The following is a 56,794-nucleotide window of genomic DNA, read 5'->3' as shown; positions in this document are numbered from 1 at the left end:
GGTATCGCGCATCGCGCCGAGCAGCGTCGGGGTGGCACCCGGCGAGACCAGGAACTGGGCCCCGGCCGCGGCGGCCTCCTTCGCGAGCACGGGAGTGGTCACGGTGCCGGCGCCGATCAGGACCTCCGGCACCTCCTCGGCGATGGCCCGGATCGCGTCGAGCGCCACCGGCGTACGCAGGGTCAGCTCGACCACGGGCACGCCGCCCTCGGCGAGGGCGCGGGCCACGGGCACCGCCTGGTCGACGGAGTCGACGACGACGACCGGGATCACCGGGGAGAGGTCGAGCAGGTCGGCGGAGGTGAGGTCAGACATGGACGGGGGTCTCCTGGGACGTAGCGGCGCTCTGCTCAACGTGAGCAAAGGGGAAGACGGAGGCGCCGGTGTCGGCGGAGCCGACGGTGGCACGGAAGGCGGAGAAGAGCTCGCGGCCGGTGCCGCGCCACTCGGCGTCGAGCGGTGCCCGACCGGTGGTGGGACGGTGCGCGAACTCGTCGGCGTCGACCCCGATGCTCAGGGTGCCGGCGACGGCGTCGACGGTGATCAGGTCGCCGTCCTGTACGCGGGCGAGCGGCCCACCGAGCGCGGCTTCGGGGGTGAGGTGGATGGCTGCGGGCACCTTGCCCGACGCGCCGGACATCCGGCCGTCGGTGACGATGGCGACGTGCTGACCGCGGTCCTGCATCACGCCGAGCGCCGGGGTGAGCTTGTGCAGCTCGGGCATGCCGTTGGCCGCGGGACCCTGGTAGCGGATCACCGCGACGAAGTCGCGGCCGTCGAGGCGCTTCTCGGAGAAGGCAGTGAGGAAGTCGGCCTGGTCGTCGAAGACGAGCGCGGGGGCGGAGACCACCTGGTGCTCGGGCGCGACCGCCGAGGTCTTGATGACCGCCGTGCCGAGCTCGCCACGCAGCACCCGCAGGCCACCGTCGGGGGAGAACGGGTCGTCGGCCGGGCGCAGCACGTCGAGGTCGCCGGAGACGGGGGCACCCTCGATGTACTCGATCTCACCGTCGCGGGTGAGCCGCGACTCCTGGGTGTAGGCCGACAGGCCAGGCCCCAGGATCGTCGTGACGTCCTCGTGGAGCAGGCCGGCCTCGAGCAGGGTGCGGATCAGGAAGCCGACGCCGCCGGCGGCGTGGAAGTGGTTCACGTCGGCGGAGCCGTTGGGGTACATCCGGCTGAGCAGCGGGACGACCGGTGAGAGGTCCGAGATGTCGTCCCAGGTCAGCTGGATCCCGGCGGCGCGGGCGATGGCGACCAGGTGCATCGTGTGGTTGGTCGAGCCGCCCGAGGCGAGCAGCGCGACGCAGGCGTTGATGATCGACTTCTCGTCGATCATCTCGCCCACGCCCGGGCCGCCCTCGAGAGCGAGCTCGGTGGCGCGCGCCGCCGCGGCACGGTTGAGCGCGGCCCGCAGCAGGGTGTCCGGCGAGGCGAACGAGGAGCCCGGCAGGTGCAGGCCGAGCACCTCCATGAGCAGCTGGTTGGAGTTGGCGGTGCCGTAGAAGGTGCAGGTGCCGCGGGAGTGGTAGCTGGCGGCCTCGGCCTCGAGGAGCTCCTCGCGCGTCGCCTCGCCTGCTGCGTACCGCTGGCGGACGCGGGCCTTCTCCTTGTTGGGGAGCCCCGACGACATCGGGCCGGCCGGCACGAAGACGGTCGGCAGGTGGCCGAACGAGAGAGCCCCGATCAGGAGGCCGGGCACGATCTTGTCGCACACGCCGAGCATCAGCGCGGCGTCGAACATGTCGTGCGAGAGGGCGATCCCGGCCGACATCGCGATCACGTCGCGGGAGAAGAGGGAGACCTGCATCCCGTCGCGGCCCTGGGTGATGCCGTCGCACATCGCGGGTACGCCGCCGGCGACCTGCGCCAGCCCGCCGGCCCGCATGACCGCGGCCTTGAGCAGCGGCGGGTAGGTCTCGTACGGCGCATGCGCGGAGAGCATGTCGTTGTAGGAGGTCACGATCGCGACGTTGGGCTTCGCGCCGGGGTTGATGACCTTGAGCTCGGCCTTCGTCGGGGCGGTGGACGCCGCGAAACCGTGGGCCAGGTTGCTGCACGCGAGCCGGCCGCGAGCGGGCCCGGCGACGCGGGCGGCCGCGATGCGGTCCAGGTAATCGGCCCGCGTGGCGGCGGAACGCTCGATGAGGCGAGCGGTGACGTCGGCGACGGTGGGGGAAACGGCAGTCACGGGTCCTCCAAAGGAAGTGTGCTTTGGCACACTTTGACACGATCTTTGGATCGATACAAGTAAATCTTTGGTACTTGGAAGACATAAGCAGGGTACGCTGCCCCCATGCCCGAGATGACAACCGCCGCCGACGTCCTCGCTCTGGTGCGCTCCGGACGCGCCCTGACCCGCAGCGATCTGCAGAAGACAACCGGTCTGTCGCGTACGGCTGTGGTCTCCCGGGTCTCGGCGCTCGTCGACGCCGGACTGATCCTCACCGGGGAGGAGCTCGCCTCCACCGGTGGCCGGCCGCCGGGCTCATTGACCTTCAACGCAGACGCCGGGGTGGTGCTGGCGGTGGCGATCGGGCGCTCACGCAGCCAGCTCGCCGTCTTCGACCTCGACGGCCGCGAGCTCGCCGGCGACACCCGTGACCACGAGGTCGGGATCGCCGCCGACGACCTCATGCCGGACGTCACCGACCGGCTCGAGCGGCTCCTGGAGGGCATCGAGCCGCCCGTGCTCGGTGTCGGGATGAGCCTTCCCGGCGTCGTCGACCCCGTCCGCCTGGTCTCGGTCGACTCACCGGTGATGCGGGGTTGGGACGGCGTCGCGCTCGACCCCTACTTCGACCGCCTCACCGACGGGCCGCTGGTGCTCGTCAACGACACCGACGCGCTGGCCACGGCCGAGCTCTTCGGCAGCGGGCTGAACCCGCGGGACGCGCTCGTCGTGAAGGCGTCGACCGGTCTCGGCCTCGCGGTCATCGCCGACGGCCGGGTGCTGCGCGGCCACGCCGGTGCCGTCGGCGAGATCGGCCACACCCGGGTCGAGTCCGCCGGCGAGCGCCCCTGCCGCTGCGGGGCCACCGGGTGCCTGGAGACGGTCGCGGCCGGCTGGGCACTGACCCAGGGCCTGGTCGACTCCGGCGTCTCCGCCGGACACATCCGCGACCTGGTCGCCGCCGCGCTCGCCGGCGACGCCATCGCCCGAGGCCTGCTGCGCGAGGCCGGTCGCCAGCTCGGCGAGGTGCTGGCGATCGCGATCAACCTGCTCAACCCGGAGGTCGTCGTCATCGGTGGTGACATGGCCGGCGCCTTCGACCTCTACACCGCAGGCGTACGCGAGACCGTCTACTCGCGCTCGACCGCCCTGGCGACCCGCGACCTCACCTTCGTCCCCTCCACCCACGCCGACTCCACCGGCATGGTCGGCTGTGCCGCGGTGGTCATCAACCACCTGCTCTCCCCCGAGCGCCTCGACGCCCATCTCGACGCCGTCGCCAGATGACCCTTACTTCGCTGCGACGGTGAAGGCGGCCTCGACCTCGGCGTAGACCGAGATGTCGTCGGGGTCGAAGGCCAGGTCGGGTGCCCCCGAGGCCGACTTCCGGGCTCCGGCCGAGGCCATCTGCATGTCCATCGCCGCCGACTCGTACGTCACCTCGCGGCTGACGCCGACGTCGTTGATGCTCCGGACCGCGACCGGACCGAGGTCGAGCGCATCGGCATAGTCCTGCGCACGCACCTTGGCCTGGCGCACCGCCTCCTGGCGTACGTCTCGCTCGACCTTCAGCCGGGTCTCCTTGGTCAGCTGCCACGAGACGTGGTCGACCCGGAGACCCTCGTTGCCCGCGGTGCGGCCGACCCAGGTCGCCAGCGCCTTGAAATCGACGAACTCCGCCCAGAGACCGACCGCGGCGCGGTGCACCAGCGGCAGCTGCTTGCCGTCCTTGTGCCAGGGCCGCTCGGCCGAGATGCGCGCCCGCTGGATGACGAGCCTCTTGATCGCACCCTCCTGCTCGAGCCGCTCGAGCTCCGTACGCACGCCATGCAGCGCACGCCGCAGCTGCTCCATCACCGGCTCCGGCGCGGGACCATCGAACCGGATCTCGGCGGACACCACCCCTCGCTCCGCCGCCACCTCCACAGTGTGCGACCCGCGCACCTTGATCAGGATTTCGCTCATGCGACGAAACGTACGCCTCAGGACCTATCCTCACCAGCGTGACTGCAACCAGCCGCCTGCGCCAGATGACCGGACGCGACCCGCACGAGGAGCATCGGGCCGCGACTCCCTTGGAGCTGCTCTTCGACCTCACCTTCGTCGTGGCCTTCGGCATGAGCGGCAACGAGCTGGCCCATCAGCTCGCGGAGGGCCACATCGTGGCAGGGATCGTGGCGTTCTGCTTCGCCTCGTTCGCGATCTGCTGGGCGTGGATCAACTACTCCTGGATGGCCTCGGCCTACGACACCGACGACTGGGCGTTCCGGCTGCTCACGATGTTGCAGATGGTCGGCGTGATCATCATGGCCCTCGGCCTGCCGGAGATGTTCGAGAGCGTCCACGAGGGCGAGCGGCTCCACAACGAGATCATGATCGCCGGGTACGTCGTGATGCGGGTCGCGCTCTGCGGCCAGTGGCTGCGGGCCTGGCGCCAGGACCCGGGTAGGCGCGCGGCGCATCGGGTCTACCTCGTCTCCGTCCTCGGCTCGCAGGTGCTCTGGTGCGTCATCGCCATCCTGCCGCTCGACGTGGCGACCGCGTTCGCCGCGATGATGGTGCCTCTGGTGATCGAGCTGGTCGGGCCGTTCATCGCCGAGCGTCACTTCGGCGGCACTCCCTGGCACGCCGACCACATCGCCGAGCGCTACGGCCTGCTGACGATCATCACCCTCGGCGAGGGCGTGATCGGCACCGTCGCGGTGATGTCCGCGATCGTCCACGAGCCCGAGCTGGGGTGGAGCCTCGACGCGATCCTGCTGCTCGCCGCCGGTATCGGCCTGACCTTCGGCCAGTGGTGGACCTACTTCACGATCCCCTGGGCCACGATGCTCGAGCGGCGGCGCGACCGCTCGTTCCTGTGGGGCTACGGCCACATCCTGCTCTTCGCCGCGATCGCGGCCACCGGAGCCGGCCTGCACGTCGCCGCCTACCTGCTCGAGCACGAGTCCAAGCTCGGCGAGGTCGGCACGGTCATCTCCGTCGCCCTCCCCGTCGGCGTGTACGCCTTGGTCCTCTACCTTCTCTACAACCTGTTCATGCACGTCATCGACCCGTTCCACATCGTCCTGGTCGCCCTCACCATGGCCGTGCTCGTCGCGAGCGTCGCCATGGCGATCGCGGGCGTGCCGGTGGCCTGGTGCCTCGTCGTCGTCGCCCTCGCGCCGGTCGTCACCATCGTCGGCTACGAAGCCGTCGGCCACCGCCACCTGGCCATTCACCTCGACGCCCTCTGACCCATCCCTCACATCAGCAGGTGCCCCACGCTCGAGAGCGTGGGGCACCTGTCGTTGGGGACATCAGGGCTTCGGGTCGGGGCCGGGCTCGCCGTCCTCGGACTCCTCGACCTCGTCGATCTCGTCGACCTGCTCGGCGGTCACGGTGTGCTCGTCGTCGCCGGCCGCCAGGATGCCGTAGAGCTTGCGCCGGGTGTCGGCGAGGACGTCGGCGGCGGCCTGGCGCTGGGCATCGGTGCCGGAGGTGGCGAGCTGCCACACGGCCGGGAGGACCTGGGCGAGCTCGCCGCCGAGGACTCCGAAGCCGGCCAGGTCGCCCAGGCCACCGGGGCCACCACGGCCGCCGCGACCTTGGCTGCGAGCGTTGTCGACGGCCTTGTCGAACGGCGTCCAGACGCCTGCAAGCTCGTCGGCGTGCTCGGTGGCGTAGGTCTTGCCGGCCTCGGTCAGCCGGATCGCCCGGCGGCCGTGCTCGTCGTCGGACTCCACGAGACCCTCGTCCTCGAGCTGCTGGATGGTCGGGTAGACGGAGCCGGGGCTCGGCCGCCACTCACCCGAGCTGCGCTCGGAGATCTGCTGGATCACCTGGTAGCCGTTGATCACCTGGCCCTGCTCGGCCGCCTCAGCCATCACATAGATGATCGCGGAGCGTACGTCACCACGACGGACCCGGGGACCGGGCCGCTGCGGGGGCTGGTTCTCGAAGCCGAGCAGCGCCGCGATCCACGGCGGCGGACCAGCCGGTCCACGACCGCGACCGTGATGGCCACCCTGCCAACCGGGACCGCCAGGTCCGCCCCAACCGGGACCGCCCTGCCAGCCATGGGAGCGGCGCGGGCCGCCCTTGCCGAACTCTCGACCCATCTGGTCGATCCACTCACCCCAAGGGTTGCTGTTGTTGTACGTCATCAGGTTTCTCACTTACTGTCGGAAGACTGGATCGCGTTCCTTCGCGATATATCGTGATCTTACGCCGGTGATCAGAGTGATTCAAGGCAAATGAAGGGAGCCCCCGGAAAATCCGGGGGCTCCCTGAGTCAGACCCTGAGGGTCGTGAGTGCGATCAGACGCCAGGCGTCTGCGGCGGCGTCGGGTTCGGAGCGGTCGGCGTAGCAGCCGAACGCGCGGCACTCTCGGCCTGGAGCCGCTCCAGCTGCCGGGCGGCAGCCTCGCGACCGCCGAGACCGAAGGCGAGCGCCGCGGCAGCGGCACCACCGACGACCACGGCACCGAAGCCGAGGTTGATGATCGAGTCGGCGAGACCCATGAACTTCAGCCCGATCGCGACGAAGAGCACGATCGTGGCGTACTTCAGGATCTGCGAGGCCGATCCAGGCACGATCTTCGCGAGCACCGAGGCGATCACGACACCGGCGGCGATGATCGCGCCACCGAAGATGACCTTGCCACCCAGCTCGAGCACCTCGGCGATGAACGCGGTGATCTGCGGGAACTCCAGCATCTGCGCCGCCATCACGGCGAAGAAGAGCACGATGCCGATCTGGATCACCTTGGTGACGATCGGGGTAGCGCTCTGCCCCTGCGGCAGCACGTCCATGGAGTGGAGGGCCTGGTCGAAGCCGAGGCCGTCGATTAGCTGACCGAGGATGTCGGCGGCGAAGCGGGCGATGACCACTCCGATGCCGAGCAGGATCGCGGCGGCGATGATCTTCGGGATCGCGGCCAGGATCATGGCGAGCATGAGCTCGGCGGGCCGCGAGATCGAGTTGATCCCGAGAATCTGCAGAGCGGCGATGGCCACCACGATCATGATGATCGCGTAGAGCACGAGACCGATGACCTTGACGATCTGGGCGGCGGTGCCCGGGCGCGCAGCCTGTGCGTCGTACGGGTCGGCGGTGGTGTCCACGCCGACCGTCTGGTCGACCTGGCCGGAGAGCTTGCTGCCGCTGCCGATCCACTTGTCGAACGGGACCGCGCCGAGCGCGGTCTCGACGAGCTGGCGGACGACCTTGGCGACGAGCGCGCCGACGATGAAGACGAAGACCGCACCGATGAGGTTGGGCAGGAAGCCCATCACACCGTCGAGCAGGCCCTGGATCGGCGTCAGCACAGAGCTGAGCTCGAACAGGTCCAGCAGCGCGATCAGACCGAAGAGCCACACCAACAGGGCAGCCACGGAACCGAGGCTCTTGCCGATGCTGTCGCCATCACTTCCGGCTTTCTGGAGCACCGGGATCTTCGAGGTCAGCTTCGCGAAGGCCCAAGCGACGATCTTCGCGATGATCCACGTGACCACCAGGATGACGATCGCGGCGAGCACCTTGCTGCCGAGACTCACCCAGTCGATGTCCTTTATGGCATCCATTGTCTCTCCCCTCAATAGGGTTTCTTGAGAAGGTGCCTGAGATCGACGAGCAGCCCGAGTGATGCGCGCAACAGGCACCTCTGCTTAATCCCGACGTTCGTCCAGATGCGACCCAGACGCAAGTTTGGCGCTCCAGCGGACGCAAATAAGCAAAGGATTTACAATGTGGCGCCCTATGTACCGAACAGGCCGAAACGAGCCCTAAGAGACCAACCAGGCCGCGTACGCATCGAAGGAGTAGGGCCGGCCAAGGAAGTCGGCGACCAGGTCGGCGGCGTCCTTCTCGCCGCCGCGGGCGAGCACCAGATCGCGGTAGCGGCCGGCCACCTCGGGGTCGAACAGGTTGTCCCGGTCGAAGGCGCTGAACAGGTCCTTCGCGATGACCAGCGACCACATGTAGGTGTAGTAGGCCGAGGAGTAGCCGCCCAGGTGGCCGAAGTTGGCGAAGAAGTGGGTGCCCTCGATATAGGGATAGGGAGAGTACGCCGCCTGGAGCTCCTCGAGCCGCTTGGTCAGGTCGTCGGGCTGCTCCTTGTGGAACCAGTAGGAGATCGCGGCGTAGAACATCTGCTGCCGGGCGTGATAGCCCTTGCCGAAGTCGTCCGCGGCCCGCATCCGCGCGACCAGGTCGGCCGGGATCGGCTCGCCGGCCGCGTTGGTGGCGAAGGTCTGGAGTACGTCGGCGTCCCAGGCCCACTCCTCGAGCATCTGGCTCGGCGCCTCGACGAAGTCCCACTCCGTCGCGACCCCGGAGAAGCGCGCCCACTCGCCCTGCCCGCCGAGCACGTGGTGGATCAGGTGGCCGAACTCGTGGAAGAGGGTCACCACGTGGTCGTGCTCCATCAGGCCGCGGGAGAAGTTGCAGACCAGCACGCCCTCGGGGAGCTGCCGGCCCTTCACGCCGGGGGCGAGGTCGAACTGCGCCGCGTGCTTGTACTTGCCCTCGCGGGGGTGGAGGTCGAGATAGATCCGGCCGAGGGGCTCGTCGCCGTCCTGCTGATAGACGTCGAAGACGCTCACGTCCTCGTGCCAGGTGACGACGTCGGAGACCGGCTCGTAGCGCAGCCCGAAGAGCCGGCCGGTGACGTCCAGCAGACCCTGGTGCACCTTCGCGAAGTCGAAGAACGTACGCACCACCTGGCTGTCGACGTCGTACTTCTCCTGCCGCACCAGCTCCTCGTAGTAGAGCGCGTCGGCGGCCGAGACCGCGCTGGCGCCGGGGACGTCGCGGTCGTAGCGGTCGAGGAGCACTTCGAGGTCGCGCTTCATCCGCCCCTCGGCGGCGCCGGCGATCTTGTCGATGAACTCGGGGATCGCGGGTCCCTCGCCGATCATCTTCACCGCGGCGTCGAAGGCCGGCCAGTCCTCGTAGCCGACCAGGTTGGCCAGCTCGTGCCGCAGCGCGAACATCTCCTTCAGGACCGCTTCGTTGTGCGGCCAGCCGCGCTCGAGCGAGGCCACGGTGACGGCGCGACGGATCGCGGGATCCTTCACGAACATCCGAGCGGGAAGCGCGTCGGGATAGTCGGTCGTGATCTCCACGAGCCCCTTGTCGTTGACCGGGTGCGCCTCCAGCCAGTCGGCCGGCATCCCGTCCAGCTGCTCGGGCGTGGCCAGGGTGATGCGTACGTCGTCCCGGGTCACCCGGGAGAACTCGAGGTTGAGCTCGGTGAGGCGTTCGTTGATCTCGGTGAGCCGGGCCCGGGTGGCGTCGTCGCGGTCGACGCCCGCACGGGTGAAGTCCTGCAGCGTCTTCTCCAGGAGCCGCTTGGCCAGCGGGTCGAGGGCGTCCGTCTGGGCGGCCGGGAGGTCCGCGAAGACGCGGTAGAGCGCCTGGTCCTGGGTGAGCTCGGTGCGCAACCGGTCGACCTCGACCTCGGTGTCCTCGCACGCCGTGCGCACCGCCTCGACGGGGTGGACATTCGCGAGCAGGCCGGCCAGGCCACCGAGCGAGCCGAGCTCCAGGGACAGCTCGTCCCAGGCCTTCAGCACCTCGGCCGCCTCGCTCGGCGGCGCGGTCCGCAGCTTCTCGGCCAGCTCCCGCACGTGGGTCAGGGTCGCGGACGTACGCTCCTTGACCCAGCTCTCCGCGGCTTCGGTCTCGGGCAGGGCAAGCGGCTCTGGCGTCATGCGGCAAGCCTGCCACGACCTGAAACGCTTCGCCGCCGAGATTCGGCGAAGCGTCCAGGTGCGATGCTCACTCCTCGGTCGGGAACATGTCCGGGAACCGGTGGACCTCCTGCGGCCAGTCGAGCGCGACCGTCAGCCGCCCCGCCCAGTAGCGCGCCGCGTCCTCGTCGGGGGCCTCGATGACACAGAAGCCACCGAGGTGCTCCTTGGTCTCGACGTACGGGCCGTCGGTGAAGACCGGCTCGCCGTTCTTGGCCTCGACGCTGAAGAGCGCGGTCGAGGCGTCGAGGGCTCCGTTGCCGTAGACGTAGACGCCTGCGGACTTCATCTCCTCGATCACCGCCATCGAGGTGTCGCGCTTCTTCTCGAGCTCCTCCATCGTGTGCTCGGGAACCCACTCGTCGTTGAACACGATCAGGTATTCGGGCATGCGTATCGTCTCCTCGCCTCACGGGCGGTCCGGTGACCGCCGCTCACTCCTGCTACGAACACACCTGCCTCGATCCGACAGCCCCGGACGAAATTTCGTCAAGAACGTCCGAGCTGGTCCCTGCGCCTGGTCAGCAGCGCGACCTCGGCGGCGTTCTCGGCGAGCTCGATGGCCTTGTCGTACGCCGCACGGGACTCGCCGCTGCGGCCGAGGCGGCGCAGCAGATCGGCTCGGGTGGCATGGAAGGCGTGGTAGCCGTCGAGGCCGAGCCGGTCGATCTCGGCCAGCGCGACCTCGGGGCCGTCCAGCTCGGCGACGGCGATCGCCCGGTTGAGGCGGACGATCGGCGAGGCGTCGACCCGGATCATCTGGTCGTAGAGCGCGACGATCTGGGACCAGTCGGTGTCGCGGGCGTCGCGCACCGAGGTGTGGACCGCGTTGATGGCGGCCAGGATCTGGTATCGCCCGGGCCGCGGGCCGCCGTTGGCGACGACCTCGAGCCGCTCACGCACCAGCGCATGGCCCTCGGCGATCAGCGCGAGATCCCACCAGCCGCGGTCCTGCTCATCGAGCCGGACCAGCTCGCCGGTCGCCGAGATCCGTGCCGTACGCCGCGCCTCGATCAGCAGCATCAGGGCCAGCAGGCCGGCTACCTCGCCGTCGTCGGGGAGCAGGGCGCGGACCAGCCGGGTCAGCCGGATGGCCTCGAGGGTCAGGTCGCCGCGGACGGGATTCTCGTGGTCGCCGGAGGAGAGGTAGCCCTCGTTGAAGACCAGGAAGAGGACGGCCAGGACGCCCGAGACGCGCTCGGGGAGGTCGGCAGCCTCGGGGACCCGGTAAGGGATGTGAGCGGCCTTGATCTTGGTCTTCGCGCGGGTGATCCGCTGGCCCATCGTGGTCTCCTGGACCAGGAAGGCGTTCGCGATCTCGGGCACGGTCAGGCCGCCGACCATACGCAGCGTCAGCGCGATCCGCGCCTCGGGCGCGAGCGCGGGGTGGCAGCAGGTGAACAGCAGCCGGAGCCGGTCATCCTCGATGGCGCCGAGAGGCTCGTGCGGGGTGTCATCGTGCATCGCGACGGCCTCCTTCTGCTTGTCGTCACGCTTGGACTCGCGGCGGATCCGGTCGATCGCGCGGCGGTTGGCGGTGGTGGTGAGCCAGGCGCCCGGGTTGGGGGGTACGCCATCGAGCGGCCAGCGCTCGACTGCGACCGTGAACGCCTCGGCCGCGGCCTCCTCGGCGATGTCGAGGTCGCCGAAGCGCTTGGCGAGGCTGGCGACCACCCGGGCCCATTCCCCCTGGTGGGCCCGGGTGATCGCCTCGTCGATATCCGTCAACAGCGGTTCACGCCTCGGGGCCGGTCTGCATCGGGCGCACCTCGACCTTGCCGAGGCAGGCCGCGGAAGCCTCGGCGGCGAGCTTGAGAGCGACATCGAGGTCGGGGACGTCGATGATCCAGAAGCCCGCCATGTACTCCTTGGCCTCTGCATAGGGGCCGTCGGTGATGACCGGCTTCTCGCCCTGACCGTCGACGACGGTCGCCGTCTTGGCGGCATCGAGGCCGTCGGCGAAGACGAAGTAGCCCTCCTGCTGGAGCTTGTCGTTGAACTTCCCGGTCGCCTCGAACGAGGCCATCATCTCCTCCTGCGAGGCGTAGCCGTAGTTCTCCTTCTCGTAGTCCGAGTCGGGACCCCAGACAGACATCAGGTACTTGGCCATGGTGCTCACTCCTTCGTGTCGGACGGCCTCGGTGACCGCCTCTCACCCTTGCTACGAACGTCTACACCCCGATCCGACACCTCTCATCGGAATTTCTCCAGGTAAATTCATTCCTTTAGCATTGGTAACCATGTCGACGACCGCACAGCGATGAGCATCACCGCCAAGCTCAAGGGCGCCGTGGCCGACACGCGCCCCCTCCACGAGCCGCACTTCCGGCGCCTGTGGATCGCCGGGATCATCACCATGATCGGCGCCCAGCTGACCGTCGTCGCGGTGCCGGCCCAGATCTACGCGGACACCGGCTCGTCGGCGTACGTCGGGCTGACGGGTGTCTTCGGACTGGTCCCGCTGATCGTCTTCGGCCTCTACGGCGGCGCGCTCGCGGACCATTTCGACCGGCGCACGATCCTGATGGTCTCGACCACCGGGCTGATCGGCACCAGCGCGCTCTTCTGGCTCCAGGCAGCAGCCGGCAACACCAACGTCTGGCTGCTGCTGTGCCTCTTCTCGGTCCAGCAGGCCTTCTTCGCGGTCAACCAGCCCACCCGGAACTCGCTGCTGCCCAAGATCCTCCCCGCGCACCTGCTCCCGGCCGCCAACTCGCTCAGCATGACGGTCTTCCAGGCCGGCGCGATCGCGGGACCGCTGGTCGCCGGCGTGATGCTGCCGTTCACCGGGTTCACCTGGCTGTACGCCATCGACACCGTCACCCTCTTCGCGACCCTCTACGCGGTCGTGCTGCTGCCGAGGATCCCGGTCGAGGGCGCCGGCTCGAAGGTTCCCGGGCTGCGTTCGGTGTGGGACGGGTTCGCCTACCTGCGGCATCAGCCGGTGCTGATGATGAGCTTCGTCGTCGACCTGATCGCGATGGTCTTCGCGATGCCGCGGGCGCTGTTCCCGCAGATCGCCCACGAGTCCTTCGGCGGTCCCTCGGAGGGCGGGATCGCGTTCGCGCTGCTCTTCGCGGCCATCCCGGCCGGCGCGGTGATCGGCGGGATCTTCTCCGGCTGGGTCTCACGGATCGAGGCGCAGGGCCGCGTCGTCATCTACTGCATCGGCGTGTGGGCCCTCGGGATCACCCTGTTCGGGCTCACCGTCGGGTTCGCGGATCTCGCCGTGGACGAGCGCACCACGATGCTGATGCTGGGGCTCGCCGTGTTCTTCATGATGGTCGCCGGCGCCGCCGACGTGGCCTCCGCGGCCATCCGGATGTCGATCCTGCAGTCGGCGGCCGACGACAACGTACGCGGCCGGCTTCAGGGGGTCTTCACGGTCGTCGTCGCGGGTGGCCCGCGGGTGGCCGACGTCCTGCACGGAGGTGCGGCGGCCGTGGCCGGCACCGCGATCGCGACCACCGGAGGTGGCCTGCTCAACCTGCTCGGGATCGCGCTGTGTGCGCTACTCGTCCCGAGCTTCCTCGCGTACCGGGTCAACCGGGCCGCGACCACCGAGCACGAACTCACGAAGTAGCCCGGCGAGCAGCTCGGGCTGGTCGATCGGCACCAGCGTGGAGGAGTCCTTGACGATCTCCAGACGCGCGTCGGGATAGTGAGCGGCCAGGCGCGGACCGTGCTCGGCGGGCATCATCGTGTCCTGATCGGCCCAGACTACGAGCACCGGCTTGGTGAACTTCTGCTGGCCGTCGGCCAGCTCGAGCAGCTTGTCACGACCAGGAGCGCCGCCGGCGAACTTGATGAAGTCGCGGCGGATCGCCCGGTCGGTCAGCGCCGGCGCGAACCAGCCGTGAACGAGGTCGTCGTAGAGGTGGTAGCTCTTGTCGACCGACATCCCGCCGTAGCCCCCGCGCGCCTGCCGGAAGCTCTCCATACGGAGCAGCTGCAGCGCGGCGGTGAACAGCGGCGGCACCTTCGAGAGAACCGCCAGCGGCCTGGCGGCCTTGGGCGGATAGTTGTCGAAGGCCTCGCACGCCACCAGCGCCATCCGCGCGATGCGGTCGGTGCGGTCGGCGTTGATGAGGAACTGGCCACCGCCCCAGTCGTTGAGGACCAGGGTGACGTCGTGGAGGTCGAGCGCGTCGAGGAAGTCGCCGAGGATGTTCGCCACACCCTGCTGGCTGAGGTCCGCGTCGGGCCGCATCGGCCGCCGGTGACCACCCAGCGGCAGCGTCGGCCGGATCACCCGGAAGCCACCCAGGTAGGGCAGCGCACGGCGCCACAGACGGCCGTCCATCGGCACTCCGTGGAGGAGTACGAGGACGGGGCCATCACCGCCGGTATCCTCGAAATCGATCGGACCGGCCGACAGCTCGACGCTGGGCATTCAGGGGGCTCCTCGAAGCAATGACGTAGGGGTCCCCACACCCTGCCCCCCGGGGAACACGCGTGCAACGGGAATCGCTCAATTGCCTACGCATCTGGGTATATCGCAGGTCTTAGGTCCCTGAGCCACTAGGGCCGTGTTATACACCCCAGGGCTTCTGTGGGGCCGCCGGGACCCCGAGCGGTCAGAGCCCGACGGGCAGGTCTTCCGCGGCGGCGAACGCCTCGATGCCCCTGGCCGGGCCGCGCTCGTCGATCGTCTCGATGAGGGCGGCGAGGTCGTCACGGCGGTCCTGCGAGACCAGCCAGGCCATCAGGCGCTGGCCACGCGGGACGGTGGTCTCCTCGAAGGGGACGCCGGCGTCGTACCAGAACTCGAGAACGGCGCCGCGCAGCAGCGACCAGTAGCGGTCGGGGTCCTCGGTCGTGGGGTTGACGGCCGCGCGGAAGTGCTCCCACATGTCGATCGGGAGGATCTCGGTGCGCAGTGTGCGCATCAGCTGCGCCGAGCCCGAGCCGGCCACGAGCTCGACGGTCTGGCGCTTGGTGGTGATCCGCTCGAGCAGGTTGGCGATCTGGGCGCGCTTCTGGGTCGCGGAGGACAGGTCGGAGCGGACCCGCCAGTCGTAGACGACCTCGCTGAGGATGTCGAAGCTCCTGGCGGCCAGGAATGCCTGGGTCAGGGCCACCTGGTCCTGATAGCGGGTGCGCTCCGGGAAGGTGATCTCGTTGTCGGTCCAGAAGGAGCGCCGGAAGACCTTGTTCCACACGAACACGTCCGCCAGCATCAGCGGGGCGTCCTCGATCCGGCACCTGAGGCGTGTCCGGGTGTGGTTGCGGCGCATCAGCGGGGTGACGTACCTCCGCTCCTCGCCGTTCACGAGGGTGACGCGCTCGGCCGAGCCGACGACGAAGTCGGAGCCCGTACGCCGCAGCGTCTTCACCATCGTGCTCCAGGCGTCGCGGGGCAGGATGTCGTCGGGGTCGACGAAGGTGAGCAGGTCACCGGTGGTGGCCTCGATCCCGGTGTGACGCGCGATCGAGACACCGGAGTTGGGCTGGGAGATCAGCGTGACCCGAGAGTCCTTCGCGGCGATGCCCTTGACGATCTCGGCCGACCCGTCGGTGGAGCCGTCGTCGACGACGATCACCTCGATGGCACAGACCTCACGCAACGGCTGGTGAAGGATGCTGTCGAGGCTGTCGGCGACGTAGTCGGCCACGTTGTAGACAGGCACGACGACGCTGAGCAACCTCGGCTTCCTCCTTCTGATTCCCCCCACGCGCATCAACTCTAATTGGGTGCGCATCAGCGCGCCCTAGCGATGGTGAGCGTGTCGACCTCGGAGCCGTCGGTGGCGATGACTTCGAGGTCCAGCCTCGCCGTCCCGTGGGCGTCGCGCGGGTGGGCATCGAAGAACGCGACCGAGTGGGTCGCGTCGCCGACGGCGCGGTAGGTCGTGGGCTCGGGGATCTTCAGGCCGTTCTTGTCCGTGTAGTAGGAGAGCACCGGGAGGACGTCGGGATAGGTCGAGCCGCCACCGCCGCCGGCGGTGATGTAGATGGTCCCCTCGTTGGTGCTGACCGTGGAGCCGCGCGGCGCCTCCCGGACCGGCTTGCCGTCACGCATCAGGTGGGTGCGCTCGTAGCAGTGGTTGTGGCCGTTGATCACGACGTCGACCTGGTAGCGGTCGAAGAGCGCCTCCCAGCGGTCGCGGATGCCGCCGTCCGAGGCGTGCGCGATGTTGGTGCAGTACGCGCACTGGTGGAAGCCGACCAGGATGAAGTCGATGTCGTTGCGGGCCCGGAACGTGGCCAGCCGCTCCTCGAGCCAGCTGTCCAGCGTCTCGCCGAGGTAGCCCGCGTTCCGCGTGTACTCGTACGTCGCGTCGTTGCCGTCGAGGGCGATGAAGGCGACGTTGTCGCGGACGAAGGAGTAGGTCTCCTGTCCGCCGCCGGCGCCGTTGCCGGGGTGACGGAAGCGAGCGCGGTGGCCGTCGTAGCCGAGCTCGCCGTTGCCGTTCTCCATCTCGTGGTTGCCGACGACGGTCATCCACGGGATGGCGTTGGCGCTGGGCTGGATCTGGGTCAGGAACTCGTCCCAGACGCCGAAGTCCTGCTGCAGCTCCCCGCTCTTGCCCTGGCCGCCGGTGTCCGCATAGGCGATGTCACCGACGACGAACGCGAACTCGGCGCGCTGCTGACGGATCAGGCTCACGTTGCGCGCTGCGTCCTCGGCGACGCCCATGTCGCCGAAGGCGGCGAAGCGGAAGGACCCCGTGGTCTTCGGGGCGGTGGTGAACGAGCCCCTGGTCGCGGTGCCCCCGTCGTGGCTGAGCCGGTAGTAGTAGCGCGTGCCCGGTCGCAGGTCGCTGAGGTCGACGTGGTGGTAGACGCTGTCGACCCGGATCGAGGAGAGCGACTCGGGTCGGAGGGTGAGTCCGTAGTCGGGCGTCACGCCCAGATCGAGGCGCGGCGCCTGCACCGACCCGGCGGTCGACCAGGAGACGTTCATCTGCTTGACCGGGTCGGCACCGTACGACAGATGTACGCCGGTGGCCGGAGCGGCCGACCTGGCCGCCTGCGTCCACAGCATCGGGCCGGCGACGACACCGGCTCCACCGATCAGGCCGGCCTTGAGGACGGTGCGCCTGGAAGGGGCCGTCATCGTCGGGCCAATGTGGGGGCTATCGGTCACGGGAGGATCAACGCATAGGTAGGCGAGACGTTAGGCCACGTGCGGTGTCGCCGGGGTGAACGAGTGGTGATCGTTCGTCATGCGGCGCCGTACGATGCGGCCATTTGCGCACCGAAGGCTGCGTTGTCGCGCACCAGCGCGATGTTGGTCGCCAGCGAGTCGCCGCCGGTGAGCTCGACGATCCTGGCGAGCAGGAACGGGGTGATCTCCTTGCCTCGGATGCCGCGGGCCTCGGCGTCGGCGAGGGCGTGGTCGATGTGTTGCCCGATCACCTCGGCGGGGATCTCGTCGGCGGCCGGGACCGGGTTGGCGACCACCAGACCGCTGGGGAGGCCGAGCTCCCAGGTCGACTTCATGACCGCGGCAGCCTCGCCGGGTCCGTCGATGCGCAGCGGCGCCGCGAACCCGGAGCTGCGGGAGTAGAAGGCCGGGAACTCGTCGCTCCCGTTGACCAGGACCGGCACGCCGTACGTCTCCAGGGTCTCCAGGGTCAGCCCGATGTCGAGGATCGACTTCACCCCGGCGCTCACCACCGCGACCTGGGTGCGGGCGAGCTCGGTCAGGTCGGCGGAGATGTCGAAGGAGGTCGCCGCGCCCCGGTGCACGCCTCCGAGCCCACCGGTCACGAACGTCCTGATCCCGACCATGGCCGCCAGGCGCATGGTGGCCGCGACCGTGGTCGCGCCGTGGAGACGGCGGGCGACGACGTAGGGAAGGTCGCGGACGCTGACTTTGGTGACGTCCGGGTCGGAGGCGAGGAGCTCGAGGTCGTCGGGCGACAGGCCGGCACGAGGGATGCCGTCGAGCAGCGCGATCGTGGCCGGGACGGCGCCGTTGTCGCGCACGATCTGCTCGACCTCGGTGGCCATCTTGACGTTGTCGGGATAGGGCATCCCGTGGCTGATGATCGTCGACTCCAGCGCGACGACCGGGCGGCCCTCGGCGAGCGCGACCCCGACCTCTTCGGTGAGCCGGACCTTCACGCCAGCTCCCGGACGAGGCTCTCGCTGAGGTCCATCCGGACGGTGTCGTGGGTGCCGCAGGTCAGCGCTGCCGCGGCGTGCCCGAACCGGGCCGCCGCGACCAGGTCGACGTCTCGGAGGAGCTCGTGGGTGAACGCGGCGAGCATCGCGTCGCCCGCGCCGGTGACGTCGACGACGTCGGCCGGCACGGCGGGAAGCTCCTGGTAGATGTCGCCGTAGCTGATCACCGAACCGCGGGCGCCGAGGCGCACCCAGACGACGCCGACACCGCGGTCGTGCAGCGAGTGGACGGCCTTCTCGATCTCCGCGTCGGTGCCGGCGGGCAGGTCGGTCAGAGCGGCCAGCTCGGCCTGGTTGGGCGTGACCAGATAGAGCTCGCGGTCGGCCCGGATCAGCTCGCGCGCCCGCCTCGCCTTCGGCACCGACACCGGGTCGAACACGACGGGCACGTCGAACTCACGGGCCAGGTCGATCGCCACGTCAGCAGTGCGGACCGGGATGTTGCCCTCGACGAGCACACCGCGAGCGTTCTTGATCAGGTCCCGGGCCGCCTCCACGACCAGCGGGGAGAACTCGTCGGTCGCGGCCATGTCGGCCACCGCGACCACCAGCTCACCGGAGGAGTCGAGCACGGCGTTGTAGGTGCCGGTGCGTACGTCTGCCCGGCGGCGGACGTAGGTGCAGTCGACGCCGACGTCCTCGGTGTAGCTGATCACCTCGTCGCCGATCGGGTCGTCGCCGACGACCGAGACCAACGCGACCGAGTCACCCAGCCGGGCGAGGTTCTCCGCGACGTTGCGACCCACCCCACCTGGCGAGAGGCCGGCCGATCCGGACATGCTCGAACCCATCACCACCTGCTCGTGCGCCCGAGCGTGGAGATCCATGTTGGAGCCGCCGATCACGACGATGTCTGGCGGAGATTGCGGGTTCATCACTTGAATCGTAAGTGGGGTGCACAGATCGCGCCCCCTCATAAAGTATGAACTTGGCGCGGCCCAGGCGTGTCCCTGCTCTCACCCGCTGCACTCAGCCGAGGAGCTCGCGGCCGATCTCGTCGACCGAGCGGCAGCCGACGAGGCCGAGGGAGAGGTCGAGCTCGGCGATCATGTGCTCGATGACGGCCTGGACACCGGCGGCGCCGGCAAGGGCGAGGCCGTAGACGTAGGGGCGGCCGAGAAGGACCGCGTCGGCACCCAGGGCGAGCGCCTTGAGGATGTCGGCGCCGGAGCGGATGCCGGAGTCGAAGAGGACCGGGATCCGGCCGTCGACCTCGTCGACGATGCTCGGCAGGGCGTCGATGGAGGCGATGGCACCGTCGACCTGGCGGCCGCCGTGGTTGGAGACGATGATCCCGTCGACGCCGTGCTCGAGGGCGCGGCGGGCGTCCTCGGGCGCCTGGAGCCCCTTCAGCACGATCGGCAGATCGGTCATCTCCCGGAGTCGGTCGAGGTCGTCCCAGATCAGGTCGGAGCGGGAGAAGACGTCGAGGAAGGTCTCGACCGCGGCTCGGGCATGACCGGAGCGGAGGTTGTCGACGAGCTTGCCGGGATGGTGCTGGGCCATCGAGGCGACCGCGGTGAGGGCCGAGGGGATCTCCCGGAGCCCAGGTCGCACGCTCGTTCCGCTCCCGTCCGCGAGCCGGGCCGCGACGAGGGCGCGGAAGGCCGGGTCGGAGGTGTACTGAGCGATGCCCAGCCCCCGGGCGAAGGGCAGATAGCCCAGGTCGAGATCACGCGTACGCCACCCGAGCATGTGGGTGTCGAGGGTGACGACCAGCGCGTCGGAGCCGATGGCCTCGGCGCGGCGTACGAAGGACTCGACGATCGTCTCGTCCTTCGACCAGTAGAGCTGGTAGAGCCGTGGCGTGTCGCCCAGGTCCTGGGCGACCTCCTCCATCGGGACGGACGCCTGGGTGGAGATCACCATCGGGATGCCCGTCGCGCGGGCCGCCGCGGCGACCTCGTGCTCGGCGCGGGAATGGGCGAGCTCGAGCACGCCGACCGGGCCGAGCATCAGCGGCGCCGGCATGTCCACACCGAACAGCGTGGTGCGCAGGTCGCGGCTCTCGACGTTGGTGAGCATGCGCGGCACCAGCCGGAAGTGGTCGAAGGCGGCGGTGTTGGCGGCGACGGTGCGCTGCTGGCCGGCTCCGCCGTCGACGTACGCCCAGGCCTCCTTGCTCATCGCCCGCTGGGCAGCCTCGGCGAGCACCGAGGGCTCGGTCGGCACGACGGGGCGGTGGCCGAACAGGCCCTTGCGGAAGATGCCCGACTGGAGGTCTCTACCGATACTCACGCGCGTAGGCTACTGGGTTCCGCTGCGGGCAGCGCGGCGCCGGAGATCGCGATGATCAGCCGATGGCATCGCTCCGTCATCTGAGTGGGCGTCACCCCTGGATGGTCGAGCCACCAGGTGATCAGCGCATCGACCGCACTCATCCAGACCGCGGTCAGCGCCGAGGCGTCGAGAGGATCGTCGTCACCGACGAGCCGCATCAGCTCGCCGACGCCCTCGACGGCGAGACGGGTGATCCGGTCGGTGTAGACGGCGCGGGCGGCAGCCACCTCGCCGTCGTCGGGCGCCGTCGGGTCGAAGAGGAGCCGCCACAGCCACGGCTGCGGCTCGAGCGTCCGGAAGAGCCCGTCGAGGGTGCGCAGACCACGCTCGACGCCGACCGAGTCGTCGGCGGCGACCCGCTCCATCTCGGCGGCGAGCGTCTCGGCGCCGTAGTTGAAGCTGGCCAGGAAGAGGCCCTCCTTGGAGCCGAAGTACTGGTAGACCAGCGGTTTCGAGATGCCGGCGTCGGCGGCGATCGCCGCGACCGACGCCTTGGCGAACCCGACGGTGCCGAAGGCCTGGCAGGCGGCTCGCAGGATCTGCAGCTCGCGGTCGGCGCGCGGGACGCCCTTGGTTCCAGCGTTGGCCCGTGACATGACCAAGAGTCTAGCGGTGGCATATGACCTTGAGGTAACTTACTCCAAGGTCATATCCCTGGGAGGTCCCCCATGAACGACATGCTCGACCCGTTGAAGAACCCCTTGACGTACGCGATCCCGTTCTTCGTGATCTCGATCCTCATCGAGCTGGCGGCGCTGAAATGGCTCGACCACGACGACAACCTGGCCGGCTACGTCTTCAAGGACGCGCGCACCTCGATCCTGATGGGCCTCGGCTCGATCGTGTCGATGACCGTGTTCAAGGTCCTGACCTTCGCGGTCTACGCGGCGATCTTCGCCTACGCGTCGCTGTGGCAGATCCCGGAGACGTGGTGGGGCCTGGCGATCTCGGTCGTGGTCGTCGATCTCGCCTACTACTGGAACCACCGGTTCGTGCACCGGACCCGAGTCGGCTGGGCGGCCCACCAGGCGCACCACTCCAGCGAGTACATGACGTTCGCGACCGCGCTGCGACAGAAGTGGAACCCGTGGTTCGAGTTCTTCTTCTTCCTGCCGCTGCCGTTCCTCGGCATCTCACCGGCGGCGATCTACATCGCCTTCTCGATCAACCTGATCTACCAGTTCTTCGTGCACACCGAGACGATCGGCAGGCTCTGGCGCCCGATCGAGCTCGTCTTCAACACCCCGAGCCATCACCGTGTCCACCACGGCTCCGACCCGGAGTACCTGGACAAGAACTACGCCGGCATCCTGATCGTCTGGGACCGCCTCTTCGGCACCTTCCAGCCCGAGCGGCAGCGCCCGACGTACGGCCTGACGTACAAGGTCGACACCTACAACCTGCTCCGGCTGGAGTACGGCGCCTTCCGTGAGCTCTGGAACGACGTACGCACCGCCGACGGCTGGCGGCTCAAGCTGAGCTACGCCTTCCGGCCGCCGGGGTGGGCGCCGGAGGCTGAGCCCACGAGCCCGGCTACGCGGCCTTCCGCCGTCCGAGAATCATCACGATGATCAGGCCGAGCAGGCCGACGACGACGAGTACGACGCCCGGGGCGGCGACCTCGACGAGCTTCTGGCCCTCGGGAGACGCGGGCTCGCTGAAGCTCACCTGCTGAGGCTCGGGGGCGATCACCTCGGGGAACTCCTTGGCGATCTCGGCCTGGAGCTTGTCGGTGTACTCCTCGACGCGCGGGGCGCTGCCGGCGGCGAGGATGGTGTCGCCCTTCTTCTGCGCGAAGAAGTAGTAGTCCTCGTTGGCGGTCAGCGACTTCTTCTGGCACACGCCGGGGTTGAGCGCGACCTCGAGGCTGCTGCCGCTGGTGACGCCCTTGAGCGCCTTGACGACGGTCACCGGGTAGACCACCGGGCCGCCCTTCTTGGTGGCCTTGCCGGGGCCGGTCACCCGTGCGTGGAAGACCAGCGGCTCCTTGACCGCGTCGCTGAGCTCGAAGGCCGGGCACTTCGCGGGAGCCGTGACCGGGGCTGCCGAGGCGGGTGCGGGGCTCGTCATGACCACCGCTGTCACCGCGAGAGCGAGGGCAGCGAGGAACTGGGGGACGCGGCGCATGGCGAAGATCAAACCAGTCACAGGCCGAAGACTCCAGCCAGGACCCGCGCGACACCGTCATCTTCGTGTCCGGGGGCCAGGTGCGACGCGCACGCGACCACGCTCTGATGGGCGTCTGCCATGGCGTACGAGGTGCCGGCCCAGGTCAGCATCGGCAGGTCGTTGGGCATGTCACCGAAGGCGATCACGTCTGCGGCGGAGATGCCGAGCTCGGTGCAGACCAGCTCCAGCGTGGAGGCCTTGGTGACCCCGGGAGCACTGATCTCGAGCAGCGGGAACGACGAGTGGGTGACGTTGACGCGATCGCCGACGACGGCGGCCGCTGCATCGAGCAGCTCGTCGGCGTCGTCGTGGTCGTCACGGCGGGCGAGCAGCTTGATCAGCGGCTCGTCGGCGAGCTCCTCGATCGACGCGACGCGCCTGGCGGGGCGGAGGGCGTCGGCGGTGTGGGTCGCGAACGCGGGCTCGCACGACCACCCCTCGAGCGACTCGGTCGCGAAGACCAGTCCGGGCACGCTCTCCTTCAGCGCGGCCGCCACCTCGGCGGTCAGGGCCGGCTCGATCAGCCGGGTCAGCCGGGGCTGGTCGGCGGCAACGTCCCAGACCAGGGCTCCGTTGGAGACGATCGCCAGCCCGACGCTGCCGATGTGCTCGAAGAGCTCCCGGGTCCAGCGCAGCGGCCGTCCGGTCACGAAGATGACCGGCACGCCGATCTCCTCGAGCTTCACGAGCACGCCACGAGTGAAGTCCGAGACCGAACCGTCCGCTCTGACCAGGGTGCCGTCGAGGTCGGTGGCGACGAGCTTCGGCGTCCTCATTCTTCCATTCTGCCACCGGGGACCGGCCTGGCCATCACCAGATGCCCGTCCTCGTCGGCGCCACGCAGCTCGGTGAACCCGCACTTGGCGAGCACTCGGAGGCTGGCCGCGTTGGTGGGCTCGACAGCGGCCCGGACGCGTACGCCCTCCTCGTCGGCGCACGCCAGCAGACCCTTGAGCGCCTCGGTCGCGAAACCCCACCCGCGTGCCTCTTCGATCAGGCCGTAGCCGACCTCGGTCTCCGGGGTGCCGTCAGGAGCGGCTTCGGGCGGCCCGAAGAAGCCGATCGAGCCGAGCACGGTGCCGTTGCGCATGATGTAGCGGGAGCTCCATCGGTCGCCCTCGACCCACATCGTCGCCGCGTCGCGGTCGTCCTCGCGCGGGAACTGCGGGTGCCAGCTCTGCGGACGCCCGATCCCGCCGTCGGGATCGCGGATCGCCTCGACATCGGCGCGGGTCCACAACGGCAGCGTCAGCCGCTCGGTCATGATGGTGGTGGGAAGAGTCACGAGCGCAAAGACTCCCAGAACAGCACTCTCAGAACCAGCGGGAGAGTTCCAGCGCCGCGCCGTCGTCGGCGACGTGGGCGGTGACGGCGTCGGCCACCTCCTGGACCTCGTCGGGGGCGTTGCCCATGGCTACGCCGCGACCGGCCCACTCGAGCATCTCGACGTCGTTGCGGCCGTCGCCGATGGCGAGTACGTCGGCCGGCTCGAGGTCGAGCTCGTCGCAGACGTAGGAGAGGCCCGATGCCTTGGAGACGCCGACCGGGGTGAGGTCGAGCCAGGCGGTGTAGCCGACCACGTAGTCGATGCCGTGCAGACCGAGCTCACGGCCGAGGGCGAGGAAGTCCTCCGGGGTCGCGTCCGGGTCGCGGATGATCACCCGGGAGACCGGCTCGGCGACCATCTCGTCGATCGGAGCGATCAGATGAGCACCGTCGAGCTCACCCTCGGGGAACGGTCGGTTGAACCGGTAGCCCAGACCGCGGTTCTCGACCGCGACCAGCACGTTCGGCCGCCGTTCCATGATCTTCTCCACCGCCGCGCGGGCGTCGAAGGTCTCTTCGTGCACCACGTCGACCGGCGGGTAGCGGAGCACCACCGCGCCGTTGGAGGCGACGATCCACAACCGCTCCGCGCCCTCGTCCGGGAGCCCGAGCAGGTCGGCGATCCCGGTCATCGAATGGGCCGAACGACCGGAGGAGAGCACCACGTGGGCGCCGGAGTCGTAGGCCCGGCGGACCGCGTCGCGCACCTTGTCCGAGAGAGCCTCGGAGGTCGTGCCCGTGCCCTCGATCCAGCGCAGCAGGGTGCCGTCGATGTCGAGCGCGACGAGCTTCGGCTGCCAGGCGGCCTCACCGGGCCGGGCGGTGCTGCTCTCGGTCGTGCTCACTTCTGGATCGGCTCCAGAACCTCGCGACCGAGCCACTTCTGCAGAGCTTTCGGCACCCGCACCGAGCCGTCGGCCTGCTGATGGGTCTCCAGCACGGCGACGATGGCGCGGGTGATCGCGGTCAGCGTGCCGTTGAGAGTCGCGACCGGGGTGGTGCCGTTCTCCGTGCGCGCCCGGATGTCGAGGCGACGTGCCTGGAAGGTGGTGCAGTTGGACGCCGAGGTTAGCTCGCGGTACTTCCCCTGGGTGGGGATCCACGCCTCGCAGTCGAACTTCCGCAGCGCGCTCGGACCGAGGTCGCCCGCGGCCACGTCGATGACCTGGTAGGCGAGCTCGAGCTTGTCCAGGAAGGCCTTCTCCCACTCGAGGAGACGCTGGTGCTCGGCGTACGACTCCTCGACAGTGGTGTAGACGAACATCTCCACCTTCTCGAACTGGTGGACCCGGATGATGCCCTTGGTGTCCTTGCCCGCCGAGCCGGCCTCCTTGCGGAAGCACGACGAGAAGGCGGCGTAGCGCCGCGGGAGGGTGTCGGGGTCGAGGATCTCGTCGGAGTGGTACGCCGCCATCGGCACCTCCGAGGTGCCGACCAGGTAGAGGTCGTCGTCCTCGATCTTGTAGACGCCGTCGTCGACCTGGTCGAGGAAGCCGGTGCCCTCCATCGCCTCCGGGCGCACCAGCGCAGGTGCGATGACCTGGGTGAAACCGGCCTCACGGGCCTGCTCCATCGCCAGGTTGATCAGCGCGAACTCGAGCTCGGCGCCGACCCCGGTCAGGAAGTAGAAGCGGCTGCCCGAGACCTTGGCGCCGCGCTCGAGGTCGATCGCGCCGAGCATCTTGCCGAGCTCGACGTGGTCGCGCGGCTCGAAGCCCTCGGCCGCGAAGTCGCGCGGCTTGCCGACCTTCTCGATCAGGACGAAGTCGTCCTCACCGCCGGCGGGGGCGTCGTCGGCGAGGTTGGGGATGGCCTTGAGAGCCTTCTTCCACTCCTCCTCGGCCTCCGCCTGGGCCGCGTCGGCCGCCTTGACGGCGGCTGCGAGGTCCTTCACCTCGGCGAGCAGCTGCTGCTTCTCCTCACCCTTGGCCTGAGCGACCTTCTTGCCCATCTGCTTCTGCTCGGCCCGCTTGGCCTCGAAGTCCGCGATCGCCGCGCGCCGGGCGCTGTCCGCGGACAGCGCCCGGTCCACCACGTCAGAGGACGCGCCACGGCGCTCCTGCGAGGCACGTACGCGGTCGGGGTCTTCGCGGAGGATGCGCGGGTCGATCATGCGGCAAGGCTAGTCGACCGGACCACCAGATCTCACTTCAGTAATCGGCCGGTCACCAGTAGACCGGGCTGGTCTTGCCGCACGGGCGCAGCCACGAGCGGTAGACCGTCCTGTTGGCGAAGTCGTAGGCGTAGGAGTCGTTGGTGAAGAAGGTGCCGCCGGTGTAGGTGATGTAGGCGGCCGAGGTCGGGTAGGACGTTCGGAATCCGTTGGTGTTCGAGGCCGTCGAACGCGAGCCCTTGCTGGGAATCCATCCATTGATCACCGGGTCGGCCAGCGAGCCGCTGGTGGTGATGGTGGCCTGCCTCCAGCCGGTGCTGCGCTTGTTGGTGACCGTGTAGCGGATCGACTGGCCGCCGCGGACGATGACGCAGGCGTACCAGTTCGCGGTGGCGGTCGAGGAGACGATCGTGCCGGCGCCGGACATGCCCGCCTTGATCTTCGACCACGTACGCGACCCGACGATGCCGTCCGCCGACAGCCCCTTCGCACGCTGGTAGTCCTTCACCCGCGCGGTCGTCGCGGACCCGAACGAACCGTCCGGCCTGAGCCCACCGAGTGCCTTCTGGAGCAGCGTCACGCAGCTGCCGGTGTTGCCGGGACGTACGGTCTTCGGGCTGCTGATCGTGCAGCTGACCGCGGCCTCCGCAGGCGCCGTGCCCGCGTCCACGGCGACCAGTCCGCCCGTTGCCACGGCTATTGCCGCGAGCAGGCCGCCCATGCGCAACCGCACCGATGTCTTCATCGTATGGATCCCTCTCGATTCATGTGCTCGGAACTCGAAAGGGGCAGTGTCCCCAACCGGTGCTGCCGCCCGAACCCGTACCTCTCCCGTACCTCTGGGGCTACGGAATGCGTACGCGCCGCTCGACCGACGAGCTGCTGTCGCTGCCCGTGCCACCGTCACCGTAGTCGCGGCCGTAGCCGCCGTAGAGGCGGTCGTTGCCCGAGTGGCCGTAGAGCGAGTCGTTACCCGAGCCGCCCTCGATCCGGTCCGAACCGCCGAGGCCGACCAGCTTGTTGGCGCCCGAGTTGCCCCGAAGGACGTCGGCGTAGCTGGTGCCGGTCAGTCGCTCGAAGGTCAGCAGACGATCCGCTCCCGCGCCGGTCGACTGCACCGAGGTCGTGTTGAGCGCGACCTTCACGCCGTTGCGTACGTTCGAGTACTCGACGGTGTCGGTTCCCGAACCACCCTCCGCGCGGTCGTTGCCAAGTCCGGGCAGGATCGTGTCGTTGCCGCCGCCACCGAGAAGGGTGTTGGCGCCACCGTCACCGATGAGGCGGTCGGCGTACGGACCGCCCTTCAGGTTCTGCATCCCCGCGAGCGTGTCGGTGCCGCCACCACCGGTCGCCTTGGACATCGTCACCGTCACCGGGTTGTAGGCAGTGACGTACGACGCGGTGTCGATGCCCGTGCCGCCGTTAAGCGCGTCGTTGCCGTCGTTGCCGGCCAGAACGTCATCGCCGCTGTCGCCTCGGAGCGTGTCAGCGTTGTTGCCGCCCTCCAGAGTGTCGTTGCCGCTGCCGCCTTCGATCGTGTCGTTGTCGGCGTCGCCCTTCATGCGGTCGTTGCCGCCGTCACCGAGCAGACGGTCGCTCCCGGACTCGCCGACCACGGTGTCGGCGCCGTCTCCGGCACGCACCGTGTCGTTCCCAGGCCCGCCCTTCACCGTGTCGTTGCCAGCCCCTGCGTCGATGCTGTCGGCGGACCCCACGGTCGGGCTGTAGTAGTCCTCGTCGCCATAGATCGTGTCGGCTTCAGCCTTGCCGTGGATCGAGTCGAGGCCCGGACCACCGATCAGCTCGTCCTTGCCGGCGCCGCCTTCGATGAGGTCGTTCCCGGCGCCGCCCCTGAGGTAGTTGGACTCAGCAGCCCCGTAGATCTTGTCGTCCCCGGCGTCACCGTTGGCGGAGAGCGAGGTAGATCCTCCGTAGATCACGTCGTTGCCGTTGCCACCGTTGGCGTCGCCACCGATCGCCCCGACGCGGATCGTGTCGCTGCCGTCACCGCCGTACGCAGCCGAGCTCATGCTGCCGTCGAGAGTGATCGCATCGTCCCCGAGCCCGCCGAACACTCGTGCGGCACCTTCACCGTTGCTCAAGGTGTCGTTGCCATCGTCGCCGCTGATCAGATCCAACGCTCCGTAGGCGCCGCCGGTGATCGTGTCGTTCCCGCCATCGCCCCACAGCTCGTCGTAGTCGGTGTATGGGCCATTGTGATTACCGAGGAACGTGTCCTCGCCGTCGCCACCATGGACGACGTCCTCACCGGCACCGTCCTGGAGCGTGTCGTTCCCGGCTCCTGCGTCGATCCGGTCGTTGCCGGCCACGGCATCGATGGTGTCGTCACCATCGGTGCCGGTGATCACATCTGCATGGTTCGTTCCGGTCACGGCTTCGAAACCGTCAGCCTCGGCTGCCCAGCTGGTTGCGCCTGACGTCATGTCGTAGGTGATCCCCGACGCCGAGCTGAACAGGTAGAAGATGTCCTTCGCCGAGTCTTCCGATCCACCGTCGAGTACGTCGCCAGCAGCATCGGAGGACGTGACCTGGATCCGGTCCGCACCAGCGCCTCCGTGAACCGTGTCAGCGCCTGCACCCGGAACGATCGCGTCTGCGGCGGCGCCCCCATGGATGGTGTCGTTCCCGCCGTCGCCGTAGAGATGATCCGTTGTGTCGCCGCCATGGATCACGTCATCGCCATCACCCCCGCGGATCGCGTTCGGCCGGGAGTTGCTGAAGATCGTGTCGTTGCCCCCATCGCCATAGACGGTGCCGATGTACGAGGTGGGCCTGAAGCAGATGACGTCGTTACCACCCAGAGAGTGCAGCGTGACGTTCTGGTCGGGCGCGAGCAGGATCACGTCGTCGCCCTCAGTGGGCGCCTGACCCTCCATACTGAGGTCGACGGTGACGGGCTTGCCGCCACAGTCACCTTCTGCCGCGGCCGCGGAGCCGGCGAGGAGACCACCGACACCGAGGGCGACGGCGGGGAGGGACAGGAGCCCGAGGAGGGCGTACGAGGAGGCGCGAGAGCGCATGAGAGACCTCACAACGACGAGGGACCGAGGGGTGCCGGCGCCGACCCGAATCATGCGCGGAAAGCGCACGATAGCGCTTTCCTCCGGCCACTGCCTCGGCTTTTGTCCAGCCCGTTCATTCACTGTGTGGAAGACGTATCGCGCATACTGACTCACCGTGCTTGACCTTTCGCGCCGTGCCCTGCTGCTCTGGGCGGCCTCGCTGTTCGCTCTGTGCGCCCTGATCGGGATCGCGGGGGTCAACGGGTGGCCGCCGGTCTCGACGATCGACGAGCTCGGCCGGGACGCGACGGCGGTGACCGCGGAGCACGGCTGGATGCTCGACTTCTGGCACATCGTCGAGGTGGCCACCGAGTGGTACCTCGCCGTCGGCGTCGCGCTCCTGGTCGCCGCGGGGCTGTTCCGGACGTACCTGCGCGCCGCGGTCTACGTGTTCGGCGTCGTGGTGATCACGCTGGTCGTACGCCGCGCGGTGGTGCTGCTCGTCGACCGGGACCGGCCCGCGTGGCAGCTGGCGTCGTGGTTCCACGAGTCACCGGCGTACCCCTCCGGTCATGCGACCGGGATCGCGGTGCTCGCGGGTGTGATCGCGGTGGTCGTGACGATGTTCGTACGCCGCCGCGGCATCCGTCGCCTGGCCTACACCGGCCTCATCGTGCTGGTGGTGCTCGTCGCCGCCGACCGGGTCTTCCTCGGGCGCCACTACCCCTCCGACGTGCTCGGCGGGATCCTCTTCGCCGCAGGTGCCGTCTTCCTCGGCATGGCGCTCTACACGCCGCTGCCCGCCTCGCACGCGCTCGGACGTCGGCCGCTGGTCGACTCGGTGCGCGGCAACCGGAGGATCGCGGTCGTCCTCAACCCGATCAAGGTCGAGTCGGTCGAGCACTTCAAGACGATGGTCACCACGATGGCCAGGGAGTCCGGCTGGAAGACGCCGACCTGGCACCTGACCACGGTCGACGACCCGGGCAAGGGGATGGCGCTGGCGGCCCAGGCGGAGGGCGCCGACCTGGTCCTCGTCTGTGGTGGCGACGGCACCGTACGCGAGGTCTGCTCCGCCCTGGCCGGCACCGGCATCGCCGTCGGGATCGTCCCCGGCGGCACCGGCAACCTGCTGGCCCGCAACCTGTCGATCCCGCTCTACATCCGCGCCGCGATCGACGTCGCGCTCACCGGGCAGGACCAGGCGATCGACCTGGTCGAGGTCTCGGGCGACAACCTCGAGGACACCAACTTCCTGGTCATGGCCGGGATGGGCTTCGACGCCGCGATCATGAGCGGCGTCAACGAGGACATCAAGAAGCGGATCGGCTGGATGGCGTACGTCCTCTCCGCCTTCAAGAGCCTGATGTTCCCGGCGATGCGGCTGGAGATCTCCGTCGACGACGGCGAGTTCACCAGGCACCGCGCGCGCACGGTCGTGGTCGGCAACGTCGGCTACCTCCAGGCGAACATGCCGCTGCTGCCGGCTGCCGCGCTCGACGACGGGCTCATCGACGTGGTGCTGCTCTATCCGCAGCGATTCTGGTCCTGGCTCCCGCTCGCGGTCCGGGTGCTGAGCAAGCGGCCGCGTACCGACAATCTGGTCAACCGGATGACCGGCGCCAGCGTCGTGATCCGGACCAACCACGACCAGCCGCGCCAGCTCGACGGCGACACGATCTCCGAGGGTCGCGAGCTCCGCATGCAGTGTCTTCCCGGGCGCCTGCTCGTCCGCGTGCCACGCTGACGGCCAGTCCCGATTCGGTCCCGAATCTCACCGACACGCGGCGGGCCCGAAGTCCCGGTAATCAGGGCCTAAAGTCCCTCTTTCTGCATGTTTTCAGCGCGTTTGGCGTCGATTCTCATGGCAAAACCGAGCCGACTCGCCGACACAGATGTCTTGTTGACAAGTAAATGTTCATAAGGTGTCTGACACGACTCGGCGTGAGCCGAGTCGTCGTCTTCGACCGGGCTCAAGCCTGACTCCGGCCGGCGACGTGGCAAGACCCACACACTGGTCGGAAATCCCCCGCGACCAGTGGTCGACTCCCGGGCCGTCCCACCCGCAGCCCGGGTTTGAAACCGGCACGCTCGGAACGGTTCCCCCGCCACGCCCGAGCGTGCCGGCGTCGTTTTTGGGCCCGGATCAGCTCGGATCAGCTCCTGGGCTTGGCCTGCTGGACGGCCTCGGTCTCCTCGGGCGACATCAGCTGGGACGACTTCCAGGCGCTGATGCTCTTCGCGTACGACCTCGCCTCGGTGCGACCGTGGATCGAGGTGAGCACGACCCCGTCGCCGTTGTCGTCGAGCAGCGCCAGGCACCAGCTCAGGTGGCCGCCGGCGTCTCCGAAGGCGTCGAAGCGCACGACCGCGAGGTGGCGCAGGTTCATCGCCGACTCGGCGCGCAGGGCCGCGACCTCGGCGCGCAGACCGGCGACGTCGGTCGGCAGCGACTCGACGGCGGCAGGGTCGGGGCGACGTACGTCCTTCGTCTTCTGCCAGGACGCTCCGGCGAGGACCAGGGCGGCGATTGCTGTCAGCAGACTGAGAATTGCAAGAGCGAGCACATCGGGCGAATCTAGACTGTCGCTGTGTCCGAGCCACATCGCATCGCCTATCAGGGCGAACCAGGGTCCAACTCACACATGGTGTGCCAGCGGCACTACCCCGAGCTGGAGTCGGTGCCGTGCGCCTCGTTCGAGGACGTGTTCGCGACCGTCGAGGCGGGTGAGGCGTCGCTGGCGATGATCCCGATCGACAACTCCCTGGCCGGGCGGGTGGCCGACATCCACCACTTCCTTCCCGAGTCCAACCTGCACATCATCGCCGAGCACTACCTGCGGATCCGGTTCCACCTGCTCGGCCTTCCGGGCGCCCACCTGGACGACATCCGTACGGTCCACTCCCACGTCCACGCCCTGGGCCAGTGCCGCAACATCATCCGGGAGCACGGCTTCACGCCGGTCGTCTCCGGTGACACCGCCGGTGCCGCGCGTGAGGTGATCGAGGCCGGTGACCCGACGATGGCGGCGATCTCCCCGCCGCTGGCCGCCTCGATCTACGGACTGGACGTGCTCGCCACCGACATCGAGGACGCCGACCACAACACCACCCGCTTCGTGGTGCTCTCGCCCGACTTCATCCAGGCTCCCGCCGACGCGGGTCCGGTGGTGACCTCGTTCATCTTCAACGTACGCAACCTCCCGGCGGCCCTGTACAAGGCGCTCGGCGGCTTCGCGACCAACGGCGTCAACATGACCAAGCTGGAGTCCTACATGGTGGATGGCAAGTTCACCGCCACCCAGTTCCTCGCCGAGGTCGACGGCCACCCGGACCAGCCGGGGCTGAAGCGGGCCCTGGAGGAGCTGGCCTTCTTCACAACCGACGTGAAGCTGCTCGGGGTCTACCCCGCCGACCCGGCGCGGTTCTGAGCGATGCCGGACGAGCCGACCGCCGACCTCGGGTTCGCCCGCGTCGACCTCGACCGGGAGCGCCGCACCGGTGACCCCGAGGTCGTGTACGCCGACGGCAAGACTCCCGAACAGGTCGTCGCGATCCTTCGCCGACTGCACGAGGCTCATCCCTCGCGCGCCGTCCTGGCCACCCGGGTCTCCGCCGAGGCGGCCGCCCGGGTCGCGGCCGAGCTGCCGACGGCGGTCCACGACGCCGAGGCCCGTGCCGTCACGCTCGGGCCACTGCCGGCCCCGCAGGGCCGGGTGTGCGTCGTCGCGGCCGGGACCTCGGACGGGCCCGTCGCGGCCGAGGCCGCCCTCACCTGCCGGGTCCACGGCGCCGGTGTCGAGCGGATCACCGACGTCGGCGTCGCCGGGATCCACCGCCTGATGGCCGTACGCGACCGGCTCGACGACGCCGACTGCCTGATCGTCGTCGCGGGCATGGAAGGTGCCCTGCCCTCCGTGGTCGGCGGGCTGGTGGGGGTGCCGATGATCGGGGTGCCGACGTCCGTGGGCTACGGCGCCTCCTTCGGCGGGCTGGCCGCGCTGCTGGCGATGCTCAACTCGTGTGCTCCCGGCGTGACCGTGGTCAACATCGACAACGGCTACGGCGCCGGGGTCGCGGCGGCCCGGATCGCGCGGCGGGCTCGGTGAGCATCGTCTGGGTCGACGCGTCCTCCGGAGCCTCGGGGGACATGCTGCTCGGCGCGCTCGTCGGCGCCGGCGTGCCCCTCTCGGTGATCGCCTCCTCCGTGGATGCGGTCGCACCCGAGCCGGTGGATCTCGCTGCGTCGCAGGTGACCCGTGGCGCGCTGGCCGCGACCCGGTGTCATGTCTCGATCGCCGACTCGGTCCACCATCGGACCTGGACCGACGTCCGGGCGCTGCTGACCGGCGCCGCTCTGGACGACGCGGTGCGTGACCTGGCGCTGCTGGTCTTCGAGCGGCTGGCCGAGGCCGAGGGCGCCGTGCACGGGATCTCTCCCGAGTCGGTCCACTTCCACGAGGTCGGAGCGCTGGACGCGATCGCCGACGTGGTCGGGGTCTGCGCGGGCTTCGTGCACCTCGGGTCCGACGAGGTCGTCGTCTCCCCGATCGCGGTCGGATCGGGATCGATCCGGGCAGCCCACGGCACCCTCCCGGTGCCGCCGCCGGCCGTGGCGCGGCTGCTCACCGGCGTACCTTCTTACGCGGGGTCGTCCGGACACCCGGCGATGGAGATGTGCACGCCGACCGGCGCCGCGCTCCTCACCACCCTCGCGACGAGGTGGGGGGCTCAGCCGCCGATGACGACCACGGCGATCGGTGTCGGCGCGGGCGGCAGGGATCCGGAGGGCTGGTCGAACACACTCCGCATACTGGTCGGCGAGGCTGTCGGCGCGGGGGCAGAATCCCGCCATGGCGGGGAAGTGCGGGCGGATCCTGCGGCAGAGGCAGGCATTTCCCCACCAAGGCGGGAAAGTGCCCCGGCCCCGGAGACCGAGCTCGTCATCGAAGCGAACATCGACGATCTCGAGCCGCGGCTGATCCCCCGTGCCCTCGACGCGCTCCTCTCCGCCGGCGCCCACGACGCCTGGGTCATGCCGATCCTGATGAAGAAGGGCCGACCGGCCTACACCCTCCACGCTCTCACCCGTCCCGACGCCGCCGAGGCGGTCCGGCGGGTGTTCTTCCGGGAGACCTCGACGATCGGCGTACGCGAGCACGAGGTCGTCAAGCACGCCCTGCCCCGCGAGATGCTCACCGTGAGCGTCGACGGACACCCGATCGCGGTCAAGGCCGCCCGCCTCGACGACGAGGTCGTCAACCTGCAGCCGGAGTGGGACGACGTCGCCCGCGTCGCCGCAGCACTCGATCGCCCGGCGATCGACGTACTCGCCGAGGCCAAGGCCGCCGCCCTCGCCCGACCGCTGGTCGAGCCGGGGTGCGACGATGAGGGCCGGACGTAAAGAACTGGAACGGAAACCCTGATGGACATCACCGTCGTCGCGCTGGCCTTCGCCGCGATCTTCGTCGTCGAGCTGCCGGACAAGACGTTCCTGGCGACCCTGGTGCTGTCGACGAAGTACCGGCCGATCTTCGTGTGGCTCGGCGTGGGCGCGGCGTTCGCGGTCCAGACGCTCATCGCGGTGGCGATCGGCGGGGTGGCGACGCTCCTCCCGACCGACCTGGTCCACGTCGTCGCGGCGCTGCTCTTCCTGGGCGGCGCGGTATTCCTCTTCATCGAGGGGCGCCGCCACCACGGCATCGCGTCCGAGGACGACGGCAGCGAGTTCGCCGAGAAGGCCAAGGACGTACGCGGGTTCCGCCAGGTCCTGGCCAGCTTCATGGTCCTCTTCGCGGCCGAGTGGGGAGACCTCTCCCAGCTGCTGAGCGTCTCGCTGGTGGCCCGTTACCACGACCCGGTCTCGGTCTTCATCGGCTCCTGGGCCGCGTTGCTGGCAGTCTCGGGGCTCGCGGTGCTGCTGGGACGTACGCTGCTCCGGTTCATCAAGCTGCACGTCCTGCACTACGTCGGAGCCGCCGTCTGCCTCGTCCTGGGCATCCTGACGTTGGTCGAGGTGTTCGCCTGACGAGACGTCGCCTAGGCTGCCCGGCATGGTTGAACTTGGCGCCGACAGCGAGGTCGGACGACTGCGTACGGTAATGCTCCACCGGCCCGGCCGGGAGCTGACCCGGCTGACGCCGCGCAACAACGACAAGCTGCTCTTCGACGGCATTCCGTGGGTGAAGCGGGCACAGGACGAGCACGACGCCTTCGCGGCCGCGCTGCGGGATCGCGACGTCGAGGTGCTCTACCTGACCGACCTGCTCACCCAGACCCTCGAGGTGCCAGAGGCGCGGAAGCTCGCGCTCGAGAACGTGCTCGGCTCGCTGACCCTCGGCGACACCCTGCGCGACTACCTGAGCGGTGCCCTCGCCGACGCCGGACCGGCCGAGCTGACCGACCATCTGACCGCCGGCATCCGCAACGACGAGGTACGCGGCGGCCACGGTCTGGTCACCAGCCTGCTCGCCCACGACGACTTCCTGATCGACCCGCTCCCCAACCTGCTCTTCACCCGCGACTCGTCCGTGTGGATCCGCGACCGGGCCACGGTCACCTCGCTGGCGATGCCTGCTCGCAAGCGCGAGACCGCGCTCACCGAGCTGATCTACCAGTTCCACCCGCGCTTCCAGGCCAGCCCGCGGCTGCACGGCGCCCACCTGGAGCACGTCGAGGGTGGGGACGTACTCCTCCTGGCTCCTGGTGTCGTCGCGGTCGGGGTCGGCGAGCGCACCACCCCCGCGGGCGCCGAGCGGCTCGCCCGCCAGGTCTTCGCCGAGGAGCTCGCCCACACCGTGCTCGCGGTGCCGATCGCGCAGGAGCGCGCGACGATGCACCTGGACACCATCGCCACGCTGGTGAACACCGACAAGATGGTGATCTACCCGAACGCGGTCGACTCGCTGGTGGCGTACGCCGTGACCCCCGCGGGCGACGGCCAGCTGAACATCGCGGCCCCGCGCCCGTTCCTCGAGGTCGCGGCCGAGGCGATGGGGATCGACAAGCTCCACCACGTCGACACCGGGCTCGACCCGGTCGCCGCCGAGCGCGAGCAGTGGGACGACGGCAACAACACCCTGGCACTGGCGCCGGGCGTGGTCGTGGCGTACGAGCGCAACACGCAGACCAACGGGGCCCTGGAGGCCGCCGGCATCGAGGTCATCGCGATCGCGGGTTCCGAGCTGGGCTCCGGCCGCGGCGGCCCGCGATGCATGAGCTGCCCGATCGCCCGCGACCCGCTGCCCGCATAGCCAACTTCACTCGCGGGTAACCCCTGTAGACGAACATCGTTGATCTCTGTAACTGCCGTCACATAGCGGCAGCCACCCCACAGCCGACCCCGAAGGAAACCCTCGTGACCGAGTCGTTCTTCTCCATGTTCACGCCCAAGGAGATCGCGCACATCAGCGCCACCGGCACCCGCGTGCACCTGCCGGAGGGCTGGTCGCCGATCTGGGAGGACACCCCGCCGGACAAGGCCTACATCATCCTCAACGGCACCGTCTCGGTCCGCCGGGACAAGGAGGAGATCGCCCAGTGCGGTCCCGGTGACATCATCGGCGAGGCGGCGATCATGAGGGGCTCGCTGCGCACGGCCTCCATCGTCGCCCTCACCCCGCTCGACCTGATCCACCTCAGCGCCGACAAGCTGCAGCAGCTGTCCGTCGAGATGCCGACGTTCGCGAGGGCGCTGGAGAAGGTCGCCAAGGACAGGTTCGGCTCCTGACGCTCGACGAACATGCTGACGAGGGCCTCGGCCAGGGACGTAGCCGTGAGGCCGACATCGAGCTGGCCGAGGCGCTCGCCGTGGTCGAGTCCTTCGTCCTCGGCCAGACGCCCACGCTGACCCGCGCCGAGGTGGCGGATGCCGCCGGCGTACCCATGTCGGTCACCGAGGACCTCTGGCACCACCTCGGCTTCCCGCATGCGGGCGAGGACGAGATCGCCTTCACCGACGCCGATGTCGAGGCATTGCGGATGACGCAGGAGCTCGTACGCCTCGGGGTGCTCAGCGAGGATCGGCAGGCGGCGCTGGTGCGGACCTGGGGACGGTCCTACGCACGCCTGGCCGAGTGGCAGACGTCGCTGCTGGCCGAGGTCGCGCGGGAGCGGGGCGGCGACGAGGTCGAGGACCTGGTCGCCCTGACCGGACAGGTGCTGCCGCTCGTCGAGTCGCTGCAGGACTACGTCTGGCGCCGCCACCTGGTCAGCGCGGCCCGCCGGATGCTCACCGTCGCGGACGCCTCCGCCGTGCCGCTGGCGGTCGGCTTCGTCGACATCGTCGGCTACACCTCCCGTTCCAAGCGGCTCAGCGACAAGGAGCTGGTCGACTGGGTCGAGGAGTTCGAGGACACCTGCTCCGACGTCGTCGTCGAGCACGGCGGACGGGTGATCAAGTATCTCGGCGACGGGGTGTTCTTCACCTTCGAGGACGTCGCTGCGGCCGCCCGGACCGCCCTTGAGCTGGCCGCCCTCGGAGAGGATCGCGACAGCGCGTTTCCGCACGTCAGAGCCGGGATATCCTACGGCGACGTGGTGCTCCGGCTCGGCGACGTCTTCGGTCCGACGGTCAACATCGCCGCCCGCCTCACGACCGTCGCCCGGCCCTCGTCGGTGGTCATCGACGAGAACGCCGCCGCCGCGCTCGAGGACGTCGACGGCTTCCAGGTCGAGAAGATGCGGCGTACGAGCGTGAAGGGCTACTCCCGCCTACAGGCGTTCCGGCTGCGTTCGCGGTCCGACTGAACCTGATCGAACCGGGCCAGGATAGTCGGGCGCCGGAGGTTGCTCCCGGGCGAGGCTTGATGGCGAAAGGAGGACCACATGATCGGAACGCTCAACACCCTGGTCGACTTGGTCGAGGCAGATCTCACCGGCGAGGTGGACGTGGCTCGGGTCGCTCGCGACCACGGCACCACCGAGTACCACCTGCGCCGGATGTTCTCGGCGCTGGCCGGGATGCCCCTGTCCGACTACGTACGCCGCCGCCGGATGACTCTGGCAGCGGCCGACCTGGTGGCCGGTGCCCCTGACCTCCTGGAGGTCGCGGTCCGCTACGGCTACGGCTCGACCGAGGCGTTCGGGCGCGCATTCCGTGCCGTGCACGGAACGGCTCCGGCCGACGTACGCCGATCCGGTGGTCCGCTACGCACACAACCCACGCTCAGGTTCCGTCTGAGCGTCGAAGGGAGCACCCCGATGGACGTCACCATCAACGACATGCCCGAGCTCCGGCTCGTCGGCCACGCCACCAAGGTCCCGCTGATCTACGAAGGCGTGAACCCGCACATCCAGGCACACATCGCCTCGCTCGCACCCGAGGAGCATGTCCGCCTCAAGGAGCTCAACGACACCGACCCGCGCGGCATCCTCGCCGTCACCGAGTCCGCGTCGCCTGATGCACCGGAGGGATCGATGATCACCTACCTGCACGGGGTCGCGGTCACGCCGTCGGCAGAGGTTCCGGACGGGCTCGACAGCATCACCGTGCCAGCCGGCTCCTGGGCGGTCTTCGCCTCCAGCGGCCCGCACCCGGAGACGCTGCAGCGGCTCTGGGCGGCGACCGCCACCGACTGGTTCCCGTCGAACCCGTGGCGGCTCCGCCCCGGCCCGTCGATCCTGCGCTACCTCGAGCTCACCGAGACGTACGCCTCGTGCGAGCTCTGGTTGCCGGTGGAGCAGGCGTGAGCGGCGAATGCTCACCGAGGCAACTCGGTGAACCGTCGCTTCCCTCGCGGAACTCCACGAAGTAGGTGAGTGCTGACCGAGGTAACTCGGTCAGCATCCACCTCAGCGGATGGTGACCTGTCGGTTGGCGAGCCCGGCGCGAGCGGAGCGCACCTCGGGGGTGATCTCGGAGTCGTCGGCGAGAGCCTCGTCGAGCAGCTTCTTGAACGCCACCGCCGGCTCCTCGAGCGCCTCGGCACCGGTGCCGACCGGCAGGTCCCAGACGGGCGCGAGCAGACCGTGGGCACGGAACATGCCGACGAAACGAGCGTCGGGGATGATCACGTCCTCGCCGGTCACGTGCAGGCGCGCGAGCGCGGTCAGCAGGGCGTCCTCGGGCTCGGGCATCACCCAGCGCAGGTGCTCCTTGGAGCCGACCGAGGTCCAGTACGCAGCCTCGACCGACGCCAGTCGCAGCGTCGGCAGCACCGACTCGTTGGCGTGCTCGAGCGCGTGCTCGAAGTCGCCCTTGTCCTCGACGTCGGCGAGCCACCAGTCGAAGCCCTCGTGGACGGTCACGTCGAGCGAGGAGTTGGTGATCAGGTCCTGCAGCCGCGGCCCGTCGCCGGGTGCGGTGGTCAGGCCGAAGATGCCGGACTCACCCGACGCCCGCGCCTCGAGCGCCTGGAGCAGCGCCGCAGCCACATCGCGCGACACGTCGCCGTAGTTGTGCTGCACCTGCAGCCCGGCCCAGACCTCACCCGAGTCGCGCGACATCGCCGGAGCGGCGCCGGGCAGCAGGGTGCCCAGCGTGACCGGCGTCGACTCGAAGCCCTTCACCGTCAGCGACACCGTTGCCGAGGGCACCAGCTCACGCAGCGCGACCAGGTCGCACTCGCCGGGCAGGCCCTCGAACGGGCGCCCCACGAACGCGCCGCCGGCGGCACCGTGGCACGCCTTGTAGCGCTTGCCGGACCCGCACGGGCACGCCGCGCGCGGGTTGGGACCGTCCGTCGGGGCCGCAGCCGCCTGACGGTTCTTGACTCGGGACTTCTTGGCCACGGCCAAACCCTAACCTGCCGGGCCCGCGCGCCAGGTAACACGCCTCAGCGGCCGAGCAGCTCCAGCATGAACCCCGGCCGGTCGGTGATGACCGCATTGACCCCGAGGTCGAGGCAGAGCTTGAGCTGCTCCTCGGTGTTGACGGTGTAGACGTGGAGGTTGCGGCCCTTCGACGCCAGCCGACGCCCGAGCTTGGGGTGGGCGGTGAGCATCTCGACGCTGGCTCCGAGCCACCAGTCCGGGCCGATCGCGTGCCGCAGGAGCGACCAGTTGGCGGCGCGGTCGACGAGCTGGACCAGAGGTACGCCCGGAGCCAGCCGCTCCACCCGCTGCAGCGCCGTGAACGAGAAGCTCATCACCCGCACCGGGCTGCCCGGACCCGCCCAGCCGAAGTCGTTGAGCACGTCGACCAGACGCCCCTCGGTCAGCCCGCCGTAGCGCGTCGGGTGCTTGGTCTCGATCGCCATCTCGACGTGCCGGCCGTAGTCCCGCACGACCCGCAGCAGCCGGTGCAGCGTGAGCACGCCCCGCATGTCCCGGTCGGGCTGCTCGTCCTCCCCCTCCCAGAACCCGTTCTTCCAGGCCGCGAAGTCGATCGCCTGCAGCTCGGCGAGGGTCATCTCCGAGACCAGCCCCCGCGCGCCGATGCGGCGCAGGTGACGGTCGTGGACGCAGACGAGATGCCCGTCCATGGTCAGACGTACGTCGCACTCCAAGGCGTCCGCGCCCGCATCCAGGGCTGCGACGTACGCAGCGAGGGTGTGCTCCGCGATCTCATGACTGGCGCCGCGATGCGCGACGACCTGGGGCCTCATGAGGAGATTGTTGTCCATCGGACAACCGCGTGGGGGCACGACACGACGTCGAACGCGTTACCTCGCTGTGTACGCCGCGGTCCTGGTCCGGGCATCACCGCCCGCCGGTCACCCGCAGCGTCGTCGCGGTGACGTACCCGGCCTTCTCGCTCATCAGCCAGGCGACGGCCTCGGCGACCTCATCGGGTGAGCCCGCTCGGCCGATCGGGATCTGGGGTGCCATCCGCGCGATCCGGCCGGGGTCGCCGGTGTTGGCGTGCATGTCGGTCTCGGTGAGCCCGGGGGCGACCGCGACGACCCGGATGCCGAGCGGGGCGACCTCGAGCCCGAGGCCCTTGGTGAGCGCGTCGATGCCGGCCTTCGCGGCGGCGTAGTGGACGTACTCTCCCGGTGATCCCAGCGTGGCGGCACCCGAGGAGATGTTGACGATCACCCCACCCTCGGCGAGCGCGGACACGGCCGCGCGGGCGACCAGCGTGGGGCCGACCAGGTTGACCGCGTACGTCCTCCGGATCTCGTCGGCCGGAGTGTCGGCGAGCGGGGCGTAGCGGTAGGTCGCGCCGGCGTTGTTGACCACGCCGGTGACCGGGCCGGCAGCCTCGAAGAGGGCGGCGATCCCGCCGTCGGTGGTGATGTCCGCGGCCACGATCTCGCAGGAGACCCCGAGCGCCCGGATCTCGTCGCGCGTCGCGACGGCAGCAGCTTCGTCGGACAGGTACCCGAGCACGAGCGAGTGGCCGTCAGCGGCCAGCCGACGAGCGACAGCGGCACCGATCCCGCGGGTGCCTCCAGTGATGAGCGTACGTTTCACACCCGAAGGGTGTCACGCAGCTTCCACGCCACCATCGCCAGTGCCAGGACGCCGGCGAGCGCCCATCCGGCGGGGTAGTGCACCGCGGGTTCGTTCCAGCGCTCGTGGAAGTAGACCAGGTGCGAGGAGAGCAGCCCGGCGTCGACCGAGCGTCCCTCCTGGATGAGTACGCCGATGGCCACCAGCACCGTCAGCAGCGTCTGCATGGCCCAGCCCAGGATCCAGGCCGGCACCCAGGCGACGACATCGACGGCGCGGCGTACAGACGTCACGAGCACGGTCACCAGGGCAGCCGCCAGCAGCGCATCGATGACCGACGACGGCAGCTCGCCCGGGAGCATCCCGTCGAGCCAGAGGGGTACGCAGACGGCCGGCGCGGCCAGCATCGGCGCCCGCAGCACGCACGGCCCGAGGCTCGCGGCGATCCCGGCGGCGAGACCGGCGACCGTCGTGATCGCGGCGATGGCGATCAGATGGGTCAACATCGACGGGTTGGTCGCCGCCGGCCCGGCGGCGAACATCAGCCCGACGAAGGCCGCGGCGACGACACCGGTGCCGGCGAGCACGGCGCTGAGCATCCGGCGGTCCGGGCGCAGCCCCGCCGCGAGCCCGCCTAGCGCGGCGGCGAGCAGCGTGAACGAGACCAGCTCGGCGACCATCGGGGCGAGCAGGAGCGGCTGCGGCTGGACGAGCTGGGGAAGGAAACCGACGCCCCAACCCGCGGCCGCGACCAGCGGAACCATCCACAGACGAGTCCGTTCAGTCATGTCGTCCACGGTGACAGGCGGAAGGTGAGCCCAGGCGGCGTACCGGGGAACACCAGCCCAACGTCAGGTGGCCCGACCGTTGCCGTTCATCACCAAGGTGGGGGGATTTCTAATTGCCAGGCGCAGAAATGGAATACCTGGGTAGGCTCATGGGACGGACACGTACCCCACGCGTGGAAGAGGTGAGACCGGCATGACCAAAGAACCCCGAAAATTCTGGGCCAGAAGCATCAGTACAGCGGCGCTGACCAGCATCGGGCCTCGGGCCGTTGCCGCCGTCGCGCTGACCGCTGCCTTCGCGGTTCTGGCCCCGAACGAGGCACGCCTCGACACCGGTCATCAGCAGCCTGAGCTTCCCGATCCGGGCGCCCTTCAGGACCCTCTCGGCATCTCCAACGGCCTGGGTGGCGTGAAGAACCTGACCCCGACCGACGCAGTGAGGTTGGCCTCCAACGCCGAGGAGCTGTCCATCCCGGCGGTCGCCCTGGCTGCGTACCAGCGCTCGGCCACCGTGCTCAACGACGCCGACGCCCCCTGCCGCATCGACTGGGCGCTGGTCGCCGCGATCGGCATGGTCGAGAGCAACCACGGCCGCTTCGGCGGCAGCGAGCTCAACTCCAACGGCCTCGCCCTCCCCGCGATCATCGGCCCGCAGCTCAACGGCGCCGGCAACTATGCGGCGATCCGCGACACCGACAACGGCCTCTACGACCACGACACGGTGTACGACCACGCTGTCGGCCCGATGCAGTTCATCCCCTCCACCTGGACGGTCGTGGGCACCGACGGTGACGGCGACAACCGCCGCGACCCCCAGGACGTCGACGATGCTGCCGTCGCCACCGCGGCCTACCTGTGCGCCGGAACCGAGGACGTCAGCACCGACTCCGGCGCCCAGTCCGCGGTCTACCGCTACAACCAGAGCGACACGTACGTCGAGGCGGTGCTGAAGATCGCCGACCAGTACCGCAACGGGGAGTTCCCCGGCTCACCGAGCGTGGACGGTGGGTCCACCTCCTCGATGAGGACCACCACGTCCCCCCTTCCGCGCACCTCGAACACGGTCACGCCGAAGTCGGAGGTCCAGGCCGCTCCCAACGGCGCCACCAAGACTCCGGTTCCCCCACCCCCGGCGGACTCCGGTGACAACGAGCCCGACCCGTCGACGGACCCGAGCACAGATCCCAGCGACGGCGAGACCAGCGAGCCGACGCCGACGCCGACCCCGACGCCCACGCCGACTCCGACGCCCACCCCGACGCCCACCCCGACTCCGACGCCGACGCCCACCGACGCAGCGACGGCGGCGACTCTCGCGGAGCCCTGCCGAGTGGCGACGATCGCGGTCTACGGCGAGACCCTCGAGGCGGACGACAAGGTCACCTTCGACGCCGTGATCGCCAACTGCATCGCCACGTTCGAGCCGGGGACGACCATGCCGGAGAGCCTCACGATCAGGGACCACCTGCGCACGCTCTACGGAACGGCAGAGTTCCCGAACCTCAAGGAACCGGCCGCGGAGGCGACTGCTCCCGACGAGACGGTCGTGGAGGCCCCGACCGCCTCGTCGTCGTAGCGAGCCGGGTCAGCTGACCTTGATCACCGTCTTGCCGAAGTTCTGACCTCGAAGCATCCGGTTGAATGCGGCAGGCGCGTTCTCGAGACCCTCGGTGATGTCCTCGCGGTAGCGGAGCCTGCCCTCGGCCAGCCAGCCGGTCGCCTCGGCGAGGAACTTCTGCTCGTGGTCGCGGACGAACTCGGTCTGGATGAAACCCCTGATCAGCAGGGACTTGTTGAGCACCTGACGCATCAGTCCCGGCGCTCGGTCGGGTCCCTCAGGAGCGGAGGTGTCGTTGTAGTGCGCGACGATCCCGCAGACCGGCACCCGGGCGAACTTGTTGAGCCGCGGCAGCACCGCGTTCCACACATGTCCGCCGACGTTCTCGAAGTAGACGTCGATCCCGTCGGGGACCGCCGCCTTGAGCTGCTCCTTGAAGTCGGGTGCGCGGTGGTCGAGCGCGGCATCGAAACCGAGCTCGGTCAGATGCGCGACCTTCTCCGGTCCGCCCGCGATGCCGACGGCCCGGCAGCCGAGGATCTTCGCGATCTGTCCGACCGTGGCGCCGACGGGACCGGTCGCGGCCGCCACCACGACGGTCTCGCCGGGCTTCGGCTGCCCGATCTGGGTCAACCCCGCGTACGCCGTGAACCCCGGCATCCCCAGCACGCCCAGCGCGGTGGAGACCGGTGCGACGGACGGGTCGAGGCGGCGGGTGTGCTGGGCCGGCGCGACGGAGAACGCCTGCCAGCCGCCGTACGCCAGCACCACGTCGCCCACCTGCCGCGACGGATCCCGCGACTCCACCACCTCGGCGACCGTGGCACCGGGCAGCACGTCCCCCAGGGCGGTCGGGGCGGCGTACGACGGTGCATCGCTCATCCGCCCGCGCATGTAGGGGTCGAGCGAGAGGAATTTCGTACGCAGCAGCACCTCGCCCTCGGCGGGCGCCGGCACCTCGGAGGCAACGATCGAGAAGTCTTCGGCGGTCGGCTCACCGACCGGGCGAGCGCGGAGCAGGATCTGGGTGTTCGTGTCGGTCATCCCGCCATGGTGCCTCACCGGCGGGTAGGCTTGCTTAATCACAACTAAACCTATTGACTTAGCGCATGAAGCGCCCGGTCGACGTCCACCAGCACCTGTGGCCGCCCGCACTGATCGAGGAGCTGCGCCGCCGGCGGCAGCCTCCGTACCTCGATGGCTGGGTGCTCCACCTCGACGGGGAGCCGCCCTACTCCGTCGACCCGGCAGATCATGACCTCACCCGCCGCGTAGCGCAGGAGCACGGCCTCGTCCTGCTGTCGCTCTCCAGCCCACTGGGGATCGAGTCGCTCACCCCGGGCGAGGCGCACGGACTGCTCGACGCCTGGCACGGCTTCGCCGACGACCTGCCCGCCGACTACGGACTGTGGGCCGCACCGGCGCTCGTCGAACCGGACCTCGACGGCCTCGCCAAGATCCTGGCGCACGACCGCGTCCACGGCCTCCAGGTCCCGGCGATGGCGCTGACGACCCCGTCCGCGCTCGAGACCCTGGCTCCCGTCCTGGCCACGGCCCAGCAGGCCGACCTGTCCGTCCTCGTGCACCCGGGACCCGCCGACCAGGGCCCAGCGAGCGAGCTGCCCGGATGGTGGCCCGCACTCACCTCGTACGTCGCCCAGCAGAGCGCCGCATGGCACTCCTGGCACGTCGCGGGGCGGTCGCTGCTGCCGACCCTGCGGATCGCGTTCGTGGCGCTGGCCGGACTCGCGCCGCTGCACCACGAGCGCCTCGCGCAGCGCGGCGGGGAGCTCGGCGCGATCGACCGGCACGTCTACTACGAGACCTCGTCCTACGGCACCCAGGCGATCGACGCGATGTCGCGCGTGGTCGGCGTGGACCCGCTGGTGAACGGCTCGGACCGGCCCTACGCCGAGCCGACCGATCCCGGCCTCGGCGAGGCCCTGAGCCGGGCGATCTTCGTCGCCAACCCGGACCACCTGCTCACCGGAGGAGACCGATGACCATCACCGAACCGACAGTGACCGAGCCGGCGGCCGACACGGTCCTGAGCGACGCGGAACTGCCCGAGCTGCCGGGACGTACGCTCGCTCCCGGCGAGCTGCGGGCCTGGGTCGACGAGCTCGCAGCACACCCCGAGCGGTGGGAGCACCTGGTGCGCCACGACACCGGCGGGCGCCACTACGTCTCGCTCTACCGGGACAAGGACATCGACGTCTGGCTGCTGTGCTGGAACACCGTCGACGACACCGGCTGGCACGACCACGACATCTCCTCGGGAGCGGTGGCGGTGACCCACGGAGCGGTCTTCGAGCAGCAGCCGAGGTTCGGCGGCGATCCCGTGCAACGGGAGGTCGGCGCGGGTCGCAGCTTCGGCTTCGGGCCTGACCACATCCACCGGATGAGCGGCGCGGTCGACGGCGCGGTCTCGATCCACGCCTACTCACCGCCACTGTGGCGGATGGGGCAGTACGCGATCAGCGACGACGGCGTGATGCGCCGCGTCTCGGTCTCCTACGCCGACGAGCTGCGCCCGCTGGAGGACTGAACGACCTGCGCCGCGCCGGGTCGGCATCTCGGGCATCGAGTCCCGGGATGTGGCAGATTTCAAGCATCGAGGAGCGAGGCTCGGACGGCGAACCCGACGTCCCTGTCCGTTTAACATCTTCGGTTCCTTCCCCAGATCTGGCAGGCTGAGGATCTTGTGCAACGGCGTCCGCAGGTGAAGAACAACAGACAGGAGCGGTGGCTGTGATCGAGTTCGAGGGCGTGACCAAGCGCTATCCGGACGGCACCGTTGCCGTGGACGACCTCTCTCTGACGGTCGACACCGGGAAGATCACCGTGTTCGTCGGACCGTCCGGATGCGGCAAGACGACCGCGTTGCGGATGATCAACCGGATGATCGAGCCGACCTCCGGCCGGATCCTGATCGACGGTGACGACGTCACCAGCCGCCCGGAGGCGCAGCTGCGGCGCGAGATCGGCTACGTGATCCAGGGCGCCGGGCTCTTCCCGCACCGCACGGTCCTCGACAACGTCGCGACCGTCCCGATCCTGCAGGGCATCTCCCGCCGGGAAGCCCGCACGAGCGCCCTGGACCTGCTCGAGCGCGTCGGGCTCGCCGCCAACCTCGGCGAGCGCTACCCGGCCCAGCTCTCGGGCGGCCAGCAGCAGCGTGTCGGGGTCGCCCGGGCGCTCGCGGCCGACCCGCCGGTGCTGCTGATGGACGAGCCGTTCTCGGCCGTCGACCCGGTCGTACGCGACGACCTCCAGCAGGAGCTGCTCCGGCTCCAGGGCGAGCTCGGCAAGACGATCGTCCTGGTCACCCACGACATCGACGAGGCGATCCGCCTCGGCGACAAGGTCGCCGTCTTCGCCCAGGGCGCCCGCCTGGCCCAGTTCGCCCCGCCCGCCGACCTTCTCGCTGCTCCGGCCGACGACTTCGTCGCCTCGCTCGTCGGTCGCGATCGCGGCTTCCGGGGCCTCGGCTTCGCCGACGGGAGCTCGGTCGCGCTCAAGCCCATCGACCACGGTGTCGACGGCCTCACCCTCGAGGTCGACCAGGACGGCCGACCGCTGGGCTGGCGCGGTTCCGACGGGCTCCTCCCGACCGAGGGCACCTTCAGCGAGGGCGCCAACCTGCGTACGGTCACCGACCTGGTCATCCTCTCGCCCGCAGGGGCGGCGATCCGGGTCGACGCCGAGGGTCGAGCCGACGGGCTGGTCCTGCTCGAGGACCTGGCCGGCAGCGTACGTTCGCAGCATCGCGAGCGCCTGGCGGCCCTGGCTTCCGCGGAGGAGGCCGGGTGAAGGACCTCTGGCGCTATCTCGAGACCAACGCGGACGACGTCCTCACCGCGCTCGTCCAGCACATCTGGCTCGCTCTGATCCCGGTGGCGATCGCCTTCGTCCTCGCCCTGCCGCTGGGCGCCCTGGTCCATCGCTACGTCCCGGCACGCCACATCGCGCTCACCGCCGGCAGCGTGATCTACACCGTCCCGTCGCTGGCGCTGCTCCTGCTGCTCCCGGGCATCCTCGGCACCAGCGTCCTCGACCCGGTCAACGTGGTCATCGCGCTCACCCTCTACTCGCTCGCCCTGCTCGTCCGCACGACGGCCGACGGTCTCGACGCGGTCGACACCACCGTCCTCCAGGCCGCGACCGCAATGGGCTATCGACCCGTACGCCGCTGGTTCACCGTCCAGCTGCCGCTGGCCATGCCGGTGATCCTGACCGGTCTGCGGGTGGCGACCGTGGCCAACGTGAGCATGGTCAGCATCGCGGCTCTGATCGGCATCGGCGGCCTCGGACAGCTCTTCACCCGCGGGTTCCAGCTCGGCTTCTACCTGCCGCCGATCATCATCGGTCTGGTCCTCTCGGTCGCCCTCGCGGTCATCGCCGACGTCCTCATCGTCGCCCTCCAGCGCGGGCTCACCCCGTGGGCGCGAGCGGGTGCGCGATGAGTCTCGACTACCTGCTCGACGCCGCCAACTGGTCGCTGACCAGCCCTGACGGCTTCCCCCAGCGCATCCTCGAGCACCTCGGCTACACCGTCCTCGCCCTGGCGATCGCGGCCGCGATCGCGTTCCCGATCGGTCTGCTGATCGGCCACACCGGCCGCGGCGCCCTGATCGCGATCAACCTCGGCAACGCCGGCCGCGCGCTGCCGACCCTCGGCGTACTCATGCTCGCGCTCGGCCTGGTCGGGATCGGTCTGGTCCCGGTCACGATCGCCCTGGTCGTGCTCGCCATCCCGCCCATCCTCGCCACGACGTACGCCGGCATCCAGTCCGTCGGCGACGAGACCGTCGACGCGGCGCGAGGCGTCGGCATGACCGAGACCCAGATCGCCTGGCGCGTCGAGGTCCCGATCGCCCTGCCGATCATCATCGGTGGCCTGCGCAACGCGTCGCTCCAGGTGGTCTCGACCGCGACCATCGCCGCGTACGCCGGTCTCGGCGGTCTCGGCCGCTATCTCTTCGACGGGCTGGCGACGCTCCAGTACGACCAGGTGGTCGCCGGAGCGATCGTGCTGGCCGTGCTCGCGGTCGCGATCGACCTGGCGCTCGCGGGCGTACAGCGACTCCTCGTCTCGCCCGGCGTCGACGGCCGCGAGGCCGGCAACCGCCCGACCACCCTCCGCCCCGCCGGCCAACCCGCTGGCACACCCGCCGGCTGACCAACCCAGCAACCCGAGAGGTATCTCAAATGTCCCGCCGAATCCGCACCACCGCGTATCTGTTCGCGACGCTCGCCGTGGCAGGCACCCTGACCGCCTGCGGCGGTGACCCGCTCGACTCAGGATCGGACTCCGACTCGGGCGGCGGCACGATCGTCGTCGGCTCGGCCAACTTCCCCGAGAGCGAGCTGCTCATGGAGATGTACGCCCAGGCTCTCGAGGCCGAGGGCGTCAAGGTCGAGACCAAGCCCAACATCGGGTCCCGCGAGGTCTACATGGAGGCCTTCAAGAGCGGCGACATCGATCTGCTGCCGGAGTACAACGGAGGCCTGCTGTCCTACCTGACGGACGGCAACCTGCCGGAGAACGTCTCCGCCCCCGAGGACGTCTACGACGCGCTCCAGGACGTGCTTCCGGAGGGCAGCCAGACGCTGCCGCAGTCGGCCGCCGAGGACAAGGACTCGCTGACGGTGACCAAGGAGACCGCCGAGAAGTACTCCCTGACCAGCATCGAGGACCTCGCCCCGGTGGCCAAGGATCTCACCCTCGGCGCGAGCCCGGAGTTCAAGACGCGCGCCCAGGGGGTCCCGGGCCTGGCTGAGGTTTACGGGGTCACCTTCAAGGAGATCACGCCGACCGACCCCGGCGGCCCGCTGACCGTCGCGGCCCTGAAGAAGGGCTCCGTCGACGTGGCCAACGTGTTCACGACCGACTCAGCGATCCCGACGAACGACTGGGTCGTCCTGGAGGACCCGAAGAACCTCTTCCTCGCCCAGAACATCGTCCCGCTGATCCGCTCCGAGGCGCTCAGCAGCGACGCCGAGACCGCGCTCAACGCGGTCTCCGAGGCGCTCACCACCGCCAACCTGACCGAGGCTCTCGCCAAGGTCCAGGTCGACAAGGCCGACCCGGCCACCGTCGCCAAGGAGTTCCTCGCCGACAACGGCGTCAGCTGAGCGCTGACCCCAGGCCGCTCCGGTAGGTCAGAAGTCCTTCGAGCCCTCGTAGGAACGTCTCGCCGACCGGGGCGGGATCGGTCAGACAGCCGGCCGCCATCGCACCGTCTCGCAACATGACGAAGTGGCGGCCGGCAAACTCCGAATCAGGCTTCCCCGTCGCCGCGAAGAGATCGGTCATCGTGGCCAGGAACCACTCCCGGTGCTTGAGCACCGCCTGATGGACCACGTGTTCCGGGTCCGGGTATTCGGCGGCGGCGTTGAGGAACGCGCAACCACGGAACCCCTCGCCCTGGATGTCCGCGGCGATCGACCGGCCGACGGCCCGGATGAGGTCGTCGGGGTCGTCGACCTCCGCCCGGGCGGCGTCCAGGCGCGCCCGGATCGCCTCGTCGGTCTGCGTCAGGTACGCCACGACGAGCTCGTCCTTGCTCCGGAAGTGCCGATAGAGCGTCGCCCGCGTGACCTGCGCCTCGGCGATCACGCGATCGACCCCGACCGAGTGCAGACCCTCGGTGTAGAAGAGCCGACTCGCCGTGCTGAGCAGTCGATCCCGGGCCTCAGACATCCGTCATCCCTCTCGTTCTCGTGGTCTCAACGCTAGCAGACAGAACGATCGGTCTTGCGTTTTCCGGACGGCTGCGACAGACTCTCGATCCAGGTAGAACGATCGTTCTGTCTCCCAGCTTGATCCACGAAAGGGATCTGATGTCCACCTCCGTCGAGACCGGTCGATCCGGCACACTGACCGCCCCGCCCCGCGCACTGCCGAGGCTCTACTTCTTCCGCTTCGGGTTCGCGATCGTCTGGGCCGGGCTGGTCGCACTCACCGCAACGACGCTCAACGCCGCCAGCATCGCGCTGCTCGTGATCTACCCGCTGTTCGACGTGGCAGCCGCCGTGGTCGACCACCGCACCTCGGGCGCCAAGGGCCCGCGCGTACTGCTGTACGTCAACATGGCACTCAGCCTGCTCACCGCTGTCGGCGTCGCTGTCGCGGCCACCTCCGGGATCCCCGACATCCTGCGGGTGTGGGGCGCCTGGGCGATCACCGCCGGCCTGGTCCAGCTGTTCGTCGCGGTACGCCGCTACCGACTCGGTGGTCAGTGGGCGATGATCCTCAGCGGCGGGATCTCGACCTTCGCCGGAACCGGATTCATCCTGATGGCCACCGGCCCGAAGGCGTCACTCACCGGCCTCGCGGGCTACGCGACGCTGGGCGGCATCTTCTTCCTGATTTCTGCCCTCCGACTGCGCCAGCGCGCGGGTAAGGTCAACTGACATGACGAGCACCAGCCAAGATCTGACCGTCGATGTCATCGTCATCGGCGCCGGCCCGACCGGCGAGAACGTCGCAGACCGAGTCGTGCAGGGCGGCCTGACCGCAGCGATCGTCGAGCGCGAGCTCGTCGGCGGCGAGTGCTCCTACTGGGCGTGCATGCCGACGAAGGCCCTCCTGCGGGACGCGGCAGCCCTGCGCGCCGCCCGCGCCCTTCCGGCCGCTGGTCAGGCGGTCACGGGCACACTGGATGCCTCCGCCGTCTTCGCTCGACGTGACGGGTTCACCTCCAACTGGAAGGACACCGGTCAGGTCGAGTGGCTCACCGGGGCCGGGATCACCCTGGTCCGCGGGCACGGGCGCATCACCGACACCCGCTCGGTCACCGTCACCGCCGACGACGGCACGACCACCAACCTTCAGGCACGCCACGCCGTGGTCGTCTCCACCGGCAGCTCCTCCCTCATCCCGCCGATCCCGGGACTCGAGGAAGTCGGTCCCTGGACCAACCGCGAGGCCGCCGGCGCCCAGTCCGTTCCCGATCGCCTGGCGATCATCGGCGGCGGGGTGGTCGGCGCCGAGATGGCGACCGCCTTCAGCGCCCTCGGGTCGCAGGTGACGCTGATCTCCCGCACCCGGCTCCTGCCGGGGGTCGAAAAGTTCGCCGGCGAGCAGGTGGCCGACGCGCTCCGGACGTACGGAGTCACGCTTCATCTGGACGCCGGTGCGTCCGAGGCTCGGCGTGATGAGAGCGGTGAGGTCCGGGTGACCCTGTCCGACGGCACCGAGGTGACCGCGGATGAGGTCCTGGTGGCCACCGGTCGGGTGCCCAACACGAAGGACCTCGGCCTGGAGCACGTCGGCCTCGAGCCCGGCAGCTGGCTGAAGGTCGACGACGCCCTGGCCGTGGTCGACGACAACGGGCAGCTCGAGGAAGGCTGGCTCTACGCCGCGGGCGACGTCAACCATCGGGCGCTGCTGACCCACCACGGGAAGTACCAGGCTCGCGGGCTGGGCGATCTGATCGCCGCACGCGCTCGCGGCGAGAAGCCCGACCTGAGCGCATGGGGGCGCCACGCCGCCACCGCCGACGAGCGGGCCACCACCCAGGTGATCTTCACCGACCCCGAGGTCGTCGCGGTCGGACACTCCGCCGAATCGGCCGAGGCCGCCGGCATCGAGGTCGGCGTCGTCGACTACGACCTCGGCTCGATCGCCGGAGCGTCGCTGCACGCCGACGGCTACCGCGGCCAGGCGCGGATGGTCATCGACGAGCGGCGCAAGGTCCTGGTCGGCTTCACCGCGGTCGGGCCCGACACCGCCGAGATGCTGCACGCCGCGACCATCGCGATCGTCGGCGAGGTCCCTCTCGACCGGCTCTGGCACGCGGTCCCGGCCTACCCGACGATGAGCGAGATCTGGCTGCGTCTGCTCGAGACGGCGGGACGCGACCGCTAGAACAGCTGGCGCAGGTTGGCCTTGCTGAGGTCGATCAGCTCGTCACCCCGACCCGACATCACGGACCGAAGGGCGTAGAGGGTGAAGCCCTTGAGCTGCTCGGCGGTGATGTTGGGCGGGATGGAGAGCTCCTGACGCTCGGTGACGACGTCGAGGAGGGCGGGGCCGTCGTGGCCGAGGACGTCGGCGACGGCGTCCGGGAGATCGGCCGAGTGCTCGACGCGGCGGGCGTAGATGCCCATCGCGGTGGCGACGTCGGCGAAGTTCGGGTTCACCAGGTCGGTGCCGTACGTGACGAAGCCGGCTGCCTTCATCTCCAGCTCGACGAAGTTCAACGAGGAGTTGTTGAAGACGACGAGCTTGACCGGGAGCCGGTTCTGGATGAGGGTGACCAGCTCGCCGAGCAGCATGGTGAGCCCGCCGTCACCGGCGAGCGCGACGATCTGCCGGTCCGGATGGGCGACCTGGGCACCGACCGCCTGCGACAGTGCGTTGGCCATCGAACCGTGGGCGAAGGAGCCGATCAGCCGGCGGCGGCCGTTCATGGTCAGGTAGCGCGCCGCCCACACGACCGGCGACCCGACGTCGGGGATGAAGACGGCGTCGTCGGCGGCGGCCTGGTCGACCAGACGAGCGAGGTACTGCGGGTGGATCGGCGCCTTCGACCGGGACGGGGTGGCGAGCTCGTCGAGCTTTGTCCGGGTGCGGCGGTAGTGGTCCAGGGAGTCGTCCAGATGCCGCCGGTCACCGCTCCGGTCGAGCAGCGGCAGCAAGGCCGAGGCGGTGTCCTTGACCGTTCCGACCAGCCCGACGTCGATCGGGTGGCGACGACCGAGCTGCTCGCCGCGTACGTCGACCTGGATGGTCTTGGCGTGCTTCGGGAAGAACTGCCGGTAGGGGAAGTCGGTGCCGAGCATCAGCAGGGTGTCGGCCCGGTCCATCGCGCGATAGCCGGAGGCGAAGCCGAGCAGGCCGGTCATCCCCACGTCGTAGGGGTTGTCGTACTCCAGGACCTCCTTGCCGCGGAGCGCGTGCACCACCGGGGCGCCGAGCGTCTCGGCCAGGGCCACCACCTCGTCGTGCGCACCAGCGCAGCCGGCACCGGCGAGGATGGTGACCCGCTCGCCGGCGTTGAGCAGGTCCGCCGCCCGCCTGAGGGCGTCCTCGTCGGGGATGACCCGCGAGCGCGTCGGGCGGATCTCCACGGTCCGCTCGACCACGGACTCGGCCAGCGCGACGTCGCCGGGGATCACCAGCACCGCCACGCCCTGCCTCTCGACCGCCGTACGCATCGCGATCTCGAGCACGTGCGGCATCTGGCTCGGCTGGGCTACGTACTCGGTGTAGACCGAGCACTCCCGGAACAGCTCCTGCGGGTGCGTCTCCTGGAAGTAGCCGGTGCCGATCTCGGCGGTCGGGATGTGGGCGGCGATCGCGAGCACCGGAACCCGTGAGCGGTTCGCGTCGAAGAGACCGTTGATCAGGTGGAGGTTGCCCGGCCCGCAGCTCCCCGCGACCACCGCGAGCTCACCCGTGGTGGCCGCGTCGGCGGCCGCCGCGAACGCGGCAGCCTCCTCGTGACGTACGTGGATCCAGCTGATGTCTCCGTTCTTCCGGAGCGCGTCGGTGAACCCGTTGAGGGAGTCACCCGGGATCCCGTAGACGCGGCGGACACCGCTGGCGGACAGGGTGGACACGATCTGTTCGGCGATGGTCGACATGCAGTCTCCTTCTCGACGCGTACGTCTTCCACCGTAGAACAGCGGCGGGCTGCGACTGTCCATCGACAGCCGCAGCCCGCGCGTTGGGTGCCGGGATCAGCCGCCCGGCTGGGTGACCCCGTCGACCGTCAGGGTGTAGCGCGCCGGGTCGGACACGCTCTCCGTCGGATCGTCGAACATCACAACCGCCGCCACGGTCTCAGCCGTGTCACCGATCGCGGCGTCGAGCGCAGCACCACTGAGGGTGCCGTCGAACGACTCGTCCAGCGCGAGCGTGTGCACCCACGCGGGCGAGCCCGCCGGGCCGTACGCCACCAGCTGGACCGTCCAGCCCTCGACCGGTGTCGGGTTGACCTGCGACATCGACTGCCAGCCGTCCAGGGTGTCGCTGGGCAGCGCGGTGCCGCCGACGGCGATGTCACGCACCCAGAAACCGGACTCGTCGACCCCGGAGTCGGTGATGTAGCGGAACGCCACCAGCACGTTCTGCCCGCCGTACGCCGACAGGTCCGCACTCTGCGGCCGCCAGCCCCCGGAGTCGCCGGAGAAGCCGGGCAGGTTGTCGACCACGGTCGGGATGGCACCCGGGTCGTGCTCGCTGGTCGTGTCGGCGGTGGCCAGGCTCTGCCAGGTCTCACCGCCGTCGGTGGAGACCTGGACGTAGCCGAAGTCCCAGCCGACCTCGGCGTCCCACAGGGCGTCGAAGGTCAGCGAGGCTCCACCGGCGGGCACGTCGACCGCTCGCACGACCGACCGGTCGAGGTTCGGCCCACAGCCGGCGTAGAGCGCTGCGGCCCCGGTGCCGTCGGCGGGCGGCGAACCACAGCTGCTGTCGGCTGCCGTGGCGTCCGGCGGGGTCGCGTCGACCGTCCACTCGACCGGCTTGGGCTCCAACGCCGACGCCCCGTCGAAGCCGATCGAATCGATCTCGCCCGCGGGGAGGTAGGCCCCGGCGCCGTCGCGCAGGCGTACGTAGTCCGAGCCGTTCGGCGGTGCGCCGCTCTCGTTCCACGACTCCGGGTTGTCCCAGTTGACCTTCGCGGAGAGCGAGTCGGCCTGGTACGTCGCCGCGTCACCGCCGTTCAGGTTGCCGCCGTTGGCGTCCAGTGCCGCGTCGAGAGCCACCATGGCGGCCCAGTCGTGGATCGTCTGCTGGGCGGAGACCCCGGTGTCGAACTGGTCCAGCACCACCTGGAGCCCCTCGAGTCCGCCGGCATCCTCGCGGTGCAGGGCACTGAGGAAGTCGGGGCCGTAGTGGCTGGCCAGATACTCCATGAAGGAGTAGACCGCGCCGTAGTCGCACAGCGTCTCCGGCCCACCCTGGTCGCCCCAGCCGGTCAGCGAGTTCTCCGAACCACCGAACGCCGGATCGAGATAGCCCATGAAGCACGCCAGGTGCGAGTCCGCGCCGGGATCGTCAGGTGGGGTGCTCGGGTCGACGTAGCCGACCAGGGTCTGGGCGTAGTCGGAGAGGCCCTCGTTGACCCAGGAGACCTCGTCGGTGTCCTCGTAGTACTCCAGCAGGTGCTGGTACTCGTGCGCGAAGGTGCCCTCGTACAGCAGTGGCCGAGATGCTCCGACCAGCCGTCCGGGAGCGCTGTTCAGCTCCTCGTTGCAGGCGACGTACGCCGGATCGGTGCTGTCGTCGGGCGGGTTGGTGCCGGTGCGGTGCAGCCAGTCGAAGACATCGATGCTCATCACGTTGCGGTCGAAGTACTCGTTGAAGACCGAGTAGAAGAAGCCCGCGATGTAGGTCTGCCCGTCCGGAGTGGCGGGCTCGTAGAAGTTGGCGTCCCGGACGTTGTCGACCAGAACCACGATGTTGTCGCCGTCGCCCTTGTACTCCGAGGACGGCAGGTTGGGGATCAGCCCCGGCAGGGTGGCCTGCTTGCCGTCCCGGTCGGGCGGGACCGAGAACTCCTCCGACTCGATCGGGTAGATGGTGTTGTCGAACTCCGAGATGAAGTTCGAGACCTGGGCGTCGGTGACCTCGGTCAGGCCGAGGGCGTTGCGGCAGTCACCGTCCGGGAACGCCCGGTCCTCGGCGACCCACACCTCGATGTTGTCGCCGACGCCTCGCAGTGTGTAGTCCTTGAGGTAGATGCTTCCCTGGGCGTCGTCGAGCCCCAACCAGGTGCGGCTCTGGCCGACCTTCGCGGGTCCCTTCGGTGCCTGCTTGCCGGCCAGATCGCCCCGGTGCCGCTCGACCCCGAGACGCTTGCCGTTGTTGTAGTCGGACCCGGTCTCCTTGAGCTCCTTGGCGGCCCGGCCACGATCGTCGTCCGACGGCGGCGCGCTGCCGGCGGGTGCGCCGGGCAGCGTCAGACCGAGGACAAGCGCTCCTGCGGCTCCGATGGTGAGGAGTCGCGCCTTTTTCCAACCACGCATGCGTGGTTCTCCCTCCACTCGTTCGTGCTGCGCCCGAGTTCGCTGCGGGAATGCGGCCGATGTGATGTGCGTCACTGGCCACCGCCAAAGTCAAGCACCGTGCCTACGCGGAGGGAAGAGGGAATTACGCCCTGTTTGCGGAGCTGACGCCGAATTACCCCTGTTGGCGTAGGTAAC

Annotated in this window: 54 protein-coding genes and 1 pseudogene (2 of these 55 only partly in view); 22 read left to right on the top strand and 33 right to left on the bottom strand. The window is 69.5% G+C overall.

Annotated features, from left to right (window positions below; all coding sequences use genetic code 11):
* Positions 1 to 315, bottom strand: partial view of a bifunctional 4-hydroxy-2-oxoglutarate aldolase/2-dehydro-3-deoxy-phosphogluconate aldolase gene (gene eda, locus ABTX24_RS12410; protein WP_160025908.1) — the start only. It extends 315 nt beyond the left edge of the window; only the first 315 of its 630 coding nucleotides appear in the window; it begins with the start codon at positions 313 to 315; its stop codon lies beyond the left edge, outside the window.
* Complete coding sequence (gene edd, locus ABTX24_RS12405; protein ID WP_350839935.1) at positions 308 to 2,191, bottom strand: phosphogluconate dehydratase; 1,884 nt, start codon at positions 2,189 to 2,191, stop codon at positions 308 to 310. Before edd ends, eda begins: the two co-directional genes overlap by 8 nt.
* A 105-nt stretch (positions 2,192 to 2,296) precedes the next feature.
* On the opposite strand from edd, the gene ABTX24_RS12400 reads away from it, so the two are divergent.
* The gene (locus ABTX24_RS12400; protein WP_160025910.1) at positions 2,297 to 3,460 is read left to right on the top strand and encodes an ROK family transcriptional regulator; all 1,164 of its coding nucleotides are present in this window, start codon (positions 2,297 to 2,299) and stop codon (positions 3,458 to 3,460) included.
* A 3-nt stretch (positions 3,461 to 3,463) separates the two neighbouring features.
* Here the strand turns inward: ABTX24_RS12400 and ABTX24_RS12395 are convergent, their stop codons facing one another.
* Entirely contained in the window at positions 3,464 to 4,138 is a 675-nt protein-coding gene (locus ABTX24_RS12395) for an SIMPL domain-containing protein (RefSeq protein WP_350839933.1), read from the bottom strand.
* Positions 4,139 to 4,176: 38 nt separating this feature from the next.
* On the opposite strand from ABTX24_RS12395, the gene ABTX24_RS12390 reads away from it, so the two are divergent.
* A complete protein-coding gene (locus ABTX24_RS12390) occupies positions 4,177 to 5,409 on the top strand; it encodes a low temperature requirement protein A (RefSeq protein WP_350839931.1) in 1,233 nt (410 codons plus the stop codon).
* Positions 5,410 to 5,472: 63 nt separating this feature from the next.
* On the opposite strand, the gene ABTX24_RS12385 is transcribed toward ABTX24_RS12390, so the two are convergent.
* From ABTX24_RS12385 to ABTX24_RS12360, 6 genes are all read right to left on the bottom strand, one after another.
* On the bottom strand, positions 5,473 to 6,318 hold the full coding sequence (locus ABTX24_RS12385; RefSeq protein WP_201451167.1) for a PadR family transcriptional regulator: 846 nt from the start codon (positions 6,316 to 6,318) through the stop codon (positions 5,473 to 5,475).
* A 154-nt stretch (positions 6,319 to 6,472) separates the two neighbouring features.
* Positions 6,473 to 7,738 (bottom strand): mechanosensitive ion channel, encoded by a 1,266-nt coding sequence (locus ABTX24_RS12380; RefSeq protein WP_160025914.1) that lies wholly within the window; start codon positions 7,736 to 7,738, stop codon positions 6,473 to 6,475.
* Between the two features lie 201 nt (positions 7,739 to 7,939).
* Positions 7,940 to 9,868 (bottom strand): M3 family metallopeptidase, encoded by a 1,929-nt coding sequence (locus ABTX24_RS12375; RefSeq protein ID WP_350839929.1) that lies wholly within the window; start codon positions 9,866 to 9,868, stop codon positions 7,940 to 7,942.
* Positions 9,869 to 9,935: 67 nt separating this feature from the next.
* Positions 9,936 to 10,298, bottom strand: coding sequence for a YciI family protein (locus tag ABTX24_RS12370; RefSeq protein WP_350839927.1), 363 nt, complete (start codon positions 10,296 to 10,298; stop codon positions 9,936 to 9,938).
* 98 nt (positions 10,299 to 10,396) lie between these two features.
* Positions 10,397 to 11,635, bottom strand: coding sequence for an RNA polymerase sigma factor (locus tag ABTX24_RS12365; protein ID WP_350839925.1), 1,239 nt, complete (start codon positions 11,633 to 11,635; stop codon positions 10,397 to 10,399).
* Positions 11,636 to 11,642: 7 nt separating this feature from the next.
* Entirely contained in the window at positions 11,643 to 12,017 is a 375-nt protein-coding gene (locus tag ABTX24_RS12360) for a YciI family protein (RefSeq protein WP_160025918.1), read from the bottom strand.
* Between the two features lie 150 nt (positions 12,018 to 12,167).
* Between ABTX24_RS12360 and ABTX24_RS12355 the strand changes: the two genes are divergently transcribed.
* Positions 12,168 to 13,490 (top strand): MFS transporter, encoded by a 1,323-nt coding sequence (locus tag ABTX24_RS12355; protein ID WP_350839923.1) that lies wholly within the window; start codon positions 12,168 to 12,170, stop codon positions 13,488 to 13,490.
* On the opposite strand, the gene ABTX24_RS12350 is transcribed toward ABTX24_RS12355, so the two are convergent.
* From ABTX24_RS12350 to ABTX24_RS12320, 7 genes are all read right to left on the bottom strand, one after another.
* Entirely contained in the window at positions 13,419 to 14,300 is an 882-nt protein-coding gene (locus ABTX24_RS12350; protein ID WP_350839921.1) for an alpha/beta fold hydrolase, read from the bottom strand. The genes ABTX24_RS12355 and ABTX24_RS12350 overlap by 72 nt on opposite strands.
* A gap of 184 nt (positions 14,301 to 14,484) precedes the next feature.
* The gene (locus ABTX24_RS12345) at positions 14,485 to 15,552 is read right to left on the bottom strand and encodes a glycosyltransferase family 2 protein (protein WP_350839919.1); all 1,068 of its coding nucleotides are present in this window, start codon (positions 15,550 to 15,552) and stop codon (positions 14,485 to 14,487) included.
* A gap of 56 nt (positions 15,553 to 15,608) precedes the next feature.
* Complete coding sequence (locus ABTX24_RS12340) at positions 15,609 to 16,967, bottom strand: metallophosphoesterase (protein ID WP_350839917.1); 1,359 nt, start codon at positions 16,965 to 16,967, stop codon at positions 15,609 to 15,611.
* Positions 16,968 to 17,074: 107 nt separating this feature from the next.
* A complete protein-coding gene (locus ABTX24_RS12335) occupies positions 17,075 to 17,980 on the bottom strand; it encodes a pseudouridine-5'-phosphate glycosidase (protein WP_350839916.1) in 906 nt (301 codons plus the stop codon).
* Entirely contained in the window at positions 17,977 to 18,915 is a 939-nt protein-coding gene (locus ABTX24_RS12330; protein WP_350839914.1) for a carbohydrate kinase family protein, read from the bottom strand. The genes ABTX24_RS12335 and ABTX24_RS12330 overlap by 4 nt, the downstream gene beginning before the upstream one ends.
* Before the next feature lie 94 nt (positions 18,916 to 19,009).
* On the bottom strand, positions 19,010 to 20,278 hold the full coding sequence (locus tag ABTX24_RS12325; RefSeq protein ID WP_350839912.1) for an alpha-hydroxy-acid oxidizing protein: 1,269 nt from the start codon (positions 20,276 to 20,278) through the stop codon (positions 19,010 to 19,012).
* Entirely contained in the window at positions 20,275 to 20,916 is a 642-nt protein-coding gene (locus tag ABTX24_RS12320) for a TetR/AcrR family transcriptional regulator (RefSeq protein WP_160025925.1), read from the bottom strand. Before ABTX24_RS12320 ends, ABTX24_RS12325 begins: the two co-directional genes overlap by 4 nt.
* A gap of 72 nt (positions 20,917 to 20,988) precedes the next feature.
* Here ABTX24_RS12320 and ABTX24_RS12315 point away from each other — a divergent pair, with 72 nt between their 5' ends.
* Positions 20,989 to 21,891 carry a sterol desaturase family protein gene (locus tag ABTX24_RS12315; RefSeq protein WP_350717898.1) on the top strand — a complete coding sequence of 301 codons (903 nt, stop codon included), beginning with the start codon at positions 20,989 to 20,991 and terminating at the stop codon, positions 21,889 to 21,891.
* On the opposite strand, the gene ABTX24_RS12310 is transcribed toward ABTX24_RS12315, so the two are convergent.
* The 7 genes from ABTX24_RS12310 to ABTX24_RS12280 form a co-directional block, all read right to left on the bottom strand.
* A complete protein-coding gene (locus ABTX24_RS12310; RefSeq protein WP_160025927.1) occupies positions 21,854 to 22,468 on the bottom strand; it encodes a hypothetical protein in 615 nt (204 codons plus the stop codon). The two genes, ABTX24_RS12315 and ABTX24_RS12310, sit on opposite strands and share 38 nt — an antisense overlap.
* Positions 22,465 to 23,265, bottom strand: coding sequence for an HAD family hydrolase (locus ABTX24_RS12305; RefSeq protein ID WP_350839910.1), 801 nt, complete (start codon positions 23,263 to 23,265; stop codon positions 22,465 to 22,467). Before ABTX24_RS12305 ends, ABTX24_RS12310 begins: the two co-directional genes overlap by 4 nt.
* On the bottom strand, positions 23,262 to 23,774 hold the full coding sequence (locus ABTX24_RS12300) for a GNAT family N-acetyltransferase (RefSeq protein WP_160025929.1): 513 nt from the start codon (positions 23,772 to 23,774) through the stop codon (positions 23,262 to 23,264). Before ABTX24_RS12300 ends, ABTX24_RS12305 begins: the two co-directional genes overlap by 4 nt.
* Before the next feature lie 28 nt (positions 23,775 to 23,802).
* A complete protein-coding gene (locus tag ABTX24_RS12295; RefSeq protein WP_160025930.1) occupies positions 23,803 to 24,660 on the bottom strand; it encodes an HAD family hydrolase in 858 nt (285 codons plus the stop codon).
* The gene (gene serS / locus ABTX24_RS12290; RefSeq protein ID WP_160025931.1) at positions 24,657 to 25,928 is read right to left on the bottom strand and encodes a serine--tRNA ligase; all 1,272 of its coding nucleotides are present in this window, start codon (positions 25,926 to 25,928) and stop codon (positions 24,657 to 24,659) included. Before serS ends, ABTX24_RS12295 begins: the two co-directional genes overlap by 4 nt.
* Before the next feature lie 52 nt (positions 25,929 to 25,980).
* Positions 25,981 to 26,673, bottom strand: coding sequence for a peptidoglycan-binding domain-containing protein (locus ABTX24_RS12285; RefSeq protein ID WP_350839908.1), 693 nt, complete (start codon positions 26,671 to 26,673; stop codon positions 25,981 to 25,983).
* 100 nt (positions 26,674 to 26,773) lie between these two features.
* Positions 26,774 to 28,969, bottom strand: coding sequence for a calcium-binding protein (locus ABTX24_RS12280; protein ID WP_350839906.1), 2,196 nt, complete (start codon positions 28,967 to 28,969; stop codon positions 26,774 to 26,776).
* Between the two features lie 157 nt (positions 28,970 to 29,126).
* Between ABTX24_RS12280 and ABTX24_RS12275 the strand changes: the two genes are divergently transcribed.
* Positions 29,127 to 30,698, top strand: coding sequence for a bifunctional phosphatase PAP2/diacylglycerol kinase family protein (locus ABTX24_RS12275; protein ID WP_350839904.1), 1,572 nt, complete (start codon positions 29,127 to 29,129; stop codon positions 30,696 to 30,698).
* Positions 30,699 to 31,107: 409 nt separating this feature from the next.
* Here ABTX24_RS12275 and ABTX24_RS12270 read toward each other — a convergent pair whose 3' ends face one another.
* A complete protein-coding gene (locus ABTX24_RS12270) occupies positions 31,108 to 31,518 on the bottom strand; it encodes a DUF4446 family protein (RefSeq protein ID WP_350839902.1) in 411 nt (136 codons plus the stop codon).
* Between the two features lie 24 nt (positions 31,519 to 31,542).
* On the opposite strand from ABTX24_RS12270, the gene ABTX24_RS12265 reads away from it, so the two are divergent.
* The 8 genes from ABTX24_RS12265 to ABTX24_RS12230 all read left to right on the top strand — a co-directional run bounded on the left by ABTX24_RS12265 (position 31,543) and on the right by ABTX24_RS12230 (position 38,641).
* The gene (locus ABTX24_RS12265) at positions 31,543 to 32,382 is read left to right on the top strand and encodes a prephenate dehydratase (RefSeq protein ID WP_160025936.1); all 840 of its coding nucleotides are present in this window, start codon (positions 31,543 to 31,545) and stop codon (positions 32,380 to 32,382) included.
* Between the two features lie 3 nt (positions 32,383 to 32,385).
* Positions 32,386 to 33,060, top strand: a complete 675-nt coding sequence (gene larB / locus ABTX24_RS12260; RefSeq protein ID WP_350839900.1) for a nickel pincer cofactor biosynthesis protein LarB — start codon at positions 32,386 to 32,388, stop codon at positions 33,058 to 33,060.
* Positions 33,057 to 34,355: a nickel pincer cofactor biosynthesis protein LarC gene (gene larC, locus ABTX24_RS12255; RefSeq protein WP_350839898.1), complete on the top strand. Its 1,299-nt coding sequence runs from the start codon at positions 33,057 to 33,059 to the stop codon at positions 34,353 to 34,355. The genes larB and larC overlap by 4 nt, the downstream gene beginning before the upstream one ends.
* A gap of 21 nt (positions 34,356 to 34,376) precedes the next feature.
* A complete protein-coding gene (locus tag ABTX24_RS12250) occupies positions 34,377 to 34,979 on the top strand; it encodes a TMEM165/GDT1 family protein (protein ID WP_350839896.1) in 603 nt (200 codons plus the stop codon).
* 25 nt (positions 34,980 to 35,004) lie between these two features.
* Positions 35,005 to 36,204: an arginine deiminase gene (locus ABTX24_RS12245; RefSeq protein WP_350839894.1), complete on the top strand. Its 1,200-nt coding sequence runs from the start codon at positions 35,005 to 35,007 to the stop codon at positions 36,202 to 36,204.
* A gap of 104 nt (positions 36,205 to 36,308) precedes the next feature.
* Complete coding sequence (locus ABTX24_RS12240) at positions 36,309 to 36,680, top strand: cyclic nucleotide-binding domain-containing protein (RefSeq protein ID WP_350839892.1); 372 nt, start codon at positions 36,309 to 36,311, stop codon at positions 36,678 to 36,680.
* Between the two features lie 80 nt (positions 36,681 to 36,760).
* Positions 36,761 to 37,699, top strand: coding sequence for an adenylate/guanylate cyclase domain-containing protein (locus ABTX24_RS12235; RefSeq protein ID WP_350839890.1), 939 nt, complete (start codon positions 36,761 to 36,763; stop codon positions 37,697 to 37,699).
* 78 nt (positions 37,700 to 37,777) lie between these two features.
* The gene (locus ABTX24_RS12230) at positions 37,778 to 38,641 is read left to right on the top strand and encodes an AraC family transcriptional regulator (RefSeq protein ID WP_350839888.1); all 864 of its coding nucleotides are present in this window, start codon (positions 37,778 to 37,780) and stop codon (positions 38,639 to 38,641) included.
* Between the two features lie 102 nt (positions 38,642 to 38,743).
* Here ABTX24_RS12230 and ABTX24_RS12225 read toward each other — a convergent pair whose 3' ends face one another.
* From ABTX24_RS12225 to ABTX24_RS12210, 4 genes are all read right to left on the bottom strand, one after another.
* Positions 38,744 to 39,682 carry a DUF5926 family protein gene (locus ABTX24_RS12225; protein WP_160025944.1) on the bottom strand — a complete coding sequence of 313 codons (939 nt, stop codon included), beginning with the start codon at positions 39,680 to 39,682 and terminating at the stop codon, positions 38,744 to 38,746.
* 44 nt (positions 39,683 to 39,726) lie between these two features.
* On the bottom strand, positions 39,727 to 40,497 hold the full coding sequence (locus ABTX24_RS12220) for a glycerophosphodiester phosphodiesterase family protein (protein WP_350839886.1): 771 nt from the start codon (positions 40,495 to 40,497) through the stop codon (positions 39,727 to 39,729).
* A gap of 94 nt (positions 40,498 to 40,591) precedes the next feature.
* The gene (locus tag ABTX24_RS12215) at positions 40,592 to 41,308 is read right to left on the bottom strand and encodes an SDR family NAD(P)-dependent oxidoreductase (protein ID WP_160025946.1); all 717 of its coding nucleotides are present in this window, start codon (positions 41,306 to 41,308) and stop codon (positions 40,592 to 40,594) included.
* On the bottom strand, positions 41,305 to 42,075 hold the full coding sequence (locus tag ABTX24_RS12210) for a hypothetical protein (protein WP_350839884.1): 771 nt from the start codon (positions 42,073 to 42,075) through the stop codon (positions 41,305 to 41,307). Before ABTX24_RS12210 ends, ABTX24_RS12215 begins: the two co-directional genes overlap by 4 nt.
* A gap of 193 nt (positions 42,076 to 42,268) precedes the next feature.
* On the opposite strand from ABTX24_RS12210, the gene ABTX24_RS12205 reads away from it, so the two are divergent.
* The gene (locus ABTX24_RS12205) at positions 42,269 to 43,651 is read left to right on the top strand and encodes a lytic murein transglycosylase (RefSeq protein WP_350839882.1); all 1,383 of its coding nucleotides are present in this window, start codon (positions 42,269 to 42,271) and stop codon (positions 43,649 to 43,651) included.
* Positions 43,652 to 43,660: 9 nt separating this feature from the next.
* Here ABTX24_RS12205 and curA read toward each other — a convergent pair whose 3' ends face one another.
* Positions 43,661 to 44,677 carry an NADPH-dependent curcumin/dihydrocurcumin reductase gene (curA, locus tag ABTX24_RS12200; RefSeq protein ID WP_160025949.1) on the bottom strand — a complete coding sequence of 339 codons (1,017 nt, stop codon included), beginning with the start codon at positions 44,675 to 44,677 and terminating at the stop codon, positions 43,661 to 43,663.
* Positions 44,678 to 44,742: 65 nt separating this feature from the next.
* Here curA and ABTX24_RS12195 point away from each other — a divergent pair, with 65 nt between their 5' ends.
* The 6 genes and pseudogenes from ABTX24_RS12195 (at position 44,743) to ABTX24_RS12170 (ending at position 49,771) form a co-directional block, all read left to right on the top strand.
* Positions 44,743 to 45,636, top strand: coding sequence for an amidohydrolase family protein (locus ABTX24_RS12195; RefSeq protein ID WP_350839880.1), 894 nt, complete (start codon positions 44,743 to 44,745; stop codon positions 45,634 to 45,636).
* On the top strand, positions 45,633 to 46,181 hold the full coding sequence (locus tag ABTX24_RS12190) for a cysteine dioxygenase (RefSeq protein WP_350839878.1): 549 nt from the start codon (positions 45,633 to 45,635) through the stop codon (positions 46,179 to 46,181). The genes ABTX24_RS12195 and ABTX24_RS12190 overlap by 4 nt, the downstream gene beginning before the upstream one ends.
* Positions 46,182 to 46,384: 203 nt before the next feature.
* Positions 46,385 to 47,107 (top strand): annotated as a pseudogene (locus tag ABTX24_RS12185) (ABC transporter ATP-binding protein); the annotation flags it as partial.
* A 335-nt stretch (positions 47,108 to 47,442) separates the two neighbouring features.
* Positions 47,443 to 48,099: an ABC transporter permease gene (locus ABTX24_RS12180; RefSeq protein ID WP_350839876.1), complete on the top strand. Its 657-nt coding sequence runs from the start codon at positions 47,443 to 47,445 to the stop codon at positions 48,097 to 48,099.
* Positions 48,096 to 48,815, top strand: a complete 720-nt coding sequence (locus ABTX24_RS12175) for an ABC transporter permease (protein ID WP_350839874.1) — start codon at positions 48,096 to 48,098, stop codon at positions 48,813 to 48,815. The genes ABTX24_RS12180 and ABTX24_RS12175 overlap by 4 nt, the downstream gene beginning before the upstream one ends.
* A gap of 29 nt (positions 48,816 to 48,844) precedes the next feature.
* The gene (locus tag ABTX24_RS12170) at positions 48,845 to 49,771 is read left to right on the top strand and encodes an ABC transporter substrate-binding protein (RefSeq protein ID WP_160025955.1); all 927 of its coding nucleotides are present in this window, start codon (positions 48,845 to 48,847) and stop codon (positions 49,769 to 49,771) included.
* Here ABTX24_RS12170 and ABTX24_RS12165 read toward each other — a convergent pair.
* A complete protein-coding gene (locus ABTX24_RS12165) occupies positions 49,764 to 50,339 on the bottom strand; it encodes a TetR/AcrR family transcriptional regulator (RefSeq protein WP_350839872.1) in 576 nt (191 codons plus the stop codon). The two genes, ABTX24_RS12170 and ABTX24_RS12165, sit on opposite strands and share 8 nt — an antisense overlap.
* 140 nt (positions 50,340 to 50,479) lie before the next feature.
* On the opposite strand from ABTX24_RS12165, the gene ABTX24_RS12160 reads away from it, so the two are divergent.
* Positions 50,480 to 51,052 carry a hypothetical protein gene (locus ABTX24_RS12160; protein WP_350839870.1) on the top strand — a complete coding sequence of 191 codons (573 nt, stop codon included), beginning with the start codon at positions 50,480 to 50,482 and terminating at the stop codon, positions 51,050 to 51,052.
* 1 nt (position 51,053) lies between these two features.
* Entirely contained in the window at positions 51,054 to 52,508 is a 1,455-nt protein-coding gene (locus ABTX24_RS12155) for a dihydrolipoyl dehydrogenase family protein (RefSeq protein WP_350839868.1), read from the top strand.
* Here the strand turns inward: ABTX24_RS12155 and poxB are convergent.
* The 3 genes from poxB to ABTX24_RS12140 all read right to left on the bottom strand — a co-directional run.
* Positions 52,505 to 54,229 carry a ubiquinone-dependent pyruvate dehydrogenase gene (poxB, locus tag ABTX24_RS12150; RefSeq protein WP_350839866.1) on the bottom strand — a complete coding sequence of 575 codons (1,725 nt, stop codon included), beginning with the start codon at positions 54,227 to 54,229 and terminating at the stop codon, positions 52,505 to 52,507. The genes ABTX24_RS12155 and poxB overlap by 4 nt on opposite strands.
* 96 nt (positions 54,230 to 54,325) lie before the next feature.
* A complete protein-coding gene (locus ABTX24_RS12145; RefSeq protein ID WP_350839864.1) occupies positions 54,326 to 56,617 on the bottom strand; it encodes a choice-of-anchor J domain-containing protein in 2,292 nt (763 codons plus the stop codon).
* 154 nt (positions 56,618 to 56,771) lie between these two features.
* Positions 56,772 to 56,794: the final stretch of a DUF8462 domain-containing protein gene (locus ABTX24_RS12140; protein ID WP_350839862.1), read on the bottom strand. The gene runs 1,174 nt beyond the window's last position; the window shows 23 of its 1,197 coding nt (coding positions 1,175–1,197); the start codon falls outside the window, past its right edge; it ends in the stop codon at positions 56,772 to 56,774.

It is taken from the genome of Nocardioides sp. NPDC127514, assembly GCF_040302125.1.
Taxonomy (GTDB): Bacteria; Actinomycetota; Actinomycetes; order Propionibacteriales; family Nocardioidaceae; genus Nocardioides.
Note: the sequence above shows the minus strand (reverse complement) of the source record. Positions and strands in the feature narration are given on the sequence as shown.

Coding starts and splice junctions, on each gene's coding strand:
- ABTX24_RS12400 (WP_160025910.1), top strand. CDS start 2,297: ATGCCCGAGATGACAACCGCCGCCGACGTCCTCGCTCTGGTGCGCTCC.
- ABTX24_RS12395 (WP_350839933.1), bottom strand. CDS start 4,138: ATGAGCGAAATCCTGATCAAGGTGCGCGGGTCGCACACTGTGGAGGTG.
- ABTX24_RS12385 (WP_201451167.1), bottom strand. CDS start 6,318: ATGACGTACAACAACAGCAACCCTTGGGGTGAGTGGATCGACCAGATG.
- ABTX24_RS12380 (WP_160025914.1), bottom strand. CDS start 7,738: ATGGATGCCATAAAGGACATCGACTGGGTGAGTCTCGGCAGCAAGGTG.
- ABTX24_RS12375 (WP_350839929.1), bottom strand. CDS start 9,868: ATGACGCCAGAGCCGCTTGCCCTGCCCGAGACCGAAGCCGCGGAGAGC.
- ABTX24_RS12370 (WP_350839927.1), bottom strand. CDS start 10,298: ATGCCCGAATACCTGATCGTGTTCAACGACGAGTGGGTTCCCGAGCAC.
- ABTX24_RS12360 (WP_160025918.1), bottom strand. CDS start 12,017: ATGGCCAAGTACCTGATGTCTGTCTGGGGTCCCGACTCGGACTACGAG.
- ABTX24_RS12355 (WP_350839923.1), top strand. CDS start 12,168: ATGAGCATCACCGCCAAGCTCAAGGGCGCCGTGGCCGACACGCGCCCC.
- ABTX24_RS12350 (WP_350839921.1), bottom strand. CDS start 14,300: ATGCCCAGCGTCGAGCTGTCGGCCGGTCCGATCGATTTCGAGGATACC.
- ABTX24_RS12340 (WP_350839917.1), bottom strand. CDS start 16,967: ATGACGGCCCCTTCCAGGCGCACCGTCCTCAAGGCCGGCCTGATCGGT.
- ABTX24_RS12330 (WP_350839914.1), bottom strand. CDS start 18,915: ATGAACCCGCAATCTCCGCCAGACATCGTCGTGATCGGCGGCTCCAAC.
- ABTX24_RS12320 (WP_160025925.1), bottom strand. CDS start 20,916: ATGTCACGGGCCAACGCTGGAACCAAGGGCGTCCCGCGCGCCGACCGC.
- ABTX24_RS12315 (WP_350717898.1), top strand. CDS start 20,989: ATGAACGACATGCTCGACCCGTTGAAGAACCCCTTGACGTACGCGATC.
- ABTX24_RS12305 (WP_350839910.1), bottom strand. CDS start 23,265: ATGAGGACGCCGAAGCTCGTCGCCACCGACCTCGACGGCACCCTGGTC.
- serS (WP_160025931.1), bottom strand. CDS start 25,928: ATGATCGACCCGCGCATCCTCCGCGAAGACCCCGACCGCGTACGTGCC.
- ABTX24_RS12285 (WP_350839908.1), bottom strand. CDS start 26,673: ATGAAGACATCGGTGCGGTTGCGCATGGGCGGCCTGCTCGCGGCAATA.
- ABTX24_RS12280 (WP_350839906.1), bottom strand. CDS start 28,969: ATGCGCTCTCGCGCCTCCTCGTACGCCCTCCTCGGGCTCCTGTCCCTC.
- larB (WP_350839900.1), top strand. CDS start 32,386: ATGCCGGACGAGCCGACCGCCGACCTCGGGTTCGCCCGCGTCGACCTC.
- ABTX24_RS12250 (WP_350839896.1), top strand. CDS start 34,377: ATGGACATCACCGTCGTCGCGCTGGCCTTCGCCGCGATCTTCGTCGTC.
- ABTX24_RS12245 (WP_350839894.1), top strand. CDS start 35,005: ATGGTTGAACTTGGCGCCGACAGCGAGGTCGGACGACTGCGTACGGTA.
- ABTX24_RS12230 (WP_350839888.1), top strand. CDS start 37,778: ATGATCGGAACGCTCAACACCCTGGTCGACTTGGTCGAGGCAGATCTC.
- ABTX24_RS12220 (WP_350839886.1), bottom strand. CDS start 40,497: ATGAGGCCCCAGGTCGTCGCGCATCGCGGCGCCAGTCATGAGATCGCG.
- ABTX24_RS12210 (WP_350839884.1), bottom strand. CDS start 42,075: ATGACTGAACGGACTCGTCTGTGGATGGTTCCGCTGGTCGCGGCCGCG.
- ABTX24_RS12205 (WP_350839882.1), top strand. CDS start 42,269: ATGACCAAAGAACCCCGAAAATTCTGGGCCAGAAGCATCAGTACAGCG.
- curA (WP_160025949.1), bottom strand. CDS start 44,677: ATGACCGACACGAACACCCAGATCCTGCTCCGCGCTCGCCCGGTCGGT.
- ABTX24_RS12195 (WP_350839880.1), top strand. CDS start 44,743: ATGAAGCGCCCGGTCGACGTCCACCAGCACCTGTGGCCGCCCGCACTG.
- ABTX24_RS12190 (WP_350839878.1), top strand. CDS start 45,633: ATGACCATCACCGAACCGACAGTGACCGAGCCGGCGGCCGACACGGTC.
- ABTX24_RS12175 (WP_350839874.1), top strand. CDS start 48,096: ATGAGTCTCGACTACCTGCTCGACGCCGCCAACTGGTCGCTGACCAGC.
- ABTX24_RS12170 (WP_160025955.1), top strand. CDS start 48,845: ATGTCCCGCCGAATCCGCACCACCGCGTATCTGTTCGCGACGCTCGCC.
- ABTX24_RS12165 (WP_350839872.1), bottom strand. CDS start 50,339: ATGTCTGAGGCCCGGGATCGACTGCTCAGCACGGCGAGTCGGCTCTTC.
- ABTX24_RS12160 (WP_350839870.1), top strand. CDS start 50,480: ATGTCCACCTCCGTCGAGACCGGTCGATCCGGCACACTGACCGCCCCG.
- ABTX24_RS12155 (WP_350839868.1), top strand. CDS start 51,054: ATGACGAGCACCAGCCAAGATCTGACCGTCGATGTCATCGTCATCGGC.
- poxB (WP_350839866.1), bottom strand. CDS start 54,229: ATGTCGACCATCGCCGAACAGATCGTGTCCACCCTGTCCGCCAGCGGT.
- ABTX24_RS12145 (WP_350839864.1), bottom strand. CDS start 56,617: ATGCGTGGTTGGAAAAAGGCGCGACTCCTCACCATCGGAGCCGCAGGA.